The sequence below is a fragment of the Levilactobacillus sp. HBUAS70063 genome, assembly GCF_038374745.1.
Taxonomy (GTDB): Bacteria; Bacillota; Bacilli; order Lactobacillales; family Lactobacillaceae; genus Levilactobacillus.
On record NZ_JBANSM010000003.1, the window covers coordinates 57,672 to 115,342 of the forward strand.

Sequence of the window (57,671 nt, forward strand, 5' to 3'; positions counted from 1 at the left end):
GAATTAAAACTAAAGTGGGCTAAGAAAATGCTCTTGAAACCACAATTCAGTGTTGCCGAAATTGCCACTGCACTCGGATATCAAAACGCCTCTCACTTCAGTCGACAATTTAAGCGTTGGACTAAAATGTCACCGAAAACTTATCGCCAGATTGTGGCTAAAACTTAGTCATTTCATTACTGACTTGTAGCTTCTAAAACCTGACGTTTTAGTTTAAAAGGAGAGTTTGGGCTCAATGCCTAAACTCTCCCTTATTTTTTCAGTAACTTTTCGTTAAATTTTGCATCATCGTAATCGATCTTTTAAGAAGCAATCTACACAGAATCTTTCTTCAAATATTCTAAATTTTCCCGTTCCTATTTCGAAACACATTGGGCGTCATCCCCGCATAACGTTTAAACACGCTGGCATAGTGACTAGCTGTGGAATACCCATAATTAAATGCAATGGCACTAATCGCCTGTTGTGTATAAACCAAATCGCGTTTACTAGCATTTATTTTTTCTCGTTGTACATACTCGCTAAATCTTAATCGTTGATTTTTCAGAAACAGTCGTGAAAGATACTGTGGGGTCACCTGACAATGAGCACTGACTAACCGTAGCGTTATCTTTTCATGGAGATGTGTCTGAACGTACAGCTGACACCGACGTACAATTCGATTACTGCCTTCTATCTTTCCGGTTCGTACGTCATGAACCATTTGCGTGTATGCCATCTTCGCTCGTAAACCCAAGGCTGTTATCTCTTGAATCGTTTGAGCCATCTCAACCGAATTAATATACTGGTCATTAATCGTAAATGATTGTTCGGGGTCTACTCCCCCTCGAATTGCTGCCCGTGCTAGCAACGCCAAGTCTACTATACCCAAATTCTTGAATGAACGCAGTCTTGTCGGCCCTAGTCGTGCAAAGTCACCTTCAAAATTTTCATGCAAACTCGCTTTCAACCCGGCAATATCTCCCGTGGTCACACTATTTAACTCTCTTAATTCCTGATCATATGGATTATGAATAAAAGTATTCTCTTGATTCTGATTGAAAAGTTTTGCGATCCGTATTGCGTTGTCTTTCAGCTTGTCACAGCTGAGATTATTCTTTGCATACAAATCACTTGGTCGTAAATCTCCACCTGTTAAAACGTTTTGGAGTAAACATAATCCCTCTAGCCATGTGTCCATCGAACATAGCTGAGAATGATTTTCTGCTGAATTTGACTCTGCAATCAGTATTGGACCTAAGATATAAACAATATTTTCTTTACGAATTAATGCCAATGAACGTCCATCTGGCCACTCACATAACTTAGGATACTGTGAAATTGATTTAGCTACCAATCTGACAAGCTTCGATTGTTCTGATTCCATTGATTTATCTATTGTTTGCTGACTTAAGCATCGCGCTAACTTTTCATGATCATATATAAAAATTGGCGTATGTAATAAGCGCTGTAAGTAATCTAATACAATATCTATCGTTGTTCGCATGATTTTCTCCTACAATTTTCATTTGCTTATCTGATAATTGGGTTGTTTATTTGATATAAAAGCGGTTACACAAGCATTATTATAAATCCATAAGGAGGAAATCACTATGAAACTTCATTTAAATTCTCGTGATACGTACGGAACGATTAATCCCAAAATTCACGGCCAATTTATCGAATTTCTTGGTAACTGTATCGACAATGGTATCTGGGTTGGGAGAGATTCCAAGATTCCAAATATTGCTGGTTTACGAACGGATGTCATCACTGCTCTTAAAAAGCTGGAACCACCTGTTGTCCGCTGGCCAGGTGGTTGTTATGCCGATACCTATCACTGGCGTGATGGCATTGGTAATCCTAAAAACCGACCCATCAGTTTTAACGAAAACTTTGGCACCTATGAAGTTGACTACCATCAATTTGGTACTGATGAGTTCATGACCTTTTGCCGCTTAATCGGTGCAGAACCTTGGATAAACTTGAACTTACTCAGTGGGAGCATCCAAGAAATGAAAGACTGGCTAGAGTATTGTAATCGCAAGCAACCAACTTCACTAGCCAAGCTTCGTCAAACGAATGGACATGCCGCGCCTTACAACGTTAAATATGTCGGTATTGGTAATGAAGTTTGGGGCGGTGGTGGCTCCATGACTCCTCAGCAATATGCTGAAGAATATCGTAGGTATGCAACCGCTATGCCCACTTTTCAAAAGTCCCTCTTTGACAAAGCTCACCTTTACAAAATTGCTAGTGGCCCTGATGGGAATAAACCTCAGGAACGTATACACTGGACTCAAGACTTATTAGAAGCTTTGTCTAAGTATCGTCAACCTGCCATTGACGCTATCGATCTTCACTTCTACAACTGGAATATTAAGCATAAAACGGATACACCCACTAATTTTACCCCCGAAGACTGGACTCGAGTCATTCATAACGCATATGAACTCGATGATGTTTTAAGTGAGCAAGAAGACCTAGTCACCAAAGGACTCGCCAATATACCCATTCCCGAATCTCCCCTGGATCAGCGGCTCAACAACATCGATATCGTTGTCGGAGAATGGGGGAATTGGCATCAATCTGCGTTCACTGCCCGACCAGCACTATATCAACAAGTTACCATGCGCGATGCTATCACAACCGCCATTAGCCTTAACATCTTGCAACGCCACTGCCAAACTGTTCAGATGGCTTGTGTTGCGCAAATGGTAAACGTTCTAAATTCTCTTATTCTAACCTCTGGCGAACATACTATTCTCACACCAAACTATGATGTTTTCATGATGTACAAAGGACATCGCGGCGGCCATGTATTAAATTTAACCACAATATCCCCCGATATTGATGTCTTTGCCTCAGTTAAGAATAACCTGATTACGGTTAATCTTACAAATACGACGATTGATACTCCCCAACCACTTACACTTGAATTTGAACATGAAGTTCAACTGCAAACCGCTGAAATATTAAATGCTAATCATGTTACCGACTACAATAATGCGACACATCCCAATGCTGTGCGCCGTCACCCCCTCACTACTGATAAATCAATTGGCAAACAACAGACTTTCACACTACCAGCGGCCTCGATCACCACGCTTCAGTTCCGTTGCATTGAATCATCATAGGTTTAACAAGCACTGAATATCGATGTTCTTTCTAACAAAAATAAAGTCGGTAAAGTTTTGGGTATTCTAAACATCGCGACAACTTTAGGACAAACAGTCAGGCCCCCATTGCCATTATCTTTCTCTTAGTTGTTTGCATCTTTATCCAAATGATCCGTTCAACTAAATAATTTCACTATCATTTCGCGATTATACCAATCCTCGCATTATAAACCGAGGTCAGATTTGGGTCTTTTCCAGTCTGATTAACCGCTTTTACATTGATCCTAGTCCTGATAAAATGATTATGAAAGCGCTTCATAATATTAGTTAAAAAGGAGCTTCTTTATGACATCACCAATCACACATAACTTTATTCAACAACTGACTCTAACCGAAAAAGCCAGCCTCGTTTCCGGCAAAGATTTTTGGTTTACGGCCGGAATCGACCGACTAAATCTTGAGAAAATCATGATGACTGACGGTCCGTCCGGCTTGCGTAAACAGGCCGATAGCGCAGACGCCTTGGGCTTGAATCAAAGTGTCAAGGCCATTACTTTCCCCGCCTCTGCCCTAACCGCCGCTTCATTTGACCGACAAGCCTTAACCACCTTAGGTAAAAACCTCGGGGAAGCCGCTAAAAACGAAGGCGTCAGCATCCTCTTAGGTCCTGGTATTAACATGAAACGCAGTCCTCTCGCTGGACGAAACTTCGAATACTTCTCCGAAGATCCCCTCGTTGCCGGAGAATTAGGCGCAGCCTATGTCAAAGGGGTTCAAAGCCAAGGCGTTGGTGTTAGCGTTAAACACTTCGCTGCCAACAACCGGGAAAATCAACGTTTTACGTCTTCATCTAATATGAGCGAACGGGCACTTCGTGAAATTTACCTATCTGCCTTCGAACGGATCGTCGTTAACGCCCACCCGGCCACGCTGATGTGCTCATACAACGCCATTAATGGGACATTAAATTCTCAAAACTTTAAGCTCTTGACCAAGATTTTACGAGATGAATGGGGCTTCGATGGTGTTGTTATGTCTGACTGGGGCGCCGTTGCCGATCACGTTGCTGCGCTCCGGTCTGGACTTGACCTCGAAATGCCCGGGAAAGGCCCGCAGTCAACAACAGAAATTGTCGATGCCGTCAAGCACGGCGATTTAACCGAAGCAACTCTTGATATCGCCGTTAAGCGCGTTCTGCAAATGGTTCACGACTGGCACGTGGACAGCCAACCTAAGACCTACGACAAGGCTGCCCAGCATGAGTTTGCGCGTCAACTCGCCGCTAACAGTATGGTTCTGCTGAAAAATAACGACCAGACATTGCCGCTATCGTCGATCAAAGATGTTACTATCTTGGGCGAACTAGCAGACAAGCCACGCTATCAAGGGGGCGGGAGTTCCCATGTCAATGCCTACCGGATAACCACACCACTGGAAGTAGCTCAAGTTGCTGGTAACACCAACTATCAGGCCGCTTATAGCTTAGACGCGGAAGAGCCAGACGCTAATCAGATTGCGAAAGCCATTGCTACTGCTAAACAGGCTACTAAAGTTGTAATCTTTGCTGGTGTTCCCGAGGCCTTAGAATCTGAGGGCTTTGACAAAACGACTATGGCACTACCGGATAACCAAAACGAATTGATTAAACAAGTCGCTGCGGTCAATCCTCACACCATCGTCGTCCTCCAGAACGGATCTGCCATTGAAATGCCTTGGGCCGACGATGTTGCAGCGATTCTTGAAACCTACTTAGCTGGTGAGGCAGTGGGCGAAGCCACTTGGGACGTGCTAACGGGTGCTGTCAATCCTAGCGGAAAATTAGCAGAGAGTTTCCCTCTCAAACTTGCCGACAACCCAACATTTGGGACATTCAATGCCAGTCCTTTGACCGAAACCTATCATGACGATATCTTTATTGGCTATCGTTACTACGACTTAAAACAACGAGCTGTTCGTTTCCCATTCGGCTACGGGTTGAGCTACACCCACTTCAGCTACCACAACCTAACCGTTACTGACCATGATCAGAACGTCGAAGTTAGCTATCAGATTACCAACGATGGTCACGTTGCTGGACGAGAAATTTCTCAGATCTATGTTGCCAACCACGCCAGTCAGGTGGAAATGCCCATCAAAGAGCTCCGCGACTTTGCCAAAACAACATTAGCCGCTGGCGAAACGAAGACGATTACGCGGATACTTCCTCGACGCGCCTTTAGCTGGTACAACGCTGATACTAATAATTGGCAAATGGATGATGGTCGTTATACCATTCTCATTGGCCGTTCCTCACGTGATCTGGACCTACACCAAGACATCACGTTGGCTTGGAATCCCCAGGCAATGGCTCCCATCACTAATAACACCTATATTGGTACTGTGATGGCCCGACCAGAGCTCCGATCTGCCCTAGAAGCAACCGGTATTGCGAAGAACTTCGATGCTCTAGCTGGTGATGATACCAATAGCGAAATGATGAAGAATATGCCACTACGTTCTGCTATTATGATTGGTGTCAATACCGAACAACTTGATGCCTTCTTAAAGCTTGCGAACCAACCGCAATCAGATGAAGTTCATTAAATCTTGCTCTACATTTGATCAAAAAATGCGTCCTACCAATTCCCTGGTAAGGCGCGTTTTTTACTTGTCGTTGCCCCATTGATTCAGCTGGGTGACGACATTTTTTAAGATTTTAATCCCTAATTGGTAGTCCGGTTCCGAACCCAGCATGCGAAAGGCCAACGTCCACGCATCGTGGTAGGCGCTCACCGTCAGTTGAAAGTTCGGCATGGTCCGGTAAGTCCCGGCGAAGTAAATCTGGGTCACCGGAATATTGCCAAAATTCAGTCGCGTCTGATCCACGTGCCCGAAGTTGGCAAAGGAAACGGCCGCCGATTCGCGATGCTTTCCCGCTAGGCGTCGCACCAGTTCCGGTGGCAACGCCCGACTCATTCGATTAATCTCCACAAGCGGCGGCAGGTAGGCCAAACTCTCATGCAACCGCGTTATCGTTGCCTGCGTACGAACTACCACGTCCTGCAGGGTATCTCCCTCCTGAACCGTGATGGGCACCGGCATCTGACTGGTCAGATTGGCGACCTGGACGACATTGCTGGCAGCCACCGGACCGTGTAAGCGCAAGTCCACCTGATAGGGAATCACCAGCCGGCGTTCACCGGTCAGGGAAAATAAGGCCAGCGCATATGCCGACAACAGGACCGCATTCATCGTGACACCCTGCTGACGGGCTAACTTCCGCAGCTGTTGGCTCTCGACTCTAGGAATCAACGCCTCGCCCTTATGATGATGAACGTTGCCCGCCAGGCGAGGAAACCGATCCGCCATTGACACCGCACTACTTTGTGGCAAGGGCCGGTGGGGGTGCCGTAAGAAGTTCATAATCCGCCGTACGCTTCGTTCATTCACGAAATCCGTGAGGTCCTGCCCATCATAGGCGGCGGCCAAAAGATAGAGGTAGTGCTTGAAGCCCTCGCCATCCGTCAGCAAACGACTCATAATTAAGCGCAACTGGTCATAATCGGCGTAATGAATGATTTGAATTTTCAACTGGGGCCCCTGGAGCACGTCCAGCCGTCCGCGACCGGGGTCGTGACTGGCGTCGTATTCCTCAATGACGTGGTTGAGGCTATTGGATTGCTCCTCAAAGCGGTTGCGCCGCAGATTGTAGCGACTCAACACCTGCGGAACCACCGTCTGGGTCGTCTTAACCGCGACCTCTAGCCGTTCCACATCCACGGGATGCATCAGGCTCAACGTACACTCCAACAAGGGATACGTCTGTGCCAAATCTAACGTTGGAATCAAGTCCAACGGTTCGCCACGATAATTCACACGATCACCCCTTCTGCATAATTTAGATTCAGTATAGCAAAGCGACTCGGCCGCCCTCTACGAATCCACCAAGATATAGCGAAAAGTTAATAATCCTGTAACCTAATTTGGAGTCTGGTAGAATGGGAGTTGATTGTTAAAGAATGGAGGACAGCCATGACCACCCAACCCACACCCGTGCCCTGCAATGCCACGCTCATCGTGACCACGCACCGGGTTTTCCAACCAGATTTAAATGAACATCAGACCGTTTTCGGCGGCAAGATTCTCTCACTCGTGGACGATAGCGCCTCCGTGGCAGCGGTTCGACTCACCCATAAGACCGTCGTAACCGCCTCATTTGACCACGTGAGCTTTCTGCGCCCCTTCCACCTCGACGACTCCATGATTCTGGAGGCCTACGTCAGCGGTACCGGTACCCGCTCGCTGGAGGTCTTCGTGAAGATCATCGGCGAGAGTCTGGCGACCGGCGAGCGGTTCGTCGGTTTTACCTGCTTCATCACCTACGTCATCGACGATAAATCCGTCACGGCACCCCTTCCCGGCGTCACCCCGGTAACTGATGAGCAGCGCTATCTGTGCGCCGGGTACGCCCAGCGAACCGCCCAGCGAAAGGAACGGCGCCGCGAGCAAGCGGGGCTTAACGCTCACGTCACCACGAATTCACCGTGGCCGGCGGGCTAAATGTTTCATGTGAAACACCACTGTCGACGCGTCAGTCGGTGGTGGTATTTTCGTCTGGAATTGTTCCACGTGAAACCGTCCACCACTCCTGCGCCAGGATGCCAAATTGGTATAAATCCAACCAAGCGCCATCCTGATACACGGCCTCGCGGTTAATCCCTTCGCGGACAAAGCCTACCGCCGTATACGCGCGTAACGCCGCCTGATTGTTGGCATTCACATCCAAATTCACCTTGTGCAGGCCCAACTCGTTAAAGGCAAACGACAACGCGGTATTGAGTGTATCAACGCCAAAGCCTTGTCCGCGATCGCTGGCCACCGGTAAGGCAATGCCCAGTTTGGCTCGGCGATTCTTGAGTTGAATCTCATCAAGCAAAACCCAGCCCAGCAAGCCATCATCGGCATTGGCCCGAACCATGAAGAAGAAGTGGTCATCGCTGTCCGGATCGGCAGCGAGTTCGGCGTATTCCGCCGCCGTCCACGGATGTAAGGCGTCCGCCGACAAATTCCGTAGCAAACCGGGCTCCCACTGCGTATCCTGTAACCATTCGGCATCCCCGTCCCGCATTTCCGTCAGATGGACTAGCTGCCCTTGCACCACATTTTTCATTCGATTGCCCCCTTGGCATTTTCTCTTACTCTACCACAATGTTCACCAAGTTGAGTGCGAATTGTTGGCGCCCACCGCTAAAACCGGTATACTGATCCCAGTCAAATATGGGAGGTTCCTTTATGAAAATTACAATTATTGGGGCAACAGGTATGGCCGGTTCAGCACTCGTGACCGAGGCGCTCCGGCGTGGACACACGGTCACGGCGCTGGCCCGGTCGGCGGATAAACTGGCTAAGTTGCCAACACATCCCCAGCTCACGACTCGGGTTCAGGACGCCTTTGCCCTGACGACCGATGAGCTAGGCACGGCCGACGTCGTCATCGACGCCTTCGCCACCGCTCCTAGTCTAGCCTTTCAACACGTCGACCTCGCGGCTAGTCTGGTAGCTAAGTTACGGGCAACCACCACGCCGCGGTTGGTCTTCATCCTAGGGGCGGGGAGCCTCCACACGGGTGACGATCACCACCTGTTCGTTAACGACATCGCCAAAGATCCCAACGCGGCTAGCTTTCTCAGCGTTCCTCAAAATCAATTGAAGGAATTGAACTTCCTACGTGATGTAGACAACGTCAACTGGGTCGGCGTTTCACCGGCCGCGAACTTCCACCCCGGCGAAGCGACGCCCTACCTAATGGGCACCGACGAATTGCTGGTCAATGAAGCGAAAGCGTCCGGGACGTCCGCCGGTACCATGGCCGTAGCCATCCTCGACGAGCTGGAACACCCGCAACATCACCAAACCCGCTTCACCGTTGCCGATAAATAAATTTGTAAGGGGTGCCCGTTTCCTTGGGCACCTTTTTTTGCTATGCTTACCTATGGTCTGCACGACCGTACTTACATACAGAAAGTTGCGATTACTTTGAAAACTCGATTATCTTGGCGGGAACTGCTCTTTATCGGCATGATGTTGTTCGGTCTCTTCTTTGGCGCCGGCAACCTGATATTTCCCGTCTTTCTAGGGCAACAAGCCGGTTATAACGTGGCACCCGCTATCGTGGGCCTGCTAATCACCGGGATTGGTCTCCCCTTACTGGGGGTCACCGGGATCGGCCTGACCCGTAGCGAGGGCGTCTTCGACCTGGCGACGACCGTCAACCGGCCATTTGCCTACGCCTTCACGGTGCTCCTGTACCTGACGGTGGGACCCTTCTTTGCCCTGCCCCGTCTGGCCACAACCTCGTTTCAGATTGGCCTGGCGCCGTTCGTGAGTCCGGCACACCAGGGCGTGGTGCTGGCCAGCTTCTCCATTCTCTTCTTCGTGATCGCTTGGTGGTTAGCCCGAAATCCGGGGAAGCTGATGACCTACATCGGCAAGTGGCTCACGCCCATCTTCCTGATTTTACTAGGCCTCTTAATCCTCGCGACCTTTATCAAACCCATGGGTGGCTTTCACTTTCCGGCTCGCGGCGCCTACGCGGCTAGTCCGCTAGCCACCGGCTTTACGGAGGGGTACAATACGCTAGACGCCTTGGCCTCGCTGGCCTTTGGGATCGTGGTTATCGACAGTATTCGCGCATTGGGCGTGACTGAACCCGGTCAGATTGCCAAAGACGTAATCAAGGCCGGCACCATTAGCGTGGTCCTAATGGGACTCATCTATACACTTTTGGCCTTGATGGGCACCATGAGTCTGGGCAAATTCGCCGCCGCGGCCAACGGGGGTATTACGCTGGCACAGATTGCCAACCAATATTTCGGCGTCTTCGGTAACCTACTATTAGCGCTAATCGTCATTATCGCCTGTCTGAAGACGGCCATCGGGTTAATCTCGGCCTTTGGCGATACCTTTCACGCCATGTTCCCGCGACTATCTTACGCGGGGCTGACGATCTTCGCCAGCATTCTGCCCTGTTTGTTCGCCAATGTGGGGTTGACTAAATTAATCAGCTACTCGACGCCGGTCCTGATGTTCCTGTACCCCTTGGCCATCGTTTTGATCGTCCTCGCGGTGCTGTCACCGATCCTCGGCACCAGCCGGTGGTTATTCGGTCTGACCATGCTCTTCACGCTGATACCGGCCATTTTCTCGGGGGTCGCCGCCCTACCAATTAGCCTTCAGCGGGCCAATTGGAGTCGCGCCATTCTTGCACTGAACCAGCAACTGCCCCTCGCTACTCAAGGCTTTGGGTGGGTTCTACCGGCCGCCATCGGCCTGGTTCTCGGTTGGCTCGTGAACCAGTTGACGCATTTGAAATCAAATTAAACCGACTTCCCAGTCGCGCCGTCTCTCAACGGACAGTCGCGGCTTTTTTACTGTATTTTTACGAATCGGCGATCACCGATTCGCATTTTTCGAGATAATTTGCTAAAATCAGGAAAACTCATTCGAAAGGTGCGCGTCCATGAAAAAATATGCCATCATTGATTTAGACGATACTCTGCTTGACTTTACCCGCGGTGAAAATGAAGGGGTCACCCAGTTACTCCGGGAAAACGGCATCACCGATGTCCAACGCGGTCTGGCCACTTACGTGCAGATCAACCGCAACATCTGGCACCAAATTGAACTGGGGGCCGATCGAAAACCACTGCTAGATCGCCGCTTCACTCAAGCCTTTGGTGCCTTGGGGGTCACGGTTGACGGGCTGGCCCTGGAGAAGCAATACAAGTCGATGCTGGATCACAACTACTACACGCTCCCCGGCGCTGCCGCCTTTCTCGCGAATCTTAAACGCGCCGGTGTAACGGTCATCGCCGGTACCAACGGCACCAAGTCCATTCAACTTAACCGTCTGCGCGGATCGCACTTAACGACGTACTTCGATAACGTCTTCATCTCCGAAGATGTGGGCTTCGACAAGCCGGATAAGCGCTTTTTTACGCCCATCTTCGCCCAGTATCCAACCATGTCTGCGGCCAATACCGTCATGATCGGCGACAGCCTACACTCCGATATTTTGGGTGCGACCAACGCCCACCTCGACAGCATCTGGTTCAACCCGCGGCACGTAGCCGGTTCGGCCGATTACCGACCAACACACGAAGTCGATTCCTTTACGGCGCTTGAACAACTCCTGTTGGCTTAGAACCCAAATCGCCCGTTAACGTTGCTTTTATAGACGTTAACGGGCGATTTTGTCAGGTGTTTGATATTTTTTTTATTTTTAAAGCATTAATTTACCCCTTTAACCAGAATTTTTGGTATGATAGTAACAAGTTATTAATCAAAATCTCATATTCTCATTTAACGAAACGAGGTGAAGACCATGACCGAAACACGTTTTCCAACCACCCCCGCTAAAATTTTCGTTCTCATTTTAACGCTTGTGCTGTTTGTTGCCATGTTAGCTCTTCAAGAGCCCCAAATCGTTGCCTTTCTCTGTTTTAGCTCGCTGATTACGGTGATGCTGCACTTTAACGTCTTTGAGAGTACGACCGACCGTAACCCTTTGAATCGGATCGACTTTACCTTACAAATTGTCTTCCTAATTTCATCCATCGCCCGAGCCTTTATCCTAGGGGGCGGGAATTATTAAGCCACGTGAGCCGCAAGGACATGCGGCCTTTTTAGCCCCATTCCATCTTATCGAGATCCGGATAGGTGGCCGCCTGGGGCGTTGGCTGTGCCGTTTCCAACGCGGCCTTCAGCGCTTCCCACTCGTGCTTGGCTAAAATAACGACCGACTCGGCATCGGTCCCATCGGTCGGCGTTACCACGACCGTTTCCTGACGATGATTGACCTCTTCTAGAATCTGCAACAGGGCTTGTTGTGCCGCTGCTGGTGAATAACGTTTCATGTCGTCGTCCCCCTGATTACAAAAATCCCGCTTGCGTCGATTATTCAGCGTTCACGGGTTTTCTCCAATGACCATTCTTTTAAGCTGGTAAGTTAACCAGCGTCCCCAGTAACACGGCCGCCAGAATAAGCTGACTGCCGACTAAATACCACGCTTGGCGCTGCCAGAGTACCCGCGTGGCCGCCGGATAAGTGCGGTGGCGATGCTGAAAGTAACTCACGGTCATGGCTAGGATATCCACGAACACGAGCAGACCGATCACCCGGGCATCCACCCAGTTCGGTCGCCACAGACTAATCGCGACGTACAGTAACCCTAAGTATAAAAAGCCATGGTACACCGTACGACTATGTGTGGGCCGCACGGTGGTGGCTTGTTGCAGCTGGTGCAGTGTGTGGTGGTGCAACCCGTGACTCACCAGGACCAAGATAATCCCTAGACTCAACAGACCGATTCTCATAACGTAAAACTCCCTACTCGAGATTTAATTCCCCAGGGTTTCATTTTACCGAAGGTTAGCTGTGATTCCTAGGCAATTTCCGACTTCTTCATTCCTTAGCATAGGAGGCCTTGCCCCATGACCAGAAATACCATTTATGTGTTCCTATATCCGGGGTTTTCACCCTTTGAAATCACGTGCCTGACCAGTCTTTTCGCCTTTGCCGAAGCGCCACATCCCCTTGTCACCATCGCTGCAGACCGGACCCCGATCGAAAGTGAAGATCACTTTCACGTCTTGCCTGACCAGACCTTGTCGGACACCGACCTACGTGACGCACAATTGTTGCTCTTACCCGGAATTGATGACTTTCGCATTCCCCTGGCCGACCAGCGACACTGTGCGTTTCTCCGACGCGCTCAGAAGCAACTCCCCGCAATGAAACTTGCGGCGATTTCGAGTGCGCCCATCTTACTCGCTCAGGCTGGTCTGCTGGATCATCACCAGTTCACGGCTGGCATCTTCGAAGAATTTTACAGTCAGTACCCCTTCATCCCCAAGCAAAACCTCCGGCGCCAGCCAGTGGTGGTCGACGGGGCCCTCACCACGGCCATCGGTTTTGCCTTCCGCGAGTTCGCCATCACGGTAGCGCGCCAATGCCACATTCCGGCCGATGCGCAGAGTTTCGCCGAAGTCCGACAAACGCCACCTTATACGGCCGAGGAGTTGACTTTTCACCTCCCGGATGCTTAATCCATGTCGATTAAGCCCGGTCACCATTTAGGTTAACCAATCAACGTGTTATTTCTGCAAAGAACGTGTAAAGATTACGTATGACTTTTATTAATAGTTTTATAGTTATTAATAACTAAATTAATGATTACGAAAAAAGGGACGGTCACCTCACGTGGTGACCGTCCTTTTTCGTATTTACTTCACTTTAGCAATCTTTCCCTGCTCGATGTACACACTCAGAATCGCGATGTCAGCCGGGTTAACCCCACTGATTCGACTGGCCTGCGCCAACGTCTCGGGTTGGATCTTCTTTAACTTCTGGTGCGCCTCGGTGGCCAAACCATCGATGGCATCGTAGTCGATGTTGGCCGGAATGGCCTTGGCCTCCATCCGCTTTAACTTCGCCACGTTATCCTCGGCCTTCTTGATGTAGCCGGCATACTTCAGCGAAATCTCAATCTCTTCCACAATGTGGCGGTCAAGCGGCTGTTCCGGTGCCGGAATGAAGTCCAGTAGCGTTTGGTAGTCCACGTAAGGCCGCCGGAGGAAGACCGCGGCTAACACACCGTCTTGCAGTGGCTTGTCGCCGTGGCTTTCGATAAAGGCGTTGATGGCCGCGTTGGGCTTAATGCGAATGCTGTTCAACCGGTCAATTTCTGCCTTCAAGGCCGCCTTCTTGGCTAAGAAATCCTGGTAACGGTCGTCGCTGATTAGGCCCAGCTCGTGGCCCTTAGCCGTCAAACGCAGGTCGGCATTGTCGTGCCGCAGAATCAGGCGGTATTCGGCCCGACTGGTCAACAGACGGTAAGGCTCGTTGGTTCCCTTAGTTACCAGGTCATCGACCATCACACCGATGTAGGCATCGGAGCGCTTCAACGTAAAGCCTGGCTTACCCTGGGCCCGTAAACCGGCGTTAATACCGGCCAGCAGTCCTTGACCCGCGGCCTCTTCGTAACCCGAGGTCCCATTGGTCTGGCCCGCCGTGAACAGGTTCTTCAGCGGCTTGGTTTCCAACGTCGGGCGCAACTGGTAAGGCGATACGACATCGTATTCGATGGCATATCCCGGCCGCATCATCTGAGCATCCTCTAACCCCTTGATGGAGTGGAGAATCTTTTGCTGAACCTCTTCTGGCATGGACGTCGACAGGCCTTGAACGTACCATTCGTCCGTGTTACGGCCTTCCGGTTCCAAGAAGAGTTGGTGCCGTGGCTTATCGGCAAACCGGACAATCTTGTCTTCGATGGATGGGCAGTACCGAGGTCCTACCCCTTCAATAACCCCGGTAAACATCGGCGCCCGGTCTAAATTGGCCTTGATGATTTCGTGGGTCTTCTGGTTGGTGTAGGTCAGCCAGCAAGACAACTGATTCTTCAGATCCAGGTAAGCACTATCCGGCGTCGTAAAGCTAAAGTGGTTCGGCTCCTTGTCCCCCGGTTGTTCTTCGGTTTCGTCATAGTGAATGGTGTTGCCATCCACCCGTGGTGGCGTCCCGGTCTTGAAACGTTCCAGCTCAAAGCCGTATTTTGGCAGGTTAGCCGTCAGCTTATTGGCCGGTTGGGAGTTGTTGGGACCCGACGAGTACATCAACTCACCGATAATAATCTTACCGCGTGCGGCGGTCCCGGCGGCAATGACCACGGCCTTGGCCCGGTAACGGGCACCGGTATTGGTGATGACCCCCGTGCAGGCGCCATCTTCGACGATCAGATCGTCCACGATCCCCTGCCGCAAAGTCAGGTTAGGTTCGCGTTCGATGGTGTGTTTCATTTCGGCATGGTAAGCGTGCTTATCAGCTTGGGCGCGTAAGGCGCGAACGGCCGGGCCCTTCCCGGTATTGAGCATCCGCATCTGCACGTAGGTCTTATCGATGTTGCGGCCCATTTCGCCACCCAGGGCGTCGATTTCCCGGACCACAATTCCCTTGGCCGGGCCCCCGACGGATGGATTACAAGGCATAAATGCCACCATATCCAAGTTAATCGTCATGAGTAGGGTCTTGTTGCCCATTCGCGCGGCGGCCAGAGCGGCCTCACTACCGGCATGACCGGCCCCGACAACGATGACGTCATAGTCTTGTCCCGGATATTCAATTACTTCAGTCATGGTTCTTTCCCTCCATGCCCGATCGTCTCAACGGCGATCAAGCGGTCTCTTCGTGGTTATTACTTGCGTTTTATTTGCCTAAACAGAATTGGCTAAATAGCTGATCGAGTAGCTCGTCTTGGTAGCTATCGCCGGTAATCTCACCCAACAGGTCCCAGGCCCGCGTCATGTCAATCTGAACCAGATCCACGGGCATCCCCGCAGCGATGCCGTGCATGACGTCGTCCAAAGCCGCACTGGCTTGATGAAGCAGGCCAATGTGGCGGGCGTTAGTGACCATTACCGTGTTCTGGCTGGACTCGATGCCCTCGTCAAAGAACAGGTGGGCAATCGTTTCTTCCAGTTTGTCCAGCCCCGCGCTCTGCAGGATGGACGTCTCGATGATGGGGCTATCGCCAGCGGCCCGTTTCAAAGCCGCCATATCCAGCTTCTGTGGCAGGTCGGTCTTGTTTAAAATCAAGATCCGTTGTGTGTCGGCGGTCGCCGTCAGGAGTTGTTCATCCTCGGCGGTCAGCGCTTCGCTGGCGTTGAGGACCAGCATCACCAGATCGGCGGTGTTGATGGCCTTGCGTGACCGTTCAACCCCAATCTTTTCGACCTTATCCGTGGTATCACGGATGCCGGCCGTATCGATTAATTTCAACGGCACGCCCTTCACGTTGACGTATTCTTCGATGACATCGCGGGTGGTCCCGGCAACGTCGGTCACGATTGCCTTATCTTCGTGCAGTAGGTGGTTCAACAGGCTACTCTTCCCCACGTTGGGGCGGCCGACAATGGCCGTGGCGAGGCCTTCTCGCAGGACCTTCCCCTGCTTGGCGGTCGCCAGTAAGGCCTGAATCTGCTTCTTGACCTCTTGGGCCTTCTCCAGCAGCATCTTGGTGGTCATGGTCTCCACGTCATCGTACTCGGGATAGTCGATATTGACCTCGACCTGGGCCAAGGCGTCGAGAATGTCCTGACGCAGGTGCCGAATCAGGCGGGATAAATCCCCGTCCAATTGGTCTAACGCCACTTTCATCGATTTATCCGTCTTGGCACGAATCAAGTCCATCACGGATTCGGCCTGCGTCAGGTCGATTCGACCGTTCAAAAAGGCCCGCTTGGTGTACTCTCCGGGTTCGGCCAGTCGAGCGCCGTAACTCAGGCACAGCTGGAGAATCCGGTTGGTGGCCACGATCCCGCCGTGACAGTTGATTTCGATGATGTCTTCTTTGGTATAGGTCTTTGGTGCCCGCATTACGGTCACCATCACCTCATCAACCTCTTCGTTCGTCTCCGGGTCGATGATGTGGCCGTAATGAATCGTATGGCTCGCGACCTTGGTCAGGTTGGCACCCTTGAACAACTTACCAGCAACGGCGAAGACTTCTTCACCGCTTAGCCGAATAATGGAAATGCCCCCCTCACCAGGCGGAGTCGAAATTGCTGCAATCGTATCAAATTCTGTTGTGGTGACTGCCATGAGCCATCCTCCTTTTACGTTCTGTTCTGTCGATGGTTCCCATCACGTCACGCGTGCTCGCGACCGCCGTTAACGATCGTTCAGCCCGGGCGTATCATTTAACGCCATAAAAAAAAGCACCTACTCCACGCCACCTAACTGTGCGTGGATAAAGTACTTTCACTACTTTATCGTAAACTTGATAAGAATGATTGTCTTCACTATAAGGGGTAATCGGCCGTTTGTCAAACGAAACTTATGCCGGTTCGATCACCACGGCGCGATGCGGTTCCTTTCCGGCCGAGTAAGTCGTCACGTACCGGTTCTTCGCCAAAACGGCGTGAATCTGCTTGCGCTCAAACGATGGCATCGGGTCCAAATAAATCGGCTTCCCCGTGGCCACCACCTCGCGTGCCGTACTCTCCGCCAAGCGCGTCAACGTGGCTGCCCGCCGTTCGCGGTAGTTCGCCACGTCTAATTCTAGTTCCACGTGCGCCGCGCCATGATGATTCAAGAAGAGCTGGGCCAAGCTCTGCAAGGCGTTGATGGTCCGCCCGTGCTTACCAATCAGCAGGCCTTCCTTGTCCGTGGTGAAGACTAGCCGGACCTGGCGATGACCGCCCGCCTCGGCGTCTATCGTGGCGTCTATGCCCAATTGTTCGACGATGGTTGCCAAGTAATCCTGCACGGCGTTAATCGCCGCCTCGCGACGTTTACGGCGCTCCTGCGGCGTGACCGTGGGTTCGGCAGTCGCCGCGGTTGCCGAAGTTTTCGCTGAAGCCGTTCTAGCGGGCTGGGGTGCTGGCGATTGTGCCGGTGCAGCTGAGGATGCCGCGTCAGCGGTCTTCGGCGCCGTGGCTGGTGCTTCCGAATCCTCGGCGACCGTCTTCAAGACCACATCGACCATGGCTTCTCGCCGGCCGATGCCAAACAACCCCTTCCGTGGAGTGGCGACCACCTTGGTGACGACTTGGTCACGGCGACTATTCAGCGCGGCCAATCCCGCCGCAATCGCCGCTTCTTCCGTTTTCCCCGTGTAGATTGTCATCGTCCATTCCTCCATGTCTTTTTCGCTAAAATTTAGTATACCATACCGACCGTAACGCGCTGGGTAATCCGTTTGAAATTTCGCGATTTTCCGCGAATCCCGCTGATCTAAAACCTACTTCGTGGCAAAACGCAATGTTTAAGGATTGACTAAGCTCTTGGAAAACGCGCAACAAATCCGGCTAAAATCACATTAGTAGTAAGTATAGATGACCGTTGGGAGGTGATTTTTGGGAAAGATAGATTTAGTTGAATTTTGGATTGGATTGGGGCGTTGGATTTGCTCTCGCCCGTAGACTTGGGAAACTTGCGGCCTCTGAAACGCGTTCCTTCGGGCAGCCCCCTCCGCTTAACCCCGATAAGCACCGGCATTGTATGTCGCTGAGTATTCTGGTTTGATGCGTTAGGTCTGCTCTCGCCCGTAGACTTGCAAAACTTGCGGCCTCCGAAACGCGTTCCCTCGGGCAGCCCCTGAGCATTAACCCCGATAAGCACCGGCATTGTATGTCGCTGAGTATTCTAGTTTGATGCGTTAGGTCTGCTCTCGCTCGTAGACTTGGGAAACTTGCGGCCTCCGAAACGCGTTCCCTCGGGCAGCCCCCTCCGCTTAACCCCGATAAGCACCGGCTCGGTTCCACCGAGCGGGCACTTATCGACGTTAATGCTCAGAGGCTAACCGCCCTCACTCACGCTCTTATACAAAAAGACCCGCAACCACTTCGGCTGCGGATCGATAAAATGCATTTATGCGTTCTGTTTACTTGCGTTTGCTTTGCTTGGCACGCCGGATGGCCTTCTTGACCGCCCGATCGTGATCTCGCTTTTCCTTGTCCTTAGCATCGCGTTCCGCTTGGATCTTCCACGGATTTTGAATTAACAAGGTTTGACCAACTTGGAACACGTATGAGATCGTCCAGTAAAGGGACAGTGATGATGGCACGTTCAGGGCCGTGAAGAAGACAATCACGGGCATCCCGACAACCATCATGGTGCTCATCGAGTTCGATTCTGGCATCGACTTGGTGCTTAACCACGAACTAATCATCGTGGCGACAGCGGCCAAGATTGGCAGGATGAAATACGGGTCTTTATGACCTAATTGGAGCCATAAGAAGTTCCCGGACCGTAAAACGGCCGTCCGCCAGATGGCTTGATACAAGGCCCAGATGATTGGCAACTGAACCACTGCAGGGAGGCAACCCAACATGGGGTGAACGCCCGCTTCCGAATACAGCTTTTGCTGTTCGGCCTGCATCTTTTGCATCGTTTCGCGATCTTTAGAGGAGTATTTCTTTTGTAAGGCTTTTAATTGTGGCTGTAGATCCTGCGTCTTCCGCATGCTGCGGGTCTGGAAGATCATCAGTGGCAGTAAGATAATCCGCACAATGATGGTAAAGATAATAATCCCGACACCGTAGCTTCCGCCGAACATGTGAGCCAACCCGATAATGGCCCGGGAGAAGTTCAGAACGATCCAGCCGTCCCAAATCCCGGTACTCTTATCCGTGATTGGTGCATTGCTACAAGCGGAAAGGATAAAGACCAAGCTCACAATACCTAGCATAAGTAGGGTACGTTTGTACTTTTTCACTTTTATTCCTCGCTATAGTTGGAATCTAGCAGTTTTGCCAGCTTCAAAACATGAATCAGGCTGCTCTTCGCATCGGTCATGGAAATGCCGTCCGCCCGGGGCCGAGCAATCACGAGAAAGTCCACATCTTGCTTAAGATAGGGCTTTAGCTCGAGTAGACTCTGCCGAATCCGGCGCTTCACCCAGTTACGGTGGACCGCGTTACCAATTTTTTTACCGACCGAAATGCCAACTCGAAAATGTAATTGATCAGGTTTTTCCATTGAATACACCACAAATTGCCGGTTAGCGACCGAATTTCTGGTTTCAAAGACCTGCTGAAATTCCGCTTCTTTCTTAATGCGGTAAGATTTTCGCATGGTGCATCTCCAAAATTCTCAACGATTTGTTGAACAGTCCGCGAGTGATTAGGGTCCCAGTCAGCTCGCAGATAAAATAAAAAGACCACTGAACCATCAGCGGCCTATGCAGACAATACTTTACGTCCCTTTTGACGGCGACGTGCTAATACTTGACGGCCATTGCTAGTGCTCATACGCTTGCGGAAGCCGTGGACACGTGAACGGTGACGTTTCTTTGGTTGGAAAGTGCGCTTCATCGTAAAATCTCCTCTCTTAACTATGACTATTTTTTATCTGGTGAAGCCAGACAAATACTAAATGCATTTCCTGAACATATTAGCATAAATTTCGCGGAATGGAAATAGGAACTTTGAATTTCCAAGAAAAAGTTGTCCCCGCCGAAATTTGTTTCATGCACTTTAGTTGTGGATAACTTGGAATTTTAAAAAAAGTTTTTCCCGGCTTTCCCACCAGGTTATCCACTGTTCCACAGCCTGTTCATTTCTAATTTTTAAGTTCAGTGAATTCTGTGGATAACTTGTGAAACACTTGTCCTTGAGCCATTTACAAAGAACGTTCTCTTGTGCATAACTCAAATCAGCCAAAACTATCCACAACTTTCGGCCTGCCTGTGGATAACTCAATTCACTTTCTGTGAAACAATTATGCACAGCATCAAATGACCTGTGGAAAACTTTTTTTCTTCATGCTACACTGGACTTACGTTTTCGTTTGGGCCTCGTACGCCCAATTGGAAAATGAGTCTTTAACTAAAAATATAGGGGGATTCATCAGTGCCAGATATGTCAACTTTATGGACTGATATCAAGGCGTTATTTGAAGAAAATAACACACCAACGACCTACAAGACTTGGATCGAAACCGCCAAGCCCATTGCCTTAGAGGGCAACCAATTGACGTTGGAACTTCCGTCACCCCTGCATCGTGATTACTGGACCCACCAACACCTGGACCAGCAATTGGTAGAATACGCATACCAAGCCGCTCACGAAGATATTCAACCCGTTTTAATCATTGAAAGTGAACGCCAGCAACAGGCGACGCGCAAGGCGAAGACCGCAACCCCCGTGGCAACGGACACCGCCGAACCGACGCCCACTTTTATGAAGGAAACGGCCCTGAATTCCCGCTACACTTTTGACACTTTCGTCATCGGAAAAGGCAACCAAATGGCCCACGCAGCGGCCCTGGTCGTCTCCGAAGAACCCGGCGTGATGTACAATCCGCTGTTCTTCTACGGTGGCGTGGGCCTTGGTAAAACCCACTTGATGCACGCGATCGGCAATAAAATGCTCGAAGATCGCCCGGATACCAAGGTTAAATATGTCACGAGCGAAGCCTTCACGAATGACTTTATTAATGCGATTCAAACCCGGACGCAGGAGCAGTTCCGTCAGGAGTACCGCAACGTTGATCTGCTACTGGTCGATGATATTCAGTTCTTCGCTAATAAGGAAGGAACCCAAGAAGAGTTCTTCCATACTTTCAACGCGTTATATGACGATGAGAAGCAGATTGTGCTGACTTCCGATCGTCTGCCTAACGAAATTCCTAAGCTGCAAGACCGCTTAGTCTCCCGTTTCGCTTGGGGTCTGTCCGTAGACATTACGCCACCGGACCTGGAAACGCGGATCGCTATCTTACGAAACAAGGCCGATGCCGATCAGATCGACATTCCCGACGATACCTTAAGCTACATCGCCGGTCAGATTGACTCCAACGTGCGGGAGCTGGAGGGGGCGTTGGCCCGCGTGCAGGCGTACCATCAGCTGATGCACCAGCCGATCACCACCGACTTAGCCGCTGAAGCGTTGAAGAGTCTGAACCTCGCCAACGCCAGTGATGCCATCACCATCCCGGTCATTCAGGATCGTGTGGCCAACTACTTCCACGTTTCCCTCAAGGATTTAAAGGGGAAGAAACGTAAGCAAACCATCGTGGTTCCACGGCAAATCGCCATGTATCTGTCCCGTGAATTGACGGAGGCCTCTTTGCCCCGCATCGGTAACGAATTCGGCGGCAAGGACCACACCACGGTCATTCACGCCTACGACAAGATCCAAGATTCGCTCAAGACGGATGCCGAACTCCAAAAGGATATCGACAATCTTAAAGACGAATTACGGCGCTAGGACGAAACCGTCCGAGTCGGCGCACGCAAGTTAGCGGACTCGTGACGGTTTTTTAGTGACCACTTGCGGTATGATAGACGTATAAGCCCAACGACGGGTGTGGATAAAAAATGAAAAGCCTAAAAGTTTTCCACAAGTTATCCACAGGTGGAAAAGCTAGTAACACAAGCGGTTCTTCAAAGTTATCCACAGAATTAACCGCTCTACTACGGCTACTGTCTTTTTCTTTTAATTAAGTTACTTTACGCATCACTAAATAAAGGAGTGTCTTAACTTATGAAATTTTCCATTAACCGGGCGGCCTTCATCAAGGAACTCAACAATGTGTCACGTGCGATTTCATCCAAGACCACGATTCCCATTCTGACGGGATTAAAGATCGTGGCCAGTGATGCCGGTCTCTTACTGACCGGGTCCAACGCCGATATTTCCATTGAATCGCTCATTCGGGCGGACGATCCCGACATCGGTTTAACCATTGACGAACCCGGCTCCATTGTGCTGACGGCGCGCTTCTTTAGCGAAATCGTCAAACGGTTGCCCGAACAAACCATGACCGTCACGGTTAAGGATGGCTTCCAGACCGAAATTACTTCCGGTTCCGCCGCCTTTAACATCAACGGGCAAGACGCCAACAACTATCCGCACTTACCGGAAGTCGACGCGGCTGATTCCGTGGTCCTCTCCGGCGCCGTCTTCAAGGAATTGATTAGCCAAACGGTTATTGCCGTTTCCAACCAAGAAAGTCGCCCGATCTTGACCGGGGTACATTTCGTCTTGGCGGACAACCAATTCTTGGCCGTGGCCACGGATAGTCACCGGTTGTCACAACGGCAGATCGAATTACCAACACCGAGCGATGCGTCCTTTGACGTGATTATTCCCGGGAAGAGTCTGACGGAATTATCCCGGATGATCGGGGATGACGACAGCGACGTGAAGATGCAGTTCTCCGAGAATCAGGTCTTGTTCCTGCTAGGGGACACCTCATTCTACTCACGGTTACTCGAAGGAAATTACCCGGATACGTCCCGCTTAATTCCTAAGGAAGCCTCAACCACGGTCGAATTCGAAGCGCCAGAATTGTTGGCGGCCGTCGAACGGGCCTCACTGTTGTCTCACGAATCGCGGAACAACGTGGTTAAGCTGACGTTAACGCCGGCCGATAACCAGGTCACCATCTTCAGTAATTCCCCGGATGTCGGGAACGTTGAAGAAGAGTTAGCGCCTAAGGAAATTACGGGTAACGACCTTGAAATTTCGTTTAACCCCGACTACATGAAGGATGCGCTCCGGTCATTCGGCCAAGCCACGATTCGCGTGGCCTTCACGTCCGCACTGCGGCCATTCACCTTGGTGCCAACGGAAGATACCAGCAACTTCATTCAGTTGATCACGCCGGTTCGAACATTTTAAAGAGATTTCCACGCAGCGTTGCCAAAAGGGCGGCGCTGTTTTTTGGTTAAAAGAGTACGAAACCAGGCGGTTAGCCAGCGAGCATTAACGTCAATAGGCCGAAAAGCCCAGGTCTGGCTTTTTGGTCTATTGACGTTAATCGCAACTGGTTGCCTGGTTTCGCACGTTTCGGCTAGGTGGAAGTGAAGCGATTAGGAGCGCACACCTAGCGACCACCGACCGCTCACTCACGAAATAAACCGTAGATGTTAGACGCTGTGGATTTCCAACCGCTGATTGACCCATTATCAAGGGGGCGCGTTTCACGGTCAAAGCTCCCCCGGGTACTGGGTCCTAAAATCCCACCCCAACTGCCGTACACTCCGTTTTCCTGAAAATAGCTCCTAAATCTCCCGCTTTTTCACGTGAAACCGGGTACTTGCGTGCGCATATGCTTAGTGATTTTCATTGGATTCCAATTTTTACTGAAAAAGGCCTTGAAAAAACAAAAAAATCGTTATAAGGCCGTTATTTTTTGATTAGAGCAAATTTACCGGTTTTTTATCAAAAATATCAAGAATGCCTTAGATCGGCTGAGAACGCAAAAATCAAGCAGTTAAACTGTACTTTTCCCCAAAATGCGGTATAATATAAGAGAAGAAAATTGAGGGGTGAAATTGTGAAAAAAGAGGTTTTCATTGAGACGCCCTACATTACTTTAGGCCAGTTACTCAAGGAAGAATCCATTATCAGTACTGGCGGTCAAGCCAAGTGGTATTTGCGGGAAAACACCGTCAATATCAATGACGAGCCGGATAATCGGCGGGGCCGCAAGCTGTATCCTGGTGATACGGTAGAAGTACCTGATACAGGATTATTTTTTATACGCTCAAAGCAGGGTGAATAATGTATTTGCAAGAGTTGCAGCTGCAGCATTTTCGGAACTACGCCCAAGCGACCCTCACGTTAGGTCCAGGGATCAACGTGCTCTTGGGAGAAAATGCGCAGGGCAAGACCAATCTATTAGAGGCAATCTACGTGCTCGCCTTGACGCGCAGTCATCGCACGGCCAATGATCACGATCTCGTTAACTGGCAGGCCAAAACGGCCAGAGTTAGCGGACGGGTGGTCAAATCCGTGGGGACGGTGCCGTTAGAATTAACGTTTTCGCGTCAAGGTAAGCGCGCCAAAGTGAATCACCTTGAGCAGGCGCGACTGTCACAATATGTCGGGCAGCTCAATGTGATTTTGTTTGCACCAGAGGATCTCGCCATCGTCAAGGGCGCCCCGACCGTTCGGCGGCGCTTCATGGACATGGAGTTTGGCCAAATGAATCCGCGTTACCTGTACAATCTCAGTCAGTATCGGACGTTGCTCAAACAACGCAACCGCTACCTCAAGGATTTACAGCACAAGCAAAATCGAGACCTGTTGTTTCTGTCGGTGTTGTCCGACCAACTGGCCGCGTATGGTGCGGAAATCATTGCCCAGCGGCTGCGCATGCTACATAAGCTGGAGCACTGGGCACAGGCGATTCATGCCGAGATCTCGCAGCAAAAAGAAACGTTAACGTTCCACTATGCCACCCAGGTGTCCGAAGACCAACTGACGGACCCGGAGACGATTTGTGCGGCGTTGACTCAGCTTTATCAGGCGCATCAGGAAAAGGAACTGTATCGGGGGACGACGCTTGTGGGGCCGCACCGCGATGACCTGCATTTCCGCGTTAACGGGAAGAATGTGCAGACGTTTGGTTCCCAGGGTCAGCAGCGAACCACGGCGTTAAGCGTGAAGCTCGCCGAGATTGACCTCATGAAGGAAGAGACCGGGGAATATCCGGTCTTATTGCTTGATGACGTGCTTTCGGAATTGGATGATGCCCGGCAGACGCATCTGTTGAAGGCTATCCAGGATAAAGTGCAGACGTTTATTACCACCACCAGTTTGAGCGGGATTACCCGCCAACTGATTAAGGACCCGACCATTTTTCACGTGGACAATGGGACCGTGGTGGCCGATGGATCGACCCCGAGTGGCGATCCGGCAACAAAGGAGGATTAATCAGTGGCTGAAAAAGAAAACGAAACTAAGGCGGAACAAGCCCGCGAATACGATGCCAGCCAAATTCAGGTGCTCGAAGGCCTGGAAGCGGTTCGGAAACGGCCCGGGATGTACATTGGTTCAACGAGTTCCCAAGGGCTTCATCACCTGGTCTGGGAAATTGTGGATAACGGAATCGATGAAGCCTTGGCGGGCTTTGCGGATACCATTCACGTCACCGTTGAAAAGGACAATAGTATTACCGTGACGGATAACGGTCGGGGAATCCCCGTCGATATCCAGAAGAAGACGGGAAAGCCCGCCTTGGAAACGGTCTACACGATCCTGCATGCCGGTGGAAAATTCGGCGGTGGCGGCTACAAAGTCTCCGGTGGGTTGCACGGTGTGGGGGCGTCCGTCGTTAACGCGCTGTCGACCCACTTGGAAGTGCAGGTCATTCGAGGCGGTAAGCGCTACGGTATTACCTTTCAGCGCGGCCACGTGAAGAAGCCGATGTACGTGATGGAAGAGGGCTTAGACCCCGATCGTCATGGCACGATCGTCCATTTCTTGCCGGATCCAGATATTTTCCGGGAAACGACGACGTTTGATATCAAGACGCTGACGACCCGGGTCCGTGAACTGGCCTTTCTGAACAAGGGCTTACGGATTACGATTCGCGACGAACGGCCGGAGACGCCGACCGAGGACGATTTCCACTATGAAGGTGGGATTCGCCACTACGTTGATTATTTAAACGAGAATAAAACCACGCTATTCGAACCGCCCATTTACGTTGAAGGGGAAGAAAACGGGATTACCGTGGAGGTCGCCTTGCAATACACGGACGACTACCACAACAACCTGTTGACGTTCACCAACAACATCCACACCTACGAAGGTGGGACGCACGAGGAAGGGTTCAAACGGGCCCTGACGCGGGTGGTCAACGATTATGCGCGCCAAAACAAATTGATGAAGGATAACGAGCCGAACCTGACCGGGGATGATGTCCGCGAAGGCATGACGGCCGTGGTCTCTGTCAAGCACCCGGATCCCCAATTCGAAGGTCAAACCAAGACCAAGTTAGGGAACTCCGATGCGCGGACCGCCGTGGATCATACGTTTGCGGACCACTTTATGCGTTATCTGATGGAACACCCCGACATTGCCCGCAAGGTGGTGGACAAGGGGACGTTAGCCTCTAAGGCACGGGTGGCCGCTAAACGCGCACGGGAAGTGACCCGGAAGAAGAGTGGATTGGAAATCTCCAACTTACCCGGGAAACTGGCCGATAACACGTCCAAGGACCCGGAAATTTCCGAATTGTTCATCGTCGAAGGGGATTCCGCCGGTGGGTCTGCTAAGCAGGGACGCTCGCGGTTGACGCAAGCCATTTTACCCATTCGGGGGAAGATCTTAAACGTTGAAAAGGCCTCGATGGACCGGATTCTGGCGAACGAAGAAATTCGTTCGATGTTCACGGCCATGGGAACGGGCTTTGGTTCCGACTTTGATGTCTCCAAGGCCAACTACCACAAGCTGATCATCATGACCGATGCCGATGTCGACGGGGCCCACATTCGAACGCTGCTGTTGACGTTAATTTACCGCTACATGCGGCCGCTTCTGGACGCCGGATACGTCTACATCGCTTGCCCACCATTGTATCGGGTTCGACAAGGGAAGATGCAACGGTACCTGGACTCCGATGACGAATTGAAGGAATTGTTGGGTCAATTGCCACCCGCACCTAAGCCGCAGATTCAGCGGTACAAAGGGTTGGGTGAAATGGATGCCGAACAACTCTGGGAAACGACCATGAAGCCGGAGAATCGTCGGTTGTTGCGGGTCGATGCTAAGGATGCCATCAATGCGGACCAAGTGTTCAGCATGCTGATGGGCGACAAGGTTGCGCCTCGGCGTGAATTCATCGAGGACAACGCCACCTTCGCCGAGTTGGATGTTTAGTGAAGAACGGAGGGTAAAAATTTGGCTGATCAAGATTACAATATAGGTCGGATTACCGACGTTGACCTTTCACAAACCATGCGAACATCCTTCTTGGACTACGCGATGAGTGTGATTGTGCAACGGGCGTTACCGGACGTGCGGGATGGCTTGAAGCCAGTCCACCGCCGGATTTTATACGATATGCACGAACTGGGGATTACCCCCGATAAGCCATTCCGGAAATCTGCCCGGATGGTCGGGGACGTCCTCGGGAAATACCATCCACACGGGGATTCTGCCGTGTACGAATCCATGGTGCGGATGGCCCAAGACTTCTCGTACCGCTACATGTTAGTGGACGGTCACGGGAACTTTGGCTCTGTCGATGGTGACGGGGCCGCCGCCATGCGGTATACCGAAGCGCGGTTGAGTAAGATCGCCATGGAAATGCTGCGAGACATCAACAAGGATACGATTGATTTTCAAGATAACTACGATGGTTCCGAACGCGAGCCCGTCGTCTTGCCATCACGCTTCCCGAACCTGTTAGTCAACGGGGCTTCCGGGATCGCTGTGGGGATGGCCACGAACATTCCGCCGCACAACCTGACGGAAGTCATCAGTGCCCTGCACATCTTGATGAAGAACCCCGATGCCAGCTTGGCTGAGCTGATGGAAGTCTTACCCGGACCCGATTTCCCAACCGGGGGAATTGTGATGGGCAAGGCGGCCATTCGCCGAGCTTACGAGACCGGTAAGGGGACCATTACGTTGCGGGCCAAGGTTGATATCGAAGAAGAGAAGAACGGCAAGCAACGTATCGTGGCCACGGAAATTCCGTACATGGTCAACAAGGCCAAGTTAATTGAACGGATTGCCGAATTGGCCCGGGACAAGCGGATCGAAGGCATCACCGACGTTAACGATGAAACCGACCGGACCGGGATGCGGATTGTCATTGACGTGCGGCGCGATGCCAGTGCCGAGGTCATCTTAAATAACCTCTACAAGATGACGCTGATGCAGACGTCATTTGGGATTAACATGTTGGCAATCGTCAACGGGGCGCCTAAGGTTCTAGGTCTTAAGGCCATTCTGCAATACTACCTGGACTTCCAGTTGGAGGTTATCCAACGCCGGACCAAGTTTGAGTTGAAGAAGGCTGAAGCCAGAGCCCACATCCTGGAAGGGTTGCGGATTGCCCTCGACCACATCGACGCCATCATCACCATTATTCGGCAGTCCCAGACCGCCGAAGTGGCGAAGAATGAATTGATGACGCGCTACAGCCTATCGGATAAGCAATCGCAGGCCATCTTGGACATGCGGCTGGTTCGTCTGACCGGTTTGGAACGTGAAAAGGTCGAAAAAGAATACAACGACGTCATGGCCAATATCAAGGATTACAAAGATATCTTGGCGTCTAAGGACCGGCAACAGACCATCATTTACGACGAATTGATGGAAATTCAAAACAAGTTCGGGGATGCTCGCCGGACCGAATTGATGGTCGGTGAAGTGCTAAGTCTAGAAGACGAGGACCTCATCGCCGAAGAAGACGTCGTGGTCTCTTTGACCCACAACGGCTACATCAAGCGGCTCCCAACCTCCGAATTTAAGGCCCAGAACCGCGGTGGTAAAGGGGTTCAAGGCATGGGCGTTCATGAGGACGACTTCATTGAACACCTCGTGGCGACCTCAACACATGACATGCTGTTATTCTTTACCAACACCGGGAAGGTTTACCGCATGAAGGGGTACGAAATCCCCGAATACGGTCGTACGGCCAAGGGAATCCCCGTGATTAACTTGCTGGGGATTAACAATAACGAACACGTGCAAGCGGTCATTAATGTGGCTAATCCGGGCGAAAACGCCGACCAAGACCTCTTCTTCACAACGGTTCAGGGGACGGTTAAACGGACGCCGGTCGATGAATTTGCGAATATTCGGAGTAACGGGCTGAAGGCCATTAACCTGAAGGAAGACGATGAGCTGATTGACGTGGCCATTATTAATGGCGAGGCCAACATGATTATCGGGACGCACTTGGGTTATGCCGTCAGTTTCGCGGCCAAGGATGTGCGGTCGATGGGCCGTTCAGCCACCGGGGTTCGCGGGATTCGTTTACGTGACCGTGACTTTGTCATTGGCGCCAGCGTGCTCCAGCCGGACAGTCGGGTGTTTGTCATTTCCGAAAAGGGTTATGGGAAACAAACACCGGCCAGTGAATACCCAATCAAGGGTCGGGGCGGTAAAGGCATTAAGACCGTCAACGTGACCGAAAAGAACGGGCCATTGGCGGGGCTGACCACCTTGGATGGCGACGAGGATATCATGCTGGTAACCAACAAGGGCGTCATGATTCGCTTCAGCGGCAGCGACGTTTCCGAAACCGGACGGGCAACCTTAGGGGTTCACCTGATTCGATTGGGTGACGACACGGCCGTGGCTACCATGGCGAAGGTTGATAAGGAAGACGATAGTGATGAGGACAAGGCCGATGCGGCGAGTGAAGACGCGCCAGCAACGACTACCGCACCAGCTACGCCGGATTCCGATGCACCGGAAGCTTAATTAAAACTAATCATGAACTAGTTTTGTCCGTGAGGGCAGGACTAGTTTTTTTGTGACTCAAAATATACGGTAAATATAATTTAATTTATAAATGGTTTTAGTGGCATTCCATTTGCTTAGCAGTTATACTCGGTCTAGACCATAGCTTTCGACAATAACTTAAGTTGGAGCAGAAAAACGTGAAAGTACTAGGGACATTCCAGGAGGCGCAGCGGATGATGGTCACGGTAAGACTGGGGTTGATTCTGGGTCTAGCAGCGGTGGGGTTGATGACGTGGTCGCAGCCGGTGCAGGCCGAATCAGCGGCCAAGACGAGTAAGCCGACAGCGCAAGTGAAAACGACGAGATCGGCTAAGTCGATGGCCGCTGATATGAGTGGGGTTTCCGGAACCTGTTCGTGGAAGGTTGAACATAGGGTACTCATGATTAGTTCGGGAACGCTTGGGCAAGACGCGGAATGGCCAAGTGATCAGATTACCGAGATTGAATTTACCGGTCGTGTGGTGCTCCCCGAGAATTCAAGTGGGTTATTTGCTAACTTGCCGTATTTACAAGTCGTGATTGGGACGGCTCACGTGGATACTAGTCACGTGACCAGGATGGATAGCATGTTTTATGAAGACGAGCGCTTGGGAGCGTTGGATCTCCGGAGCTGGGATGTCAGTCATGTCGAGGATATGTCAAGGATGTTTGAGCATACGGAGGCGTTAGAAGATTTACAAGTGAACACTTGGGATACGTCGCGGCTGGTAGAAGCGGATGATTTATTTGGCTACTGCGGCGCACGATCGTTAGACTTACGCCGCTGGAATGTGGAGAGAGTTGAGACCATGAGTCTGATGTTTTATGGGATGTCCAACCTCGTCAGTTTGAACTTGAACGGCTGGCATCCGGTTAATAATACGTCAATGTATTGGATGTTTGGCGAGGATGACAATTTAAAATATTTACAGCTAGGGGATCGGTGGAATACCAGTCAGGTCACGGATCTCGCTGGTGCTTTCATGCATACACGAATCGAGAGCCTGGATTTACATACCTGGGATGTCCGTAAGGTGACCACGATGAGACAGATGTTCTGGCGGTGTTACTGGCTGGAACACCTTAATCTCACTGGCTGGCAGACGAATAGTCTTACGTGTTTAGCACGGACGTTTCGGGGGACTTCTGTTCAGAATTTAGATATTGCCAATTGGGATGTCCACCGCGTGACGACGATGGAACAGATGCTGGGCCAAAGTAGTGTTCAATATCTGGACTTGCACAAGTGGGATGTCCGCAACGTTGTCGATTTCGATCAAGTTTTTGCGGAAAGTTATCTTAGGGGCTTAAATATTAGTGGTTGGCAAACGCCGCACGCTGCCTCAATGAACGCGATGTTTTGGAACACTAAGGTTAAGTATCTGGATTTGTCTGGTTTTGATATGAGTCATTTAGACTATAGTAGCGATAACCTTCAGTATTATTTTTGGGGAAAACGCTTGGACAGGATGCTCGGTAGCATGTCGAACTTGTACGCGTTAAAGTTGGGACCGAAAGTCAAATTAAAGGGTGACGATGGCGCAACGACTGGATTAGGTATGGCGGAGGAATACGACTCGAGCACCACCCATGCTAACGATCTCTGGCACGCAATCGGTTCGGGAACGGCAGATCATCCTCTGGGACCACAATTAACGGTGCCAGAATTAGAAGAACACTATACGCCGGCGATGGCTGGAACCTACGTACGCGAGGTTCCGAGTGCGCCCGTGACCGTGAATTATGTCGATGTAACGACTAACGCGGCCATTCGACCAGCGAAAGCGTTACGTGGAATAGTCGGTAAGACATACACGATTAAGCCGGCCGACTTAGAGGATTACCGATTCGAGTACGCAACAGGCTCGTTGACGGGGACGTTTACAAGTGAAGGTAGCGAAGTGACCCTCTATTTTATGAAAAAGGAGAGTAATTTAGGTGTCGCTAGGATTCGCTACCAAAATGTAGATGTAACATATATGGTAGAAACGCTAAAGCCGGACCAAGTTTTAGTTGGAAAGATTGGGCAACGGTTTGTGGTCGAGGCACCAGAGTTTGACCACGTTTATCTCGACTCGAAGGTACCGCAAAATGGCCGCTTTACGAAGCAACCGCAGCTGATAGTGTTGAGATATCGCTTTTTGGACCCGGTAGCGGTGAACTACGTTGATGAAAAGAACAATGTGCTTCATCCTTTGCAGATATTTGAAGGCAAGCCGGGCACCCCTTATCGTACAGAACAATTTATGACGGGACTGGCGGCCGACTTAGCGGGGTACACGCTGATAAATGCGATTGGTATGCCGGGGAGCTATAATGAAAATGGTGGCGAGGTCACGCTGGTTTTTCGCCAGGAGAGTACGGTGACGCCAGAACCGATACCGGAGCCAGAACCCACGCCAGAGCCGGAGCCGACGCCTAACCCGGAACCAACGCCGGAACCAACACCAGAACCCACGCCGAACCCAGGCCCTAATCCCAATCCAGAACCAGTACCGGAACCGAATCCAGGGCCAACCCCAACCCCAAATCCAAATCCGAATCCGAATCCGGACCCAACCCCAACGCCAGAACCGGCGCCCAAGCCTCAACCGGTACCTACGCCGACACCTATTCCAAAGCCGGGAGTTGAGGAACCTTCTCAGCCGGATGAGGTTGTCACAAATGGTGGCGATGGCGACCAGATTCAGGAAGCACGAGATCCCCAAGAACCAAAGGAACCCACGGTACAGACGAGCGGAGCGCCCAATTATGGGGTACCAGGACTGTCAGTAACGAAGCGACCTAATCGTCGGCGGCAACGGCCGCGAACCGCGGCACTTAAGCCAAAGGCCGCACCACGGCGCAATGTGATCTTACCAGCAACCAGTGAGCAACACCAGACCGTCGCCGTCTTCATCGGCGAATTGCTTATGCTGGGACTGAGTTGGCGGTGGTGGCGGAAGCGGCCTTAAAAACCATTATGAAAAATGACATGTAAATATAATCGTAAAGGGAATTTACTAATTGGTAAATTCCCTTTTTTTCGTGGCTTAGCGGTAAAGTGTTGGTTGGTGAATAACGTACAGCACAATTTGATTATCGACCGATAACACTGACTGTTCGCGCGCTAAGACGATTTTGTAAAGTGGCTTTCATGACAATATTGTTTATCAGTTGTACTTTTATGGCATTTCATCGATGCTTATAGAAATGAAAGTATATGTTAATTATTAAATAGTATGGACAGTTTCTTAAGTGTGTCCTATACTAATGATGGACAGATATTGAGATGTGTTACACATGAAAGGGGTAGCATCATGATTGACAAGTTGGGGAATAAATCAAAACAAAAGTTGACGACTCTGGCAATTTTGGGTGTTATCGCTGGCGTGGGATATCAAGTAGACACGGCCCAAGCGGATACACAGCCGGCAAATGCTCAGAACGCGGGGACGGAAAATATCGAGGCTGCGCCGACAGCTAATGACCCGCAGGCCCAAGAAGTAACGCTCAGTAACGCACGAAAAGAAGACGATCCGACACCGGGTACGACACCAGAAAACGAGGTACAGGATAAACCATCTGGCGATGTCGCGGGGATGGATCAACCTGAGGAAACGTCAAACGACGACAATATGGGGACGCCGCGTGAACAAGGAAATGAAATCGATTCCGATTTAAATGGTGGTGACATTGAGGGCACACCAGAGGTAACCGGACCAGAAGCAGAGGAGACCGATGGTGAAGTTGACGGGGCCAAGAATTCAACGCCGACCCGAACACCGGCGCCAGCTCCAGCAGCGTCGGCTAAAGAAGTCGCGGCGCCCGCAGTGCAAACTGGTACTTGGGGGAGTAGCGCGTGGATCTTGGACGATCAAGGTGTCATGACCATTGGGGCTGGGACGTTGGGCGCGGCTGCCGAGATGGACAGCGTCAAGAGCAACGTTACGCAGGTTGTATTTGGTGACAAGGTGATTCTCCCTTGGGATTGCACGAGCATGTTCTACGACTGGAATAAGGTTAAATCTTATGAGGGCCTGGATAACGTGGATGCGTCTAAAGTTAATTTGATGACGAGTATGTTTGCCTTTAACTTTGCGCTAGAAAGCATTGATCTCAGTGGCTGGGACATGGCCAACGTTAATAGCATGCTAGCGATGTTCCAAGGCCCCAATAACAATCCAGAATTTTCATTGGGTGGCGAACAATACATGCATTTGACCAGTGTTAAATTGGGTAATAGTTGGGGCAAGAACAGCCCTAATTTATCCGCCCTGTTTGAAGGCGACAAGTTATTGACCTCTGCGGATTTTGAGAATTGGAACGTTAGCAAGACGAGCTCGATGTCAAATATGTTCCGGGGGACAGGCTTTACGACGTTAGATCTTAGCAATTGGCAATTGCTGACCGGTGTTCAGGCCATTCGAATGTTTGCTGATATGCCTAACCTGATCAGTCTTAATTTAGGAACCATGAACTTTACGGGACTGGTGTCTGGTTTGGTGGAGCATGATACGAACCTCACGGCGCTTGACTTAACGAATGTGACGTCAAAATTTGTAACGAATGCTTTGAACGGCACAACCGGTCTTAAGGTCTTAACCTTAGGCGAGAAGACGAACCTGATTAACGTTGGCTTCCCTGAATTTGAGTACGACGTTAACCTTCCCGAAATCACCCCTTCCGCTGATTACACCGGTCTCTGGCAGTTTGTGGGCACCGGAACGGTCGATCAACCCAATGGCCCGACTTACACGGCCGCTGAATTGATGGCAACCTACGATGGCGCCACGATGGCCGGGACTTACGTTTGGCAGAAGGCTGAAAAGACGCCGGATCCCGATACGGATACGGGAAATACGACGGATCCAACCAATCCAGATCCGACTAACCCCGACACGACAACGCCAGACACGGATACCAACGTTGATGATGGCGATGCCGATGTCGTTACCGGTGGCGACGGGGCCACGATTGATGGTGGGGACGCCGATACGGTAAACCCAGCGAAGAAGACTACGAAGACGACGCCAAGAGCCACTAAGCAGGTCACGACACGGAAAGCAACGAAGGGCGCACCGACCGTCAACTTGGCGAAGACGCATCAGCAATCCTCAGCGACGAAACTCGCGGAACCAGCTACTCGGCAACAGAGTCAAAGCGCCACGTTGCCGCAAACTAACGAACAATCAACGGGGTGGTTGACAACCATTGCCGGTGTACTGGGCTTGAGCCTTTTGGGATTGAATTGGTTCAAACGGCAAAATTAATTTTGGTAATCAGGAACAAAGGATCGTTCAACTTGCGTTGGGCGGTCCTTTTTAATTGCGATGAGTCTGTTAGTCTATTAACCCATATTTTGCGGTGGTGTACAACCCTTAATTTTAAGAGAATAGCCGTAAGGTGAATGCAGAGACGATACGGTAAAACGTTATGATAGGGGCTTTAAACGCCTAAATATAAATAGTATGATTCGAAATATTTAAATAATTGTATATAGTTAAAAGTGTTTGCTTTTCTTGACGAGTCTGGTAAGCTCAACTCAACATCGAATTTGACGAGTTGCTGGGCGGTTTTTATGGGGAGGATTTGTAGGCCATGACGACTATCTCGGATTTCACCACGACTGTGAAACTTCTAGGACACCTTTTGCAAGTTCGGCGTCAGGCGGTGGGGATGACGCCCGCCGTGTTAGCCGCGGGTATTTGTGCGCAATCCATGATTACGCCTATCGAGCAGGGGGCGGAAATTCCCAATGCCGTTCTGTTGGCCCGGTTATGTGATCGGCTAGGGTTGCCGTTGGCACAGGGGCTTAAGCAGGATTATCCGATTCGGCGCCTGCCTATATTTAGTCGCAAGGTCCACCGACTCTATGCGCAACGCAAATATGCGGAACTGCTGGCCTACATGGAGAAGCCGGAGAAGCTGAGGGCTTTGAAAACGGACGAGGACTTGAAAGCGTACTATTACTACTACAGTTGTGCGGTTTATCAGGCAACTCAGGACACGTCGAAAACGTTGCGCAACTTACATACAGCGCGAACCATGATGATGCCCCAACGGCCCAGTCGTTATCGAACACTGGAACTTTTAATCATGGCAATGGAAGATAGCCTACAGGCACTAATCACGAATGAGCCCGATTTTGTCGCTTTTGACGACCTTTTGCGAATCATTCGGGAGAATCGTTTGCTGGAGGTTAATGAAAATATCGGGATTATTTATAATCAGTATGCGCGAACTTGTTTGGCCTTAAATCAGCCTGAGCGAGCAATTCCGGTACTCATTGAAGGCATTCAGTGGACAATCGGCCAAGACTCGCAGTATTTGTTGCTAGATGACTACTATTTACTGGTTCAGGCTTACGCGGGGAGCCGACGGGTATCGCCAGCGGAAGAAGGCGTGGCGATGACGTTTAAGCCAGCCGTCAATCAGGGGGAATCATAATGATGAGTGAATGGGCAGCCATCCAGGAAACTTTATTTTTAATGAATGATAGTTTATTGATGAATACGCTGAAGGCGGAAGATACGACAACACAATTAACGGAAGCTGAAAAGAAACGCGATTAATCGGTTCAATAAACCTAATATGTCGCGGATCGGCCTCTGCATATGGCAAAATTTCAATTAATTTTGAAAAAATAAAAAGTTCTAAGCCGTTTTTGCGGAGTTAAGGGGTGTAACATCAGGCAGCGCTTGTCGGTCGGCCCCGATTTGCCTAACCAAATAATTTATGCTATACTACTAGCTTGTGAGTATCTGGCTTTCGCTAGAGTCTCTCCTTGCTCCCGCATCGCAGCGGGGGCCTGAAGTCCATAAGGAGGTGTAACATTCATGGAAACTACTAAATACGAAATTACCTACATCATTCGTCCAGATCTTGACGATGCCGCAAAGACCGCTTTGGTTGAACGCTTCGACAACTTGCTGAAGGACAACGGTGCCGACATCCTTGACTCAAAGGATTGGTCCAAGCGTCGTTTTGCCTACGAAATTGGCGGTTTTAACGAAGGTATCTACCACGTTATTACTTTAAACGCTAATGACGATACAGCATTGAACGAATTTGACCGTTTATCCAAGATCAATGACAACATTTTACGTCACATGATCGTTAAGCGTGAAGACTAATTTGACTTTAAACTTTTAATTTTGAGAGGAGTTATTCAGCAATGATCAACCGAGTAGTACTAACTGGCCGACTGACACGGGATGTTGACTTACGATACACCCAAGGCGGTGCTGCTGTTGCCACGTTTACCTTGGCCGTTGATCGGCGGTTCACCAACAAATCCGGTGAACGGGAAGCTGATTTCATTAGTTGCGTCATCTGGCGCAAGTCCGCGGAAAACTTTGCGAACTTCTTCCACAAGGGTTCTCTTGTCGGAATTGAAGGTCGGATTCAGACCCGGAACTATGAAAATCAACAGGGCCAACGGGTTTATGTCACCGAAGTTGTTGTCGAGGACTTTTCGTTCCTCGAACCGCGTTCTCGTAACGCGAACAACAATGCCGGGAACAATAACTACGGCGGTAACCCAGCGAATAATGCTCCTCAACAGAATCAGAATCAAAATGCCAATCCATTTACGAGTGGGAACCCGTCCTCGACGGCCCCAGCGCAGAATACGAATCCAACGGCAAACAACAACGGCAACAATGCTGGGAATAACTCGGCTGATCCGTTCGCGAATACTGGCGATTCGATTGACATTTCCGATGATGATTTACCGTTCTAACACACTAAAATACGAGGAGGGAATTTCTCATGGCAGGACAACGTCGTGGCGGCCGTCGCCATCGTAAGGTTGACTTTATTGCAGCCAACCACATCGAATACATTGATTACAAGGATACTGACTTATTACGTCGGTTCATCTCCGAACGGGGTAAGATTTTACCACGCCGGGTAACTGGTACTAGTGCCAAGAACCAACGGAAGTTAACTATCGCTATCAAGCGTTCACGGATCATGGGCTTAATGCCATTCGTTAGCGAAGAGTAGTCGATTGAGGACTGACACTTTGGTGTTGGTTCTTTTTTTTGTGCTAAATATTATTAGCAGAGGTCGGACAAGCGTTCCGGCCTCTGTTTTTTTGCCAATATGTAAGTGGTTTTATTTCAAAGTTTATTGCGAAAGTGCCGAGGGGACACGCCGAATTCTTTCTTAAACACGCGTGAAAAATAGTAGCTATCCGTGTAACCGAGGCGTTGTGCCACCTGCTGAATGGGAACGTTGGTGTACTGCAGGTAATGACTGGCTCGTTTCATTTTAATGGTGGTGATAAATTCGATGACGCTGGCATCTACGACCATTCGGAATTTGCGACTGAGATAGCTTGTAGAAATTCCTAGATGGTTGGCGACATCGGCCAGCTTAATCGGTTCGTCGATATGTTGATAGATATAGTGAATGGCCGCGTCCACGTAGCTACCGCCGTGAGTGCTCACCTGCTGGTCGGTATCGTCCATCGCTAGAGTGGCCAACATGACACCCAACACCTGTGACACGTAGAAAACACTATCGTAGCTGAACCCCGGCAGGAAGGATTTTATCATTTGCCAGAATTGGCGCATGGTTGAATTCACTTGGTCGTTCGACAGGCGATTAATGAAGTGGGCCGTGTTGGGCGAAACATTCACGTATTCCTCCGCTAATTTACCGCGAAAGTGAAGCCAGTAAATATCCCACGGATCGTCTTGTGAGGCAAAGTAAGTGTGCTTAATACCCGGGGGCATGATGATGAGTGAGTATTGATGTAAATGGTAAGTGGTGTCGTTGACTTGAACGGTGCCTGTGCCGCCAGTGCAAAAAATAATGATCCAGCCCGCAGAGCCCTGCTCACGGTTGACGTAGTGATATTGAGCGTTCGGAAAGAATCCCAGATCAGTGACATAGAGGTTCGCAATAATTGGGGAATAGATATAGTCTTGTAGAACGTCCTTGGGTAGAACAAATAAATATTCGTTATCAAAGTCCTGTAATCGCCGCACTACCACCATCTCCTTTCGTTAATTGTAGATTAAATTAAGACCATCAACTACCTTAAAGTATACGAGTTGCGGCGCGGATAATCCATCTTTTCGTTCTTTTAGTGCATTCAAAGAAAGCGCTTTCCATATTATGGTTAAGACAGCTTAAAGAAAGGAATGATTGTGGATGTTGAATACAATTACGGGTGTTTCGTTAACGGAAACAACGCTGACGATTCCAACTTATAAAACGGGACAACCGGAGAAGAATCCAATGTTTCTGGAAAAACGGGTCTATCAGGGTAGTAGCGGGAAAGTTTATCCTTTTCCAGTGACTGAACGCATTTTTAACGAAAAACATGACCACACCTATCAAGCCATTATTCTAGAGAATCAATACTTACAGGTAACCTTTCTACCAGAATTGGGTGGCCGGATTTATCGGGCACTCGATAAAACCAATAATTATGATTTTGTTTACTACAATCACGTGATTAAGCCAGCTTTAGTAGGGTTGACGGGGTCGTGGATTTCTGGAGGCATTGAATTTAACTGGCCACAACATCACCGCCCTGACACTTTCTTGCCAATCGAGTATCAATTAGAAAATCATGACGACGGGTCTAAAACGTTGTGGATGAGCGACATTGATCGGATGTATGGGACCAAAATTTCAGTTGGATTTACAATGTATGCCGATAAATCTTATCTTGAACTCAATGAACACTTTAAGAATCCAACTGATTTACCACAAACTTTTCTGTGGTGGGCCAATCCGGCGGTTCCGGTGAACGATCATACTCAGTCAATCTTTCCGCCAGATGTTAATGCCGTCTTCGACCACGGAAAACGGGCCGTGTCGACCTTTCCTATTGCGACGGGTGAATACTACAAAGTGGACTATTCGGCCGGCGTTGATATTTCGCGGTATAAGAATGTCCCGGTACCGACCTCTTACATGGCGGCACACTCGGAGTATGATTTCTTGGGTAACTATGATCATCAAAAGCAAGCGGGACTCTTACACGTTGCCGATCACCACACCTCACCTGGTAAGAAACAGTGGACTTGGGGGAACGGTGATTTTGGGAAGTCTTGGGATCATCAGCTCACCGATAATGACGGCCCGTATATTGAATTAATGGTGGGGACCTTCACGGATAATCAGCCAGATTTCACCTGGTTACAACCACACGAAGAGAAGTCTTCCACGGAATACTTTATGCCGTATAAAGACGTGGGGGCGGTTAAAAATGCCACTATCAATGCGGCAATTAATCTCGAACGTCATGGTGATGAATTGACCGTAAAAGTCTACGCAACATCAACTTTCCAGCAAGCGCATATTAAGTTGACCCACAATGACCAGCTCCTTGCCGATGAGGTTCAGACGTTGAGTCCAACCGCAACTTTTACCAAGACGTACGATAATCCAACTGGTGCCGATCACGAATTTTGCCTGACCGTCACTGATGACCAAGGTCGCGTCCTAGTCAGTTATCGACCGGCTAAAGACGAAGTTCAACAGATTCCAGACGCAGCCAAAGAAATTGCGGCTCCCGAGAAACTCCAGACAATTGATGAACTCTACTTTGCTGGCCAGCATCTTGAACAGTATCGGCATGCGACTTATCGACCAATTGATTACTATTTAGAGGGATTGAAACGCGATCCCGGTGACTACCGGATTAATGATGCCTACGGTTTATTACTGTATCGGCGTGGCGAATTCGCAGAAAGTCAAACCTATTTTGAAACCGCAATTAAGCGGCAGACAGCCCATAACACCAATCCAGTCAGTGGTTCGGCTCACTACCACCTGGGATTGAGTCTGAGAATGCAAGGGAAGCTAGACGCGGCCTATGATCACTTCTTCAAGGCTACTTGGTCACATGCAACCCAGAGCGTGGCGTTCCTGGCTTTGGCACAGATTAAGACGAGTCAGGGCGATCTACTAGCGGCCTTGAAGTTTGTCGATCAGGCGTTGGTTACCGGGGCTCACGATATGGCAGCACGGACGCTAAAGGTTAGCCTCTTACGACGACTTGATCGAACAGCAGATGCTCGGAAGTTAATCGCCGAAAATACTCGACTCGATCGTATTGATTTGGCAAACCGGTATGAGGCCTATCGACTGGATACCAATGAAACGACCGAAGCACAGTTAACGGCGGCTCTCAACGGCAAGCTCAACAATTACTTGGTTTTAGCCGAATCCTATTTACGGAGAGGCGATTACGCTGAGGCACTAGATATTATCAGTCACTATCCAGAGGAACATCCCCTGAAGAGTTATTATCAGGCGTACCTAGCAGATAAATTAGACCGTCAGACGGATGCTCAGGCTTATGCCGCAACAGGGGCACAAGCTTCACCGGACTACGTTTTCCCTAACCGGTTGGGCGATGTATTAGTGCTCAAATACATTTGCGCAACTTATCCCAACGATGGTTTAGCGGCCTATTACTTAGGAAACTTCTACTACGACCGTCAAGTCTACACGACGGCTACTCGGCTGTGGGAACACTGTACGCAGATGAATCCGGATTATGCGATGGCGCATCGAAATTTGTCGATTGCTTACTTTAATCAGCAGAATGATGCGACGAAGGCACTGAATGAATTGACGACGGCCTTTAAGCTGGATCCCCACAACAGCCGTCTAGTCTTTGAATTGGCGACGTTACAGGAAAAATTGAATGCGCCGCTAGCCGAACGATTGAAATTTTTGCAAGATCATCGTGATTTGGTTCAACAGCGGGATGATAGCTATGTTTTACTCGTAACCTTACTCAATGAAACCGGACGGTACCAAGAGGCTTACGATGCCGTTATGGCCCATATCTTCCATCCGTGGGAAGGTGGCGAAGGTAAAGTCAGCACGCAGTATGAATATGCACTGGTTGAACTAGCTAAACAAGACTTACAGAAGCAGGATGCTAATGCGGCGATTGCCAAGCTTAAACGGGCTTTGGTTTATCCGCGGAGCCTAGGTGAAGGCAAATTACCAATCGCTGTCAATAACGTGATTGATTTCTATTTGGGTTTGGCCTACCGGGTTCAGGGGGATGAGACGCAAGCTCAATCGCACTTTGAGGCGGCAACACAGGGTTTGAGTGAACCGACCGATATGATGTATTACAACGATCAGCCAGCGGACACCATCTTTTATCAAGCTTTGGCCGAAGAACAGTTGGGACATAAAGATGCGGCCGCGGCTCGTTACTACAAGTTGATTAATTTCGGCGAGCAGCATCTCTTCAACCACTTTAAGTTGGATTACTTTGCGGTCTCGCTGCCGGATGCCTTGTTGTTTGACGATGACTATCAGTCTAAGAATACGGTACATTGTGATTATCTGATGGCGTTGGGTTACTTGGGCTTAAATCAGGCCACTAAGGCACAGACGTTCTTTGATCGCGCGTTAGTCCTTAACAACCACCATCAAGGCGTCTTACGACACGCCACCTTCGTCAAGCCAGAGGTCTAGCTCATGGATATTATGGTGACAAAGTATGATCATCAAGCGGGCAAAGACTATTGTGAACTGACATTAACGAATGATTGTGGCATGCAGGTCAAACTATTGAATTATGGGGCAACCTTAGAGAAGGTCCTCTTGCCGAGTGAGTCCGGTTTAGAAAACGTTATCTTGTCGTTGCCTACGCCGGCTGATTATGCCAAGGAACGAAACTTCTTAGGTGGGACGGTTGGTCGAATCGTGGGTCGCGTGCGCGGTGGTCACTGGCAGTTAGGCGATCATCTAGTGCAGCTTCCGCTGAACGATGGTCGTAATCACGCCCACGGTGGTAAGGGAACCGATACGCAAGTCTTTAGCTTTCAACCAGCAATCACGGAACGCACGGTTCAAGCGACCTTTACGTTGGTTGATCCGGATGGAGCGAATGGTTATCCGGGTAATCTCAAACTTCAAGTGACCTACACCTTGGATAATCAGAATCAGTTGACTTACCAGATATGGGCGTTGACTGATCGGATGACTATCTTTAATCCAACCAACCACGTGTACTTTAACCTCGATGGACCTAACACGACCGTTGAGGCACAACACCTCAAGTTGTCTAGCGATTATTACCTTCCTCTGGATGCGGAGAGTCTTCCTTATCGAGGACGCGTGTCGGTCGCCGGAACCGTATTTGATTTTCGGCGGGGGAAAAGCTTAGGCCGGGTCCTAAGGAGTCATGATCCTGAAATTATTGCTGAGCGGGGGCTGAACCATCCCTTCATGTTAACTGGCAGAGACCCAGCCGTGACGCTAACTTCACCGCTGAAAAATCGCGTGATGCAACTACGAACCACGGCACCAGCAGTGGTGGTCTATACGGCCAATCATTTTGCACACACACCAGGGGTAACGGCGCAGATAGGTCAGTACGGTGGGATAGCGTTTGAAGCACAGGTCGCTCCCCAAGAGAGTCCAGATTTGACGCCTTTGATTCTAATGCCTCAGGAACCCTTTGTTCGCCAGACCAGTTGGCACTTTGATTTTTGAGTCGGTACGAGACTATGGATTGGAGAAATCAAAAATGAAAAAGAAAAAACTAAGTTCCTACGTGATCTTAATTTCTTGTGCAGCGGCTTTGGGCGGTTTGCTATTTGGTTACGATACCGCCGTTATTTCTGGAGCTGTTGGCTTTCTACAGATCAAGTTTGCGCTGAGTAGTGCTGCCGTTGGTTGGGTAACTTCGTGTATTCTGATCGGCTGTGCCATTGGGGTGACTATTGCAGGGGTCTTGAGTGACTTATTTGGACGAAAAAAGATTCTAGTCTTGTCGGCCATTATCTTCGCTGGTTCCTCGTTAGGAGCCGGCCTGGCCGGTAGCTACATCACCTTGGTCATTTGGCGGATTCTTGCCGGTATTGGGATTGGTTTAACTTCACTGATTACACCACTTTACATTGCCGAAATGGCACCGGCGGATGTTCGCGGAAAGTTAGTGACGGTCAATCAATTAGCAATTACCATTGGGATTTTTGTGGTTTACTTCGTTAATGCGGCCATTGTTTCCGGCTCGACGCAGGCGTGGAATGTGTCGACTGGTTGGCGCTGGATGATGGGGGTCGGGGTCTTACCATCCGTACTCTTCTTGTTGGCCTTGATTCCAGCAGGAGAGAGTCCTCGTTGGCTTCAACAACACGGTCATGAAGCCGCAGCACTTCGCGTTTTGAAACGCGTGGAGGGCGATGAGACTGTAGCTCAAAAGCAATTAGATGATATTGTTGCTTCGGAAAAGATTGTTGATGACACCACCTTCCGTGATTTGTTTAGCAAGACTTGGTTACCGGTTTTGATGATTGGGGTTCTGCTGGCAGTCTTCCAGCAATTTTCTGGAAGTAACGCCATCATGTACTATGCTCCGGAGATCTTTAAGGGTGCTGGATTCGGTCAAAATGGGGCCTTCATGGCGACCGTTTCGATTGGAGTCATTAACATGGCCATTACGGTCGTTTCATTAGGATTAGTCGATAAAGTGGGGCGGAAGGCCTTGCTCGGCTGGGGATCATTCTCAATGTCACTGTGCCTCTTGGTAGTTGCACTCTGCTTCTTCTTACAGGCACCGGTTGCCTTGACCTTGACCTTTATCTTATTGGCGATTGCATCCTATGCCATCTCCTTAGCGCCGGTGACCTGGATTATGTTATCCGAAATCTTCCCATCGAAGATTCGGGGACGAGCCATGTCTATCTGTACGCTGATTCTGTGGCTCAGTGATTTCACCTTGAGTTATACCTTCCCGATTTTAACCAAGAATATCGGTGAAGGATGGACCTTTATGTTATATGTGGCAGTGACGATGATTGCGGCTATCTTCATCTGGCGAAAGGTTCCGGAAACGAAAGGAAAATCATTGGAAGAAATCGAATTGTATTGGCGACAAAAGAGTGAAGGAACTGCTACTCCCGTTAAAGAGTAGCAAGTGTTTCGACATATGAACATATGAGGTAGGTTGACGTGAAATCCACGCAACCTGCCTTTTTTAGTTACTCCCCAACCCTTTCCCAACGCCAAATTAGTCGTATGTTTCGCTTAAGTTGGGCGGGAATTTCAGTAGACTGAGGGCAGTTTAACCTAGGAGGTCTAAAAAATGATAACTGCATTTGCGAGTCCCGCAACGTACGTTCAAGGCGATCGACTGCTACCCCAGGCAGCCCGCTACATTGCGCCGTTTGGCGATCACGGTCTCATCATTGCCGATGACATCGTGTGGGAATTAGTAGGGGGTCAGTTCTATCAGTATTTGACGGCGGCCGGTTTGAAGATTGAGCACGTGCACTTCAACGGTGAAAGTTCACCGGAAGAAATCGTGCGGATTGGGGCCATTGGTCAGGCCCAAGATGCTAAATTCGTGATCGCCCTCGGTGGGGGGAAGACCAACGACACCACCAAGGCGGTCGGCGATCAGCTGGGTATTCCGGTCGTTATTGTGCCGACCCTGGCGTCCAACGATTCACCGTGTACCCGGCTCAGCGTCCTCTATTCGGCCAACGGCGAGTTTCTGAAGTATCAGTTCTACGATAAAAATCCGGACCTGGTGTTGGTCGACTCGACCGTGATTGCCGGTGCTCCGGTCCGTTTCCTCGTGGATGGAATCGCCGACGCCCTCTCGACCAACGTCGAAGCGCAGACGGTCGCTCGCGCCCGAGCCACGACGTTGTTACCTCTCCAGACGCATCAAACGGCGGCGGGCCTGGCCTTAGCCGAGAAATGTGAGGCCCTACTCTTCGCCTATACCCGGCAGGCCGTTTCCGCAGCGGCCAACCACGTGGTGACGCCGGCGTTGGGTCACATCATTGAGGCGAACATTCTCCTGAGTGGCGTGGGCGCCGAAAGCTCCGGCTTGGCGGCGGCCCACAGCTTTCAAAATGGCCTGACGGCGCTGTCGGGAGACGTTCACCGGCTCTCACACGGCCAAAAGGTCTCGTTCGGTACGCTGGTGAACCTGGTGCTGGAAGGCGCCAGCGATGAGCGCTTCCAGCGTTACCTGGACTTCGAGTCCGATCTGGGGTTACCCACCACGCTGGCCGATTTACACCTGGACGAGGCGACCGATGATGACCTGATGAAGGTCGCCAAGTTAACCGTACAGCCCGGCGAAACGATTCACAACATGGGTTTTGCGGTGACCGCGAAGGACGTATTCGACGCGATTAAAGCCACGGATGAACTCTCTCGTCAGCTTCAACGGCAATTTTAACGATTAACCCAGGGCTTTGCTGAATTAGTCATCTCGATGAAGTGGCTTAATCCGAAACTAAGACCGCGAAGACCCTTGAAACTGAGGAAGGTTTCCTCAGTTTACCGGAAATAAAATAAAAGTCAAATGGTAAATCGTTAATATAACGAAATAAATATCGACAACTCTACGCACAAGAAAAATGCAGTGCTCGTCCACCAGGGGTCGGATCCCATGGACGGGTACTGCATTTTAACGTGGTTTAGAATTCCCGGTGGCCACCGAGGTAGACTTGCTTGTCTGCCTGGACAACGGCGGCAGTGTCGGCCAGTGGATCGGCCTTAAGCACCTGGAAATCGGCGAATTTGCCCACCTCAAGGGTTCCGTATTCCTGATCAACGCCCATCAGCGCGGCGGAATTGCGGGTTGAGCATTGGTAGGCCTGAGCCGGCGTCATGCCTAACTTGGTCAGCAGGCCGAACTCCTTAGGCGTGAGGTCGAAGCCGTTGAAGGGTGTTCCGGCGTCGGTGCCGCAGGTGAATTTCACCCCTAATTGGAAGGCCTTACGCATATTGACGTAGGTGTCGTCCAGCGCATCGGCGGCCTTCTTGACCTCCCAATCGGGCAGGACACCGGGGCCCTGTTCGGGGATGACCCATTCGGCGATGAGCGTGGGCGTAAGGTAGGTGCCCTGCTTGACCATCTGCTTAGCCTCGTCTTCGGTGACGTAGAAACCGTGTTCCACGGAGTCCACGCCGGCGTCCAGGGCATTTTGAATCCCGGGATTCCCCTCGGCATGGGCGGCAACGACGCGGCGCTTATGGTGAGCTTCCTCAACGGCCGTGTGCATTTCGGCCACGGAGAGCTGCGCGTCCTCCATGAAATCATTGGGCGTCATCACCCCGCCGGTCGCCATGACCTTGATGCTTTCGGCACCGTTTTTAAATGCGGTCCGCACGGCCTTACGCATTTCATCGGGTGAATCGACCGCATGGCCGCCGTGGGGTGAATCGCCGTGGCCCCCGGTCATCGAGAAGGCCTTGCCAGAAGTCAACATGTGCGGCGTATGGGGGAGCTGGCCGGACTGTTGGAGTCGCTTGAGTTTGACATCGGCATCGAATTCGGTTCCGCAGCCCCGCACGTAGGTGACGCCGGACTTGAGTAGCGTCTGAAGATTGGTAAAGGCCAGCACGCCGGCTTCCGCCTCGGAATGGTCCTTCCCCTGAAGGGCCTGGGTATCGGCGGTGACGTGGACGTGAACGTTCATGAAGCCCGGCATGACGTACTGGCCATTTAGGTCAACGCTGGTGTCGGCGTCTGCGGGCGTGCCCTGCCCGCGGTCGACGAGTTTACCGGAATCATTATCCACGGTAAACCAGGCGTTGGCTTGGTTCTGGTCGTTGGTCCCATCGAATAAGGTGAAATTAAAGAAAGTGGTTTTGGTCATAAGCTTACCTCCTGAAAAGTGTGTCTTAGAAATTAATTGTGTCTGGTGAAGCGCCGCACAGGCTGGGTCTTCGTATCGCTGCCATCACGGGAAACATTTGAGGATGTCGGCTGGTGATGGCCACAACGGATGAACGGGCACGGGCGGCGTTTAAGCGCCATAAAATCGTTTGGTGGCTGAAAAGGTGAAATGAGCTGAGAAAGGTTCCGGGGCTTGCCCGGCCTTGAAACGACTGGTGAGGTCTGACGCTAGCCGCTATTTCCAGTAGGCGTACTTGTACTGGGCTGAGTGGAGCAGCGTATCCTTCAAGCCGCCAACGTCCTTGCTGACGAGCTTGGCCTGCGATGGCTGATACAGTGGGATGTAGCCCTTAACGGCCATGAGGCGTTGGTTGGCGTCCATCAGCGTGTTGTAGCGGGTAAGGCCCGTTTCGTTTTCCGCCTTAGCCAGCAGTTGATTGAAGGTTGGGTCGTTCCAGCCGGTGAAGTTAACCGTGTTGCCCTTGGCAGCGAGATTCAAGAAGTCGGAGGCGTCGAGCAGGTTGGTGGACCAACCCGTCAGATTCAACTCGAAGGTGCCGGCGAAGTCTCTGGCCACGTGTTGGGCGTGAGGAATCGAGGTCGTGGTGACCGTGAGGCCCTTGAAGTTCTTTTCCATGACGGATTGCAGGTAGGCGCCCACGTGCTTGTCGTCATCGGTATCGTCGGTTAACAGGTTCAAGGTAACCTTGGTCTTGCCGGTGGCCTTTAAATATTTGGCCCAGTAGGCCTTGGCCTTGGCGACATCGGTCGGCAAAAGGTTGCCCAGCTGGGTGGCCATGTCTTCGCCGGTCTTCGGGTTGGCCTGATCGCCGCGAGGAACGGCGTTGAGGGCGGGCTTGGAGCCGTCCTGAAGGACCTTGCCGGTTAGTGTCTGGCGGTTGGTGACGTAGGAGATGGCCTGCCGGAGGTCCTCCGAATTCGTGGCGGTCTTACGACTGTTGACGTAGAGGTATTGGAGCCGCCCCTGTAGCGTTTTGTGGAGCTCACTATTGTTGGCGTTAGCCCGAACGTATTGCCCACTGACGGTGGTCTCCTGGATCTTACCGCTCTTAAATAGTGTGGCCGCAGTGCTTTCGTCCTTGGTTACGGTAACCTTGACCTTCTTGATCTTGACGTTCTTGGCGTCCCAGTAATGGGTGTTCTTCACGTAGGTCCACGAAGAATTGCTCCCGGTCCAGCCAACCAGCTTGTAGGCGCCGTTACTCATGGTCTTGGTGGCATTGGTGCCGTACTTCTGGCCGTATTTCTTCACGGTGGCGGTGTTCAACGGGTAGTAGTCGGAAACGAGGTCGTTAAAGTAGGGAACCGCCTTGCTGAGGGTGATTTGAAGCTTGGTCTTACTAAGCGCCTTGACGCCTAACGTTGACGGGTCGGCCTTACCATTTTGGATGGCGGTGTAACCCGTGATGGCCGACAGCTTATTGGCGTATTGGGCCTTGGTCTTCGGGTCGACCCAGCGACGTAGCGAGGTCACGAAGTCCTGGGCGGTAACCGGCTGGCCGTTAGCCCATTTGGCCGTCTTGCGAAGGTTAAAGGTGTAGGTCTTACCGTGGTTAGTCGGCGTCACCAGTTTAGTCGCGACGCCGGCCACGATTTTACCGTTTTGATTGTAGGTGTAGAGGCCCTCCATGGTCTGCGAGATGACGCTACCACTGTTGGTATCGGTCGACTTGTTAGGGTCAGCCGTGGCTGGCTCGCTGGGGAGGGTGACATTTAGCGTCCGATTCTTGGTGGTGTTACCGGCAGCATTGCCGCAGCCACTCAGGGTGAATAGTAAGAGTAGCGCTAACGGCGCGGTTAAAACGAGATGTTTCATCAAAAAACCTCCTAGACTATCAATTGATTAGAATGGCGTTGAAATAAAAAAGCGCCCCTACGGAAAAAATTTCTCCGTAAGGGCGCAGTCTGCACGGTACCACCTTATTTTTTGCTACTCAAAAAGTAGCACTATCCATGAACGGCGAGCTTCCTAGAGGAGACGGTTCCAGCGTCTAGGATCCACTGGAAAACCGCCCCATACTCGCGATTCACTGCATTGATAACGGTTGCTACCGGTATAGACTTACTTTTATTTCAGCAAACAGCTCCGAAGGGATGTTCGCGCCGCGACCCTTGACCCGCTTGCACTAAACCGGGTTCGCTAACAAGGAATTGGCGGCGTTACTGGACTTCATCATCACTTTTTAATTTTCTAATCAATTGTTAATAATTGCTAGTTTAGCACGAGAAATGAGAAAGTCAACCGGAATTTTGAAATTAAGTTGATCACGGCCAACCGTTTTGGCGGGACACTTTATGGTAGTGTTTCACATGAAACATTTTTAAATCCGGGTATAAAAGTTATCGAGCGTCAGAATTGAATTAATTTCCCGCTCGTTGTTTGAAAATAAGCCAAGCATCACCCAGAACATTTATCATAAGAAAAATCGCGATACTTAGAAACGAGATTTTGAGCGGCACAATCATTAGGATAAATGTACCGGTTCCAAGGGTAATAACGTTGACCCAAATATTATTGAAAAATACTTGGTGCTTCAGGTAAAAGTTATTTATTTGTGCCTTGTATAACCAAGCGATTAGTAAGATTAGGAGGGGGGAGCGTTGTTAGCTCTCGCACAGCAATCGTCTCTTTTCGAAGGAATAGTCGTGCCAGATACCAAAGCTGGTTAAAACGACAGGGGTATCCCTGTCAATTTTGCTTCTAGCATTGGAACGGTGAAGACAATACGGCACATCTTTAGACCACAAATCGACTTCAGATTCGACTTTTTTGATGACTCAAAGTTTCTAGTAGCCGCTTACTCAGGATTATGGCACAAAGAATGGTGACGGCCAATATAGTTGCCGTTGTAAAATATTTAATATACGTGAAGCCGATAGCTAGAAAGACTGGACATAATAAATTTAACGCTTTCCTTTTAGCCAGAATCCACGTACACTGGCCTCAGGAGGGGATTACATGAAAAAATTACATAAATGGGGGGTGGCCTTTGCGCTCGCCTTGTTCGCCCTAGGCGGCAGTGTGACGGCGCAGGCGGCCACTAAAACCAAGGCCAAGGATTTGCCACTCTACACCACCTACGTCCGGACCAAGCACGCCATGGACATCGGCGCCAAGGAAAAGACCAAGACGGGTTACAAGGCGATTCACGTGAAGAAAAACAAGTTGCTACGGGTCGACGGAATTGTCTTTTACGGTAAGTATCCGAATGCCTATACCAAGGCGAACTTTACGCTTGGTCCGATTCGTTACGCGCGGTACCATCAGATTAAATACAGCAACAAAATGATTCGTTTCAACACGACCAACTTTACTTACGTGAAGACGTTGCGGGCGCCAATCCGGACGCAACTGCTACGACAGGGTAAGGGCTTCGTGATGTCCAAGACCCAGATTAACCAGCCGACCTACTCATCAGCGTTCTACATCACGCTAGACAATTACATTCAGACCTACACCAAGGCCCGGATGACTAAGATTAATGACAATTGGCTGACTCGGAACGTGTACAATGACTTGCCGAGCAAAAGCCCACGGATAGCGTGAAGATTACCAAGCTGGTGAAGAAGGGAACCAGCTACCAGATTGACTACCGAACGCCGCTGAAGGGCTTTGCCGACCACAAGATTGGCCCGCACCACTATCGGCTGACGATTAAGCAGGGGCGTCATCAATCGAAGGGCTACACGCCGGTCGATGACACTTACGATACGGCCGCTAGTTGGACGAATTTCAAGGTTAACGGTCGCGCCTACTTTGTGGGGGATGCCGAATGGGGCTTGAATTAACCAGTCAGCGGACCACCTAAAATTGCCGTCAACAAGCCTGGGACAAAACTTCCCAGGCTTGTTTGTGTCACCGTTACATAGCTGAAATGGGCGGCAAAAGGCAGCTTAATACTTCGCCCTTTGTCCCACTCGCCTTCTTAGCGAGCATAGCGTTGAATGATGGCCGCCAACGTTTCGGTAGCGTTAGGCAAGCCTACCCGTTGATTGTAGTACCAGGCGAAGCGTTCATCGGCCAAATACAGCTGCGCCAGGCCGCGGTGCCGCTCCGGTGTGTAATTGTTCCACGTGAAACATAACCACTGACGATGTAACCGATAGACTTCCTGAGCGGCAGGACTGCTTAAATCTTGACTAACGGTTACCGCCTTTAGCTGAGTGATTAAGGCCGCTTCCGTTTCCTGCATGGCCTGGTAGTCGGTGGCACTTAGCGCGGCAAATTTTTGCTGACTAGCCGTCACGGCGTCTTGACCGTAGCGCTGGCGGGCCTCGTCACCGAACTGTTGCTCGTTATCGGCGAGGGCCTGGTGTTTAAACGCGGCAAACTTTTCCGAATCTGTCATTTGGGGACCTCCATTGCGGGCCGCTAGGGTGCGGTCCAGGGTATTCAGCAAGGTCGTCAGGTGGTCGCGTTTGGCCTGGAGCTTGGTCCGTTGGGCGGCTAGGACGGCCGTCTGCTCGGCGGGGGATTGGCCCATGAGCGCCTGAATCTGGGCTAAGCTAAAGTCGAATGCCTGAAAATAGCGAATCAGTTGCAGGCGATCCACGGCGGCCGCTGAATATTCCCGGTAACCATTGGTGGGGTTGCGCTGCGCCGGTAAGAGACCAATCTGGTCATAGTAACGCAGCGTGCGGGGACTGACGTTGGCGAGCTGGGCCAACTGTTGAATGCTGTAGGTCATGGCGACCACCTCCTTCTTGCTTAGAGCTTATGATAAGGGCTGACGTTGCGTCAAGGTCAAGGCTTTTTGATGAAAAATCAGTGGGTTAACGGTTCCGCGGCACAATTAAAGTTGTGATCCCCAAAAATCAGGGGCAAGCCCGCCACGCCGCGGTTTATTGCGGAACGTTGATTTTGTGATTAGGGGCTAGTGTGATAAAATATAGGTATTATTTGTAACTTTTTGCTGGGCCCACGATGCGCTTGTCATGGGTCAGTAAAACGAATTTTCCTAGATGAATCAGATGAGGAGCAAAATGAAAAAATTATTTTCGCGAGCCAACATACCCGAGTTCTTGCAGAACCGGCGTTTGCGAGGGATCGCTATCATGACGGCTGCTCTGGCCATTCTTGGAATTGTCCTCTCGTTTCTACTGAACTGGATCTTCGGGATCGTCGTCCTGGTACTGGTCGGTATCGCCACGCTGATGGTCTTCAACACCATGGCCGAGATTGGCGACGATACGACGCAGTACATCTCGGACCTGTCCTTTCGGATTCAGCAGGGGGAACAAGAGGCCCTGTTGCGGATGCCACCCGGTGTCATGATTCTTGGCGACAGCGACCAGGTCGAGTGGGTCAATCCCTACCTGCAGAACTACTTCGGCGATACCGATGTTTTGAGTCGGTCAATCAACGATGTCGATGCGGACTTGGCCAAGCTGATTAATGACGCCGAGCCCGAGACGATGACGACGGTGAAATGGCGGGATAAGCGGTTTACGCTGTTTGTCGAGCCGGATTTTCATGCCGTCTACCTCTACGACATCACGCACTACCAGTTGATTCAGGAACAGTACGATAATGAAAAGATTGCCATCGGCCAGGTCTTCTTGGATAACTATGATGAAGTGACCCAGTCGATGACTGACCAGGATATTTCCAACCTCCGCAATTATGTGACCAATGAGCTGTCGGCCTGGGTCCAACAGTTTGATATGTACTTGAAGCAGTTGGACGATGACCACTACTTCGTCTTGGCCTACGCCAAGTCGTTGGCGGCGATCGAAGCTGACAAATTCAAGATTTTGGATACGATTCGGGAGACCACGTCCAAGCAAAACTTCCCGCTGACGTTGAGTATTGGGATTGCGTACGGCGACCCCAATTTAAACAAGCTGGCCGACCAAGCCCAGAGTAATCTGGACCTGGCGCTGGGCCGGGGCGGGGACCAGGTCGTCGTCAAGGCTGCTGACCAAGAAGCCCGGTACTATGGCGGTAAGACCAACCCGATGGAGAAACGAACGCGGGTCAGAGCCCGGATGATTTCGCAAGCCTTACAAGAGTTGATGAACGAATCCGACCAAATCTTCGTTCAGGGACACACCCAGCCGGATATGGATTCGCTGGGGGCCTGCCTGGGGATTCGGCGGATTGCCAAGATGAACCATAAGACCTGTTGGATTGTGTTGGATAAGGAAACGGTCCATTCCGACGTGCAACGGTTGCTGGATAACCTTAAGGCCTATCCCGACATCGACGCGGCGATTATTTCACCGCAAGAGGCGCTGGAAAAGGCGACCGCGCAGAGCATGCTACTGATGGTGGACCACTCGAAGCCGTCAATTTCCATCTCGGCGGACCTCTATCACCGCCTGGAAAATCGCGTGATGATCATTGACCATCACCGGCGGGGCGAGGAGTTCCCCGAGAACCCACTGCTGGTCTACATTGAACCGTACGCCAGCTCGACGTGTGAGTTAATCACCGAAATGTTTGAGTACCAGTCCCAAGAGGGCGAACCGATCAACAAGCTGGAAGCCACGGCGATGTTGACGGGGATCTTCGTGGATACCAAGCACTTCTCGCTACGGACCGGGACCCGGACGTTCGACGCGGCCAGCTACTTGCGGTCGGCGGGGGCGGATTCGATTGAGATGCAGCAGTATATGAAAGAAAACGTCGACAGTTACCTGCAACGCAATCATTTAATTGAAATGGTTGAGTTCGTTAACGAGGACATGGCCTTAATTGCTGGCGAAGAGGATCAAACCTACGATCCCGTTACGGCGGCTCAGGCGGCCGATGACCTCCTGAACATGTCCGGCGTGGACGCGTCGTTTGTCATTACGCGCCGGGCCGATGGTCGCGTGGGAATTTCCGCGCGGTCACTGGGTGAGATTAACGTCCAGCTGGTCATGGAAGACATGGGTGGCGGCGGTCACCTGTCCAATGCCGCCACGCAGATTAGCGATAAGTCGGTGGCCGAGGTGAAACAGCAGTTGCTGGATATCTTGAACCCGACCGAGGAACCCGTGGGCGCGGCTAAATAGTTAATTGCTTCTAACTGGGTTTCGGCGTAGGATTAAAAGTAAGCATGAATTATAAGTGAGGAGTGACCGACGTGAAAGTCATTTTTATGAAGGATGTCCGCGGCAAAGGGAAGCGCGGGGAAATCAAGAACGTTCCCGATGGCTACGCCCAAAACTTCCTGATCAAGCGGGGATTGGCTAAGGAAGCCAACCAAGCTGCGATGAGCCAGTTGAAGGGTGAACGCAAGGCGGAAGAACGGCGTGAGGCGGAGAACTTAGCCGAAGCCCAGGAACTGCAAAAACACTTGGAAAACGACAAGACGGTCGTGGAAATTGTGGCCAAGGCCGGTGAAGATGGCCGGCTGTTCGGGTCCATCCCAAGCAAGCAGATCGTTCAGGCTTTGCAAAAGCAGTTTGACTTAAAGATTGATAAGCGCAAGGTGGAATTGCCAGAACCGATTCGGTCGCTGGGCTACACCAACGTGCCAGTCAAGCTCCATTCCGATGTCACGGCTAAGATTCGTGTTCACGTGGCTGCTAAGCAAAAATAATGAAATTAATGGAGACCGTTGCGCGCTGGCGTGGCGGCCTTTTTCGTTGAAATTTTCACGGGTAGGCGTTTAATACGGTTGGGCTGGCCAAAATAGTGTATGATTCAAGGTGAACGGTTGCGGCCGGTGAGCGTGAATATTTACCTGGCCACCCGTTACATGGTAGAATGGATATCTTAATGCTTGTGTGTTTGGCAAGCGCGCTAAATTGGAATGTTGTCTAGGCACCAGTGAAGAGGTAATTAGTTAAGCATGGATAATAACGTACTCACAGACCATACCCCACCACAGAACCTCGATGCCGAAAAGGCCGTCCTCGGGGCGATCTTTTTGAGTACCGATGCGCTGGTGGATGCGTTGGAATACCTAGCGCCGGAGGACTTTTACCGCCGGGAACATCAGATTATCTTTCAAGCGATGATCGACTTAAACAATCGGGACGAGGCCATCGATGTCGTCACGATTACGGACCGGTTGACGGCGAAGAACGAATTGGACGATGTGGGCGGGATTACCTACATCGCCGATCTGGCCGGCGCCGTGCCAACGGCCGCGAACGCCACGTACTACGCCAAGATTGTTCAGGAAAAGGCCATCTTGCGGCGGTTGATTCAGACGGCCACCAACATTGCCACGCAGGGCTACCAACAAGACGAGGATGTCTCGGATCTGTTGGACAACGCCGAGCGGGACATCATGAGTGTGGCGGAAACCCGGAACCAGTCGGGCTTTAAGCCGATTCGCGACGTGTTGAATACCTCCTTTGAGGAAATCAATAAGTTGTCCGAACAGGGTGACATCATCACCGGATTGTCCACGGGCTATGCCGAGCTGGACAAGATGACCACGGGCCTGCACGACGATGAATTGATGATTCTAGCCGCGCGTCCGGCCGTGGGGAAGACCGCCTTTGCGCTGAATATCGCGCAAAACGTGGGCACCAAGACGGATAAGACGGTGGCTATCTTCAGTCTGGAAATGAGTGCGGAGTCGTTGGTCAACCGGATGCTGTGTGCGGAAGGGTCCATTGATGCCAACCACTTGCGGACGGGACAATTGTCCGAAGACGAATGGCAGAACCTGATTGTAGCAATGGGCAGTCTGGCCAAGGCCAGCATCTATATCGACGATACGGCCGGAAATAAGATTACCGAGATTCGGGCTAAGTGTCGCCGACTGGCAAAGGAAAAGGGCAACCTGGGACTCATCGTGATCGATTACTTACAGCTGATTGAAGGAACCAACCACGAAAGTCGCCAACAAGAAGTCTCCGATATTTCGCGGCAATTGAAGAAGTTAGCCAAGGAATTACACGTGCCGGTCATTGCGTTATCACAGCTCTCACGGGGTGTGGAACAGCGGCAGGATAAACGGCCCGTGCTGTCCGATATCCGGGAATCCGGGTCAATCGAACAAGATGCCGATATCGTCTCCTTCCTGTATCGGGACGATTACTACGAGCGTGACGGCGATGAAGATGGTGGCGGCGACAACGACAGTGATCCCCGTGATGAGGGCGATCAGGATGTCGGCGAAGTCGAAGTCATTATTGAAAAGAACCGGTCGGGCCCGCGGGGAACGGTCAAATTATTGTTCGTCAAATCATTCAATAAATTTTCATCCGTGGCGTATACGCCGGAATAAAAAATGAAGCTACCGATTGGGTGACCGATGGGTGGCTTTATTTTATGGGGATCACGGCGGAACTGGTCTAGATCGATGGTTTGAAATTCATCCGCATAAATTGACCGAAATCAAATTTTGACCATGAATGGTTGTTGAGTTTACAAAAATAAGCGAATAAATGGTGGATATCCCCAAAATTCATAGGGTTGTGCTAGAAAGTTCACATTTTCGTCATATTTACAGCTTACTATATGAAGCATAGAAGTTAACCAATCGGTTGCTTCTACCAAAGATTAACAATCTTTTTTCATGTACTCCTCCTCCCCTGGAATAATGAAAAAAATAGTTAACGTCATTCTTATAATGACGTTACCCCTACTCCGATGACCATCGCTTTCCCCGAGCGGTGGTTTTTTTGTGCTTCCATGAGGGTGAGATAAGAGGCGGTTAGCTGGCGAGCCTGAAGGCTGATAATCAAATTATCCTGAAATTGGATGGTTTGGTTATCAGATTTAAGCGAAACAGGCTGCCTTTTTTGTTGCAGGCGGCAACGCCGGATAGTCGAAGACACAACGGCGCTGAGACTTTTGTTTCACATGAAACATTATTTACCGACTGATAAAAATTGGTGTCGTAGGGCCAGGCAGTCGGTGGGTAGAGTGGGGCGATCGGCTACGTCATGCGCGCCATCGGCGGTAACGATGGCGACGCCCCGAAAGTCCATCTTCAACCACGCACAGGACTCGCGAACGGCCGTGGTGATGCCGGTGGCCTTTTGTGCGGGCTGGTCGGCGCCGACGATTAGGAGGTAAAGTCGCTTGTCGGCAAAGGGAAAGTCGTGAGTAAAGCTGTCGAACCACCGGTCCATGAAGACCTTGAGTTGACCGGTCATGTCGTACCAGTAAACGGGCGTACCCAAGACAATGTCGCTGGCGGGCGCGAAATCCTGGTGCATCAGCGTTTCGTAGTCGTCGCTAGGGTCCCGTTGGTCGCCGCTAGTCTCCCGGTCATCGCGAACAAAGTTGAGACGATAATCGGCGA

47 protein-coding genes and 1 other annotated feature (2 of these 48 cut by a window edge) are annotated in these 57,671 nt (G+C 50.7%); of the genes, 31 read left to right on the top strand and 16 right to left on the bottom strand.

Annotation, left to right across the window (positions count from 1 at the left end; genetic code table 11):
* Positions 1-168: the end of a helix-turn-helix domain-containing protein gene (locus V8I28_RS05210; RefSeq protein WP_341779068.1), read on the top strand. The gene continues 702 nt to the left of window position 1, outside the view; 168 of the gene's 870 nt are visible here — the last part of the coding sequence; the start codon falls outside the window, past its left edge; the stop codon is at positions 166-168.
* A 172-nt stretch (positions 169-340) separates the two neighbouring features.
* Here the strand turns inward: V8I28_RS05210 and V8I28_RS05215 are convergent, their stop codons facing one another.
* A complete protein-coding gene (locus V8I28_RS05215) occupies positions 341-1,486 on the bottom strand; it encodes a helix-turn-helix domain-containing protein (RefSeq protein WP_341779069.1) in 1,146 nt (381 codons plus the stop codon).
* 106 nt (positions 1,487-1,592) lie between these two features.
* Here V8I28_RS05215 and V8I28_RS05220 point away from each other — a divergent pair, with 106 nt between their 5' ends.
* On the top strand, positions 1,593-3,116 hold the full coding sequence (locus V8I28_RS05220; RefSeq protein ID WP_341779070.1) for an alpha-N-arabinofuranosidase: 1,524 nt from the start codon (positions 1,593-1,595) through the stop codon (positions 3,114-3,116).
* A gap of 327 nt (positions 3,117-3,443) precedes the next feature.
* A complete protein-coding gene (locus tag V8I28_RS05225; protein ID WP_341779071.1) occupies positions 3,444-5,681 on the top strand; it encodes a glycoside hydrolase family 3 C-terminal domain-containing protein in 2,238 nt (745 codons plus the stop codon).
* A gap of 60 nt (positions 5,682-5,741) precedes the next feature.
* Here V8I28_RS05225 and V8I28_RS05230 read toward each other — a convergent pair whose 3' ends face one another.
* Positions 5,742-6,953: a condensation domain-containing protein gene (locus V8I28_RS05230; protein ID WP_341779072.1), complete on the bottom strand. Its 1,212-nt coding sequence runs from the start codon at positions 6,951-6,953 to the stop codon at positions 5,742-5,744.
* Positions 6,954-7,109: 156 nt separating this feature from the next.
* On the opposite strand from V8I28_RS05230, the gene V8I28_RS05235 reads away from it, so the two are divergent.
* Positions 7,110-7,637 carry an acyl-CoA thioesterase gene (locus tag V8I28_RS05235; protein ID WP_341779073.1) on the top strand — a complete coding sequence of 176 codons (528 nt, stop codon included), beginning with the start codon at positions 7,110-7,112 and terminating at the stop codon, positions 7,635-7,637.
* Between the two features lie 31 nt (positions 7,638-7,668).
* Here the strand turns inward: V8I28_RS05235 and V8I28_RS05240 are convergent, their stop codons facing one another.
* The gene (locus tag V8I28_RS05240; RefSeq protein ID WP_341779074.1) at positions 7,669-8,247 is read right to left on the bottom strand and encodes a GNAT family N-acetyltransferase; all 579 of its coding nucleotides are present in this window, start codon (positions 8,245-8,247) and stop codon (positions 7,669-7,671) included.
* A 122-nt stretch (positions 8,248-8,369) separates the two neighbouring features.
* Between V8I28_RS05240 and V8I28_RS05245 the strand changes: the two genes are divergently transcribed.
* From V8I28_RS05245 to V8I28_RS05260, 4 genes are all read left to right on the top strand, one after another.
* Positions 8,370-9,017 carry an NAD(P)-dependent oxidoreductase gene (locus tag V8I28_RS05245; RefSeq protein ID WP_341779075.1) on the top strand — a complete coding sequence of 216 codons (648 nt, stop codon included), beginning with the start codon at positions 8,370-8,372 and terminating at the stop codon, positions 9,015-9,017.
* A gap of 96 nt (positions 9,018-9,113) precedes the next feature.
* Positions 9,114-10,457, top strand: a complete 1,344-nt coding sequence (brnQ, locus tag V8I28_RS05250) for a branched-chain amino acid transport system II carrier protein (protein ID WP_341779076.1) — start codon at positions 9,114-9,116, stop codon at positions 10,455-10,457.
* 139 nt (positions 10,458-10,596) lie between these two features.
* Positions 10,597-11,280, top strand: coding sequence for a YjjG family noncanonical pyrimidine nucleotidase (locus V8I28_RS05255; protein ID WP_341779077.1), 684 nt, complete (start codon positions 10,597-10,599; stop codon positions 11,278-11,280).
* 180 nt (positions 11,281-11,460) lie between these two features.
* Positions 11,461-11,730, top strand: coding sequence for a hypothetical protein (locus tag V8I28_RS05260; RefSeq protein ID WP_341779078.1), 270 nt, complete (start codon positions 11,461-11,463; stop codon positions 11,728-11,730).
* Between the two features lie 31 nt (positions 11,731-11,761).
* Here V8I28_RS05260 and V8I28_RS05265 read toward each other — a convergent pair whose 3' ends face one another.
* Positions 11,762-11,992 (bottom strand): type II toxin-antitoxin system Phd/YefM family antitoxin, encoded by a 231-nt coding sequence (locus V8I28_RS05265; protein WP_341779079.1) that lies wholly within the window; start codon positions 11,990-11,992, stop codon positions 11,762-11,764.
* Positions 11,993-12,071: 79 nt separating this feature from the next.
* Positions 12,072-12,452 (bottom strand): hypothetical protein, encoded by a 381-nt coding sequence (locus V8I28_RS05270; protein WP_341779080.1) that lies wholly within the window; start codon positions 12,450-12,452, stop codon positions 12,072-12,074.
* A gap of 117 nt (positions 12,453-12,569) precedes the next feature.
* Here V8I28_RS05270 and V8I28_RS05275 point away from each other — a divergent pair, with 117 nt between their 5' ends.
* Positions 12,570-13,184 (top strand): DJ-1/PfpI family protein, encoded by a 615-nt coding sequence (locus tag V8I28_RS05275; protein WP_341779081.1) that lies wholly within the window; start codon positions 12,570-12,572, stop codon positions 13,182-13,184.
* 177 nt (positions 13,185-13,361) lie between these two features.
* Here V8I28_RS05275 and mnmG read toward each other — a convergent pair whose 3' ends face one another.
* The 6 genes from mnmG to rpmH form a co-directional block, all read right to left on the bottom strand.
* Positions 13,362-15,272 (bottom strand): tRNA uridine-5-carboxymethylaminomethyl(34) synthesis enzyme MnmG, encoded by a 1,911-nt coding sequence (gene mnmG, locus V8I28_RS05280; RefSeq protein WP_341779082.1) that lies wholly within the window; start codon positions 15,270-15,272, stop codon positions 13,362-13,364.
* Positions 15,273-15,342: 70 nt separating this feature from the next.
* On the bottom strand, positions 15,343-16,737 hold the full coding sequence (gene mnmE / locus V8I28_RS05285; protein WP_341779083.1) for a tRNA uridine-5-carboxymethylaminomethyl(34) synthesis GTPase MnmE: 1,395 nt from the start codon (positions 16,735-16,737) through the stop codon (positions 15,343-15,345).
* A 235-nt stretch (positions 16,738-16,972) separates the two neighbouring features.
* Positions 16,973-17,764: an RNA-binding cell elongation regulator Jag/EloR gene (gene jag, locus V8I28_RS05290; protein WP_341779084.1), complete on the bottom strand. Its 792-nt coding sequence runs from the start codon at positions 17,762-17,764 to the stop codon at positions 16,973-16,975.
* 756 nt (positions 17,765-18,520) lie between these two features.
* Positions 18,521-19,354, bottom strand: a complete 834-nt coding sequence (gene yidC, locus V8I28_RS05295) for a membrane protein insertase YidC (RefSeq protein WP_341779085.1) — start codon at positions 19,352-19,354, stop codon at positions 18,521-18,523.
* A 2-nt stretch (positions 19,355-19,356) separates the two neighbouring features.
* Positions 19,357-19,713, bottom strand: a complete 357-nt coding sequence (gene rnpA, locus V8I28_RS05300; protein ID WP_125701443.1) for a ribonuclease P protein component — start codon at positions 19,711-19,713, stop codon at positions 19,357-19,359.
* 104 nt (positions 19,714-19,817) lie between these two features.
* Complete coding sequence (gene rpmH / locus V8I28_RS05305; RefSeq protein WP_081624573.1) at positions 19,818-19,952, bottom strand: 50S ribosomal protein L34; 135 nt, start codon at positions 19,950-19,952, stop codon at positions 19,818-19,820.
* Between the two features lie 537 nt (positions 19,953-20,489).
* Between rpmH and dnaA the strand changes: the two genes are divergently transcribed.
* The 13 genes from dnaA to rpsR all read left to right on the top strand — a co-directional run bounded on the left by dnaA (position 20,490) and on the right by rpsR (position 37,823).
* Entirely contained in the window at positions 20,490-21,848 is a 1,359-nt protein-coding gene (gene dnaA / locus V8I28_RS05310; RefSeq protein ID WP_341779086.1) for a chromosomal replication initiator protein DnaA, read from the top strand.
* Positions 21,849-22,124: 276 nt separating this feature from the next.
* Complete coding sequence (gene dnaN / locus V8I28_RS05315; protein ID WP_341779087.1) at positions 22,125-23,264, top strand: DNA polymerase III subunit beta; 1,140 nt, start codon at positions 22,125-22,127, stop codon at positions 23,262-23,264.
* Between the two features lie 658 nt (positions 23,265-23,922).
* Complete coding sequence (gene yaaA, locus V8I28_RS05320; RefSeq protein WP_057731463.1) at positions 23,923-24,150, top strand: S4 domain-containing protein YaaA; 228 nt, start codon at positions 23,923-23,925, stop codon at positions 24,148-24,150.
* Positions 24,150-25,304 (top strand): DNA replication/repair protein RecF, encoded by a 1,155-nt coding sequence (gene recF / locus V8I28_RS05325; RefSeq protein ID WP_341779090.1) that lies wholly within the window; start codon positions 24,150-24,152, stop codon positions 25,302-25,304. The genes yaaA and recF overlap by 1 nt, the downstream gene beginning before the upstream one ends.
* Positions 25,305-25,307: 3 nt before the next feature.
* The gene (gene gyrB / locus V8I28_RS05330; protein WP_341779091.1) at positions 25,308-27,254 is read left to right on the top strand and encodes a DNA topoisomerase (ATP-hydrolyzing) subunit B; all 1,947 of its coding nucleotides are present in this window, start codon (positions 25,308-25,310) and stop codon (positions 27,252-27,254) included.
* Between the two features lie 78 nt (positions 27,255-27,332).
* A complete protein-coding gene (gene gyrA / locus V8I28_RS05335; protein ID WP_445928191.1) occupies positions 27,333-29,813 on the top strand; it encodes a DNA gyrase subunit A in 2,481 nt (826 codons plus the stop codon).
* Between the two features lie 215 nt (positions 29,814-30,028).
* Positions 30,029-32,788, top strand: a complete 2,760-nt coding sequence (locus V8I28_RS05340; protein WP_341779093.1) for a BspA family leucine-rich repeat surface protein — start codon at positions 30,029-30,031, stop codon at positions 32,786-32,788.
* A 345-nt stretch (positions 32,789-33,133) separates the two neighbouring features.
* Complete coding sequence (locus tag V8I28_RS05345) at positions 33,134-35,086, top strand: BspA family leucine-rich repeat surface protein (protein WP_341779094.1); 1,953 nt, start codon at positions 33,134-33,136, stop codon at positions 35,084-35,086.
* A 328-nt stretch (positions 35,087-35,414) separates the two neighbouring features.
* Entirely contained in the window at positions 35,415-36,263 is an 849-nt protein-coding gene (locus V8I28_RS05350; protein ID WP_341779095.1) for a helix-turn-helix domain-containing protein, read from the top strand.
* Positions 36,263-36,388: a hypothetical protein gene (locus V8I28_RS05355; protein WP_341779096.1), complete on the top strand. Its 126-nt coding sequence runs from the start codon at positions 36,263-36,265 to the stop codon at positions 36,386-36,388. Before V8I28_RS05350 ends, V8I28_RS05355 begins: the two co-directional genes overlap by 1 nt.
* A 264-nt stretch (positions 36,389-36,652) precedes the next feature.
* A complete protein-coding gene (rpsF, locus tag V8I28_RS05360) occupies positions 36,653-36,949 on the top strand; it encodes a 30S ribosomal protein S6 (protein ID WP_341779097.1) in 297 nt (98 codons plus the stop codon).
* A 41-nt stretch (positions 36,950-36,990) separates the two neighbouring features.
* Positions 36,991-37,557: a single-stranded DNA-binding protein gene (gene ssb, locus V8I28_RS05365; protein WP_341779098.1), complete on the top strand. Its 567-nt coding sequence runs from the start codon at positions 36,991-36,993 to the stop codon at positions 37,555-37,557.
* Positions 37,558-37,586: 29 nt separating this feature from the next.
* Entirely contained in the window at positions 37,587-37,823 is a 237-nt protein-coding gene (gene rpsR, locus V8I28_RS05370) for a 30S ribosomal protein S18 (RefSeq protein WP_341779099.1), read from the top strand.
* Positions 37,824-37,939: 116 nt separating this feature from the next.
* On the opposite strand, the gene V8I28_RS05375 is transcribed toward rpsR, so the two are convergent.
* On the bottom strand, positions 37,940-38,812 hold the full coding sequence (locus V8I28_RS05375; protein ID WP_341779100.1) for an AraC family transcriptional regulator: 873 nt from the start codon (positions 38,810-38,812) through the stop codon (positions 37,940-37,942).
* Positions 38,813-38,978: 166 nt separating this feature from the next.
* On the opposite strand from V8I28_RS05375, the gene V8I28_RS05380 reads away from it, so the two are divergent.
* The 4 genes from V8I28_RS05380 to V8I28_RS05395 all read left to right on the top strand — a co-directional run bounded on the left by V8I28_RS05380 (position 38,979) and on the right by V8I28_RS05395 (position 46,008).
* Positions 38,979-42,281: a DUF5107 domain-containing protein gene (locus tag V8I28_RS05380; protein ID WP_341779101.1), complete on the top strand. Its 3,303-nt coding sequence runs from the start codon at positions 38,979-38,981 to the stop codon at positions 42,279-42,281.
* A gap of 3 nt (positions 42,282-42,284) precedes the next feature.
* Positions 42,285-43,304 (top strand): aldose epimerase family protein, encoded by a 1,020-nt coding sequence (locus tag V8I28_RS05385; protein ID WP_341779102.1) that lies wholly within the window; start codon positions 42,285-42,287, stop codon positions 43,302-43,304.
* 34 nt (positions 43,305-43,338) lie between these two features.
* Complete coding sequence (locus V8I28_RS05390; RefSeq protein WP_341779103.1) at positions 43,339-44,727, top strand: sugar porter family MFS transporter; 1,389 nt, start codon at positions 43,339-43,341, stop codon at positions 44,725-44,727.
* Between the two features lie 171 nt (positions 44,728-44,898).
* Positions 44,899-46,008, top strand: coding sequence for a glycerol dehydrogenase (locus tag V8I28_RS05395; protein ID WP_341779104.1), 1,110 nt, complete (start codon positions 44,899-44,901; stop codon positions 46,006-46,008).
* A 241-nt stretch (positions 46,009-46,249) separates the two neighbouring features.
* Here the strand turns inward: V8I28_RS05395 and V8I28_RS05400 are convergent, their stop codons facing one another.
* Both V8I28_RS05400 and V8I28_RS05405 read right to left on the bottom strand, forming a co-directional pair.
* The gene (locus V8I28_RS05400; RefSeq protein WP_341779105.1) at positions 46,250-47,434 is read right to left on the bottom strand and encodes a metal-dependent hydrolase family protein; all 1,185 of its coding nucleotides are present in this window, start codon (positions 47,432-47,434) and stop codon (positions 46,250-46,252) included.
* Between the two features lie 255 nt (positions 47,435-47,689).
* The gene (locus V8I28_RS05405) at positions 47,690-49,291 is read right to left on the bottom strand and encodes a peptide ABC transporter substrate-binding protein (RefSeq protein ID WP_341779106.1); all 1,602 of its coding nucleotides are present in this window, start codon (positions 49,289-49,291) and stop codon (positions 47,690-47,692) included.
* A 75-nt stretch (positions 49,292-49,366) separates the two neighbouring features.
* Positions 49,367-49,661: a binding site (T-box leader), on the bottom strand.
* Positions 49,662-50,434: 773 nt separating this feature from the next.
* Here V8I28_RS05405 and V8I28_RS05410 point away from each other — a divergent pair.
* Positions 50,435-51,022, top strand: coding sequence for a hypothetical protein (locus V8I28_RS05410; protein ID WP_341779107.1), 588 nt, complete (start codon positions 50,435-50,437; stop codon positions 51,020-51,022).
* Complete coding sequence (locus tag V8I28_RS05415) at positions 51,019-51,264, top strand: hypothetical protein (protein WP_341779108.1); 246 nt, start codon at positions 51,019-51,021, stop codon at positions 51,262-51,264. The genes V8I28_RS05410 and V8I28_RS05415 overlap by 4 nt, the downstream gene beginning before the upstream one ends.
* Before the next feature lie 137 nt (positions 51,265-51,401).
* Here V8I28_RS05415 and V8I28_RS05420 read toward each other — a convergent pair whose 3' ends face one another.
* Positions 51,402-52,163 (bottom strand): MerR family transcriptional regulator, encoded by a 762-nt coding sequence (locus tag V8I28_RS05420; protein ID WP_341779109.1) that lies wholly within the window; start codon positions 52,161-52,163, stop codon positions 51,402-51,404.
* Between the two features lie 295 nt (positions 52,164-52,458).
* Between V8I28_RS05420 and V8I28_RS05425 the strand changes: the two genes are divergently transcribed.
* The 3 genes from V8I28_RS05425 to dnaB all read left to right on the top strand — a co-directional run bounded on the left by V8I28_RS05425 (position 52,459) and on the right by dnaB (position 56,648).
* On the top strand, positions 52,459-54,474 hold the full coding sequence (locus tag V8I28_RS05425) for a DHH family phosphoesterase (RefSeq protein WP_341779110.1): 2,016 nt from the start codon (positions 52,459-52,461) through the stop codon (positions 54,472-54,474).
* A 71-nt stretch (positions 54,475-54,545) separates the two neighbouring features.
* On the top strand, positions 54,546-55,004 hold the full coding sequence (rplI, locus tag V8I28_RS05430) for a 50S ribosomal protein L9 (RefSeq protein WP_341779112.1): 459 nt from the start codon (positions 54,546-54,548) through the stop codon (positions 55,002-55,004).
* A 252-nt stretch (positions 55,005-55,256) separates the two neighbouring features.
* Positions 55,257-56,648 carry a replicative DNA helicase gene (dnaB, locus tag V8I28_RS05435; RefSeq protein WP_341779113.1) on the top strand — a complete coding sequence of 464 codons (1,392 nt, stop codon included), beginning with the start codon at positions 55,257-55,259 and terminating at the stop codon, positions 56,646-56,648.
* A gap of 586 nt (positions 56,649-57,234) precedes the next feature.
* Here the strand turns inward: dnaB and V8I28_RS05440 are convergent.
* Positions 57,235-57,671, bottom strand: the 3' portion of a protein-coding gene (locus V8I28_RS05440) for a flavodoxin family protein (RefSeq protein WP_341779114.1). Its footprint extends 100 nt past the window's final position; 437 of the gene's 537 nt are visible here — the last part of the coding sequence; the start codon falls outside the window, past its right edge — the gene reads right to left on this strand; the stop codon is at positions 57,235-57,237.

Coding starts and splice junctions, on each gene's coding strand:
- mnmG (WP_341779082.1), bottom strand. CDS start 15,272: ATGACTGAAGTAATTGAATATCCGGGACAAGACTATGACGTCATCGTT.
- V8I28_RS05265 (WP_341779079.1), bottom strand. CDS start 11,992: ATGAAACGTTATTCACCAGCAGCGGCACAACAAGCCCTGTTGCAGATT.
- V8I28_RS05425 (WP_341779110.1), top strand. CDS start 52,459: ATGAAAAAATTATTTTCGCGAGCCAACATACCCGAGTTCTTGCAGAAC.
- jag (WP_341779084.1), bottom strand. CDS start 17,764: ATGACAATCTACACGGGGAAAACGGAAGAAGCGGCGATTGCGGCGGGA.
- V8I28_RS05220 (WP_341779070.1), top strand. CDS start 1,593: ATGAAACTTCATTTAAATTCTCGTGATACGTACGGAACGATTAATCCC.
- dnaB (WP_341779113.1), top strand. CDS start 55,257: ATGGATAATAACGTACTCACAGACCATACCCCACCACAGAACCTCGAT.
- V8I28_RS05385 (WP_341779102.1), top strand. CDS start 42,285: ATGGATATTATGGTGACAAAGTATGATCATCAAGCGGGCAAAGACTAT.
- dnaN (WP_341779087.1), top strand. CDS start 22,125: ATGAAATTTTCCATTAACCGGGCGGCCTTCATCAAGGAACTCAACAAT.
- V8I28_RS05225 (WP_341779071.1), top strand. CDS start 3,444: ATGACATCACCAATCACACATAACTTTATTCAACAACTGACTCTAACC.
- V8I28_RS05245 (WP_341779075.1), top strand. CDS start 8,370: ATGAAAATTACAATTATTGGGGCAACAGGTATGGCCGGTTCAGCACTC.
- V8I28_RS05345 (WP_341779094.1), top strand. CDS start 33,134: ATGATTGACAAGTTGGGGAATAAATCAAAACAAAAGTTGACGACTCTG.
- V8I28_RS05405 (WP_341779106.1), bottom strand. CDS start 49,291: ATGAAACATCTCGTTTTAACCGCGCCGTTAGCGCTACTCTTACTATTC.
- rpsR (WP_341779099.1), top strand. CDS start 37,587: ATGGCAGGACAACGTCGTGGCGGCCGTCGCCATCGTAAGGTTGACTTT.
- rpmH (WP_081624573.1), bottom strand. CDS start 19,952: ATGAAGCGCACTTTCCAACCAAAGAAACGTCACCGTTCACGTGTCCAC.
- mnmE (WP_341779083.1), bottom strand. CDS start 16,737: ATGGCAGTCACCACAACAGAATTTGATACGATTGCAGCAATTTCGACT.
- V8I28_RS05215 (WP_341779069.1), bottom strand. CDS start 1,486: ATGCGAACAACGATAGATATTGTATTAGATTACTTACAGCGCTTATTA.
- V8I28_RS05380 (WP_341779101.1), top strand. CDS start 38,979: ATGTTGAATACAATTACGGGTGTTTCGTTAACGGAAACAACGCTGACG.
- V8I28_RS05260 (WP_341779078.1), top strand. CDS start 11,461: ATGACCGAAACACGTTTTCCAACCACCCCCGCTAAAATTTTCGTTCTC.
- V8I28_RS05240 (WP_341779074.1), bottom strand. CDS start 8,247: ATGAAAAATGTGGTGCAAGGGCAGCTAGTCCATCTGACGGAAATGCGG.
- ssb (WP_341779098.1), top strand. CDS start 36,991: ATGATCAACCGAGTAGTACTAACTGGCCGACTGACACGGGATGTTGAC.
- V8I28_RS05270 (WP_341779080.1), bottom strand. CDS start 12,452: ATGAGAATCGGTCTGTTGAGTCTAGGGATTATCTTGGTCCTGGTGAGT.
- rnpA (WP_125701443.1), bottom strand. CDS start 19,713: ATGCGAAAATCTTACCGCATTAAGAAAGAAGCGGAATTTCAGCAGGTC.
- V8I28_RS05400 (WP_341779105.1), bottom strand. CDS start 47,434: ATGACCAAAACCACTTTCTTTAATTTCACCTTATTCGATGGGACCAAC.
- V8I28_RS05355 (WP_341779096.1), top strand. CDS start 36,263: ATGATGAGTGAATGGGCAGCCATCCAGGAAACTTTATTTTTAATGAAT.
- V8I28_RS05235 (WP_341779073.1), top strand. CDS start 7,110: ATGACCACCCAACCCACACCCGTGCCCTGCAATGCCACGCTCATCGTG.
- V8I28_RS05275 (WP_341779081.1), top strand. CDS start 12,570: ATGACCAGAAATACCATTTATGTGTTCCTATATCCGGGGTTTTCACCC.
- V8I28_RS05350 (WP_341779095.1), top strand. CDS start 35,415: ATGACGACTATCTCGGATTTCACCACGACTGTGAAACTTCTAGGACAC.
- V8I28_RS05390 (WP_341779103.1), top strand. CDS start 43,339: ATGAAAAAGAAAAAACTAAGTTCCTACGTGATCTTAATTTCTTGTGCA.
- rpsF (WP_341779097.1), top strand. CDS start 36,653: ATGGAAACTACTAAATACGAAATTACCTACATCATTCGTCCAGATCTT.
- V8I28_RS05255 (WP_341779077.1), top strand. CDS start 10,597: ATGAAAAAATATGCCATCATTGATTTAGACGATACTCTGCTTGACTTT.
- V8I28_RS05420 (WP_341779109.1), bottom strand. CDS start 52,163: ATGACCTACAGCATTCAACAGTTGGCCCAGCTCGCCAACGTCAGTCCC.
- recF (WP_341779090.1), top strand. CDS start 24,150: ATGTATTTGCAAGAGTTGCAGCTGCAGCATTTTCGGAACTACGCCCAA.
- V8I28_RS05395 (WP_341779104.1), top strand. CDS start 44,899: ATGATAACTGCATTTGCGAGTCCCGCAACGTACGTTCAAGGCGATCGA.
- V8I28_RS05340 (WP_341779093.1), top strand. CDS start 30,029: ATGATGGTCACGGTAAGACTGGGGTTGATTCTGGGTCTAGCAGCGGTG.
- gyrA (WP_445928191.1), top strand. CDS start 27,333: ATGCGAACATCCTTCTTGGACTACGCGATGAGTGTGATTGTGCAACGG.
- V8I28_RS05410 (WP_341779107.1), top strand. CDS start 50,435: ATGAAAAAATTACATAAATGGGGGGTGGCCTTTGCGCTCGCCTTGTTC.